The sequence below is a fragment of the Desulfococcus sp. genome (genome assembly GCF_050178255.1).
In the GTDB taxonomy this organism is placed as follows: domain Bacteria; phylum Desulfobacterota; class Desulfobacteria; order Desulfobacterales; family Desulfococcaceae; genus Desulfococcus; species Desulfococcus multivorans.
This window is the reverse complement of record NZ_JBFXGG010000009.1, coordinates 1-57238: the sequence shown is the minus strand read 5'-3', so window position 1 is coordinate 57238 and position 57238 is coordinate 1. Positions and strand designations below refer to the sequence as shown.

General features: G+C 56.6%; 52 protein-coding genes and 1 pseudogene (1 of these 53 cut by a window edge). 34 read left to right on the top strand and 19 right to left on the bottom strand.

Features of this window, described 5'->3' with window-relative positions:
• The 3 genes from lnt to AB7S84_RS03520 all read left to right on the top strand — a co-directional run.
• Positions 1–101 carry the 3' end of an apolipoprotein N-acyltransferase gene (lnt, locus tag AB7S84_RS03530; RefSeq protein ID WP_428152944.1) on the top strand. It extends 1507 nt beyond the left edge of the window, so 101 of the gene's 1608 nt are visible here — the last part of the coding sequence; the start codon falls outside the window, past its left edge; it ends in the stop codon at positions 99–101.
• Positions 91–1189 (top strand): peptide chain release factor 2 gene (gene prfB / locus AB7S84_RS03525; protein WP_428152942.1). Its coding sequence is split into 2 segments (ribosomal slippage): positions 91–159 and positions 161–1189, totalling 1098 coding nucleotides; the frame shifts between segments, so codons are not numbered across the junction. The genes lnt and prfB overlap by 11 nt, the downstream gene beginning before the upstream one ends.
• Before the next feature lie 64 nt (positions 1190–1253).
• Positions 1254–1844, top strand: coding sequence for an HD domain-containing protein (locus AB7S84_RS03520; protein WP_428152939.1), 591 nt, complete (start codon positions 1254–1256; stop codon positions 1842–1844).
• On the opposite strand, the gene AB7S84_RS03515 is transcribed toward AB7S84_RS03520, so the two are convergent.
• From AB7S84_RS03515 to ndk, 3 genes are read right to left on the bottom strand one after another with little or no spacing between them, the layout of a single operon-like run.
• Positions 1819–2655 (bottom strand): fumarylacetoacetate hydrolase family protein, encoded by an 837-nt coding sequence (locus tag AB7S84_RS03515; protein ID WP_428152937.1) that lies wholly within the window; start codon positions 2653–2655, stop codon positions 1819–1821. The genes AB7S84_RS03520 and AB7S84_RS03515 overlap by 26 nt on opposite strands.
• Positions 2646–3434, bottom strand: a complete 789-nt coding sequence (locus AB7S84_RS03510) for an RNA methyltransferase (protein ID WP_428152936.1) — start codon at positions 3432–3434, stop codon at positions 2646–2648. Before AB7S84_RS03510 ends, AB7S84_RS03515 begins: the two co-directional genes overlap by 10 nt.
• Positions 3431–3853 carry a nucleoside-diphosphate kinase gene (gene ndk / locus AB7S84_RS03505; protein WP_020876865.1) on the bottom strand — a complete coding sequence of 141 codons (423 nt, stop codon included), beginning with the start codon at positions 3851–3853 and terminating at the stop codon, positions 3431–3433. Before ndk ends, AB7S84_RS03510 begins: the two co-directional genes overlap by 4 nt.
• A 490-nt stretch (positions 3854–4343) precedes the next feature.
• On the opposite strand from ndk, the gene AB7S84_RS03500 reads away from it, so the two are divergent.
• From AB7S84_RS03500 to AB7S84_RS03445, 12 genes are all read left to right on the top strand, one after another.
• Positions 4344–5357 (top strand): PhoH family protein, encoded by a 1014-nt coding sequence (locus AB7S84_RS03500; protein ID WP_020876866.1) that lies wholly within the window; start codon positions 4344–4346, stop codon positions 5355–5357.
• Complete coding sequence (locus AB7S84_RS03495) at positions 5354–7753, top strand: HD family phosphohydrolase (RefSeq protein ID WP_428152933.1); 2400 nt, start codon at positions 5354–5356, stop codon at positions 7751–7753. The genes AB7S84_RS03500 and AB7S84_RS03495 overlap by 4 nt, the downstream gene beginning before the upstream one ends.
• On the top strand, positions 7656–8105 hold the full coding sequence (gene ybeY / locus AB7S84_RS03490; RefSeq protein ID WP_078081201.1) for an rRNA maturation RNase YbeY: 450 nt from the start codon (positions 7656–7658) through the stop codon (positions 8103–8105). The genes AB7S84_RS03495 and ybeY overlap by 98 nt, the downstream gene beginning before the upstream one ends.
• On the top strand, positions 8102–8596 hold the full coding sequence (gene tsaE, locus AB7S84_RS03485; protein WP_020876869.1) for a tRNA (adenosine(37)-N6)-threonylcarbamoyltransferase complex ATPase subunit type 1 TsaE: 495 nt from the start codon (positions 8102–8104) through the stop codon (positions 8594–8596). Before ybeY ends, tsaE begins: the two co-directional genes overlap by 4 nt.
• Entirely contained in the window at positions 8596–9816 is a 1221-nt protein-coding gene (locus AB7S84_RS03480; RefSeq protein ID WP_428152930.1) for an aspartate kinase, read from the top strand. Before tsaE ends, AB7S84_RS03480 begins: the two co-directional genes overlap by 1 nt.
• Positions 9817–10153: 337 nt before the next feature.
• On the top strand, positions 10154–10330 hold the full coding sequence (locus AB7S84_RS03475; protein WP_428152928.1) for a hypothetical protein: 177 nt from the start codon (positions 10154–10156) through the stop codon (positions 10328–10330).
• A 175-nt stretch (positions 10331–10505) separates the two neighbouring features.
• Positions 10506–11222 (top strand): enoyl-CoA hydratase/isomerase family protein, encoded by a 717-nt coding sequence (locus tag AB7S84_RS03470; protein ID WP_428152926.1) that lies wholly within the window; start codon positions 10506–10508, stop codon positions 11220–11222.
• A 65-nt stretch (positions 11223–11287) separates the two neighbouring features.
• The gene (locus AB7S84_RS03465) at positions 11288–12196 is read left to right on the top strand and encodes a TIGR01777 family oxidoreductase (protein WP_020876874.1); all 909 of its coding nucleotides are present in this window, start codon (positions 11288–11290) and stop codon (positions 12194–12196) included.
• A gap of 251 nt (positions 12197–12447) precedes the next feature.
• On the top strand, positions 12448–12990 hold the full coding sequence (locus tag AB7S84_RS03460; protein WP_020876875.1) for a nitroreductase family protein: 543 nt from the start codon (positions 12448–12450) through the stop codon (positions 12988–12990).
• On the top strand, positions 12975–13571 hold the full coding sequence (locus tag AB7S84_RS03455) for a DUF4468 domain-containing protein (RefSeq protein ID WP_040415646.1): 597 nt from the start codon (positions 12975–12977) through the stop codon (positions 13569–13571). The genes AB7S84_RS03460 and AB7S84_RS03455 overlap by 16 nt, the downstream gene beginning before the upstream one ends.
• Before the next feature lie 47 nt (positions 13572–13618).
• Entirely contained in the window at positions 13619–14593 is a 975-nt protein-coding gene (locus tag AB7S84_RS03450; protein WP_020876877.1) for a KpsF/GutQ family sugar-phosphate isomerase, read from the top strand.
• Positions 14594–14641: 48 nt separating this feature from the next.
• A complete protein-coding gene (locus tag AB7S84_RS03445; protein WP_428152922.1) occupies positions 14642–15964 on the top strand; it encodes an ATP-dependent 6-phosphofructokinase in 1323 nt (440 codons plus the stop codon).
• Here AB7S84_RS03445 and AB7S84_RS03440 read toward each other — a convergent pair.
• On the bottom strand, positions 15940–16794 hold the full coding sequence (locus tag AB7S84_RS03440) for an alpha/beta hydrolase (RefSeq protein WP_428152920.1): 855 nt from the start codon (positions 16792–16794) through the stop codon (positions 15940–15942). The two genes, AB7S84_RS03445 and AB7S84_RS03440, sit on opposite strands and share 25 nt — an antisense overlap.
• Before the next feature lie 134 nt (positions 16795–16928).
• On the opposite strand from AB7S84_RS03440, the gene glpK reads away from it, so the two are divergent.
• Together glpK and AB7S84_RS03430 are read left to right on the top strand one after the other, a co-directional pair.
• Complete coding sequence (gene glpK / locus AB7S84_RS03435; RefSeq protein WP_428152918.1) at positions 16929–18440, top strand: glycerol kinase GlpK; 1512 nt, start codon at positions 16929–16931, stop codon at positions 18438–18440.
• 172 nt (positions 18441–18612) lie between these two features.
• Positions 18613–20217: a glycerol-3-phosphate dehydrogenase/oxidase gene (locus AB7S84_RS03430; protein ID WP_020876881.1), complete on the top strand. Its 1605-nt coding sequence runs from the start codon at positions 18613–18615 to the stop codon at positions 20215–20217.
• Here the strand turns inward: AB7S84_RS03430 and AB7S84_RS03425 are convergent, their stop codons facing one another.
• Positions 20218–20706: a DUF2780 domain-containing protein gene (locus AB7S84_RS03425; protein WP_020876882.1), complete on the bottom strand. Its 489-nt coding sequence runs from the start codon at positions 20704–20706 to the stop codon at positions 20218–20220. It lies immediately after the preceding gene.
• 168 nt (positions 20707–20874) lie between these two features.
• Positions 20875–21543 carry a DUF2959 domain-containing protein gene (locus AB7S84_RS03420; RefSeq protein ID WP_234979148.1) on the bottom strand — a complete coding sequence of 223 codons (669 nt, stop codon included), beginning with the start codon at positions 21541–21543 and terminating at the stop codon, positions 20875–20877.
• A 269-nt stretch (positions 21544–21812) separates the two neighbouring features.
• Here AB7S84_RS03420 and AB7S84_RS03415 point away from each other — a divergent pair, with 269 nt between their 5' ends.
• From AB7S84_RS03415 to AB7S84_RS03395, 5 genes are all read left to right on the top strand, one after another.
• Positions 21813–24578: a DUF2339 domain-containing protein gene (locus AB7S84_RS03415; RefSeq protein WP_428152912.1), complete on the top strand. Its 2766-nt coding sequence runs from the start codon at positions 21813–21815 to the stop codon at positions 24576–24578.
• Between the two features lies 1 nt (position 24579).
• Positions 24580–25968 (top strand): DUF3999 domain-containing protein, encoded by a 1389-nt coding sequence (locus AB7S84_RS03410; RefSeq protein ID WP_428152910.1) that lies wholly within the window; start codon positions 24580–24582, stop codon positions 25966–25968.
• 123 nt (positions 25969–26091) lie between these two features.
• On the top strand, positions 26092–26778 hold the full coding sequence (locus tag AB7S84_RS03405) for a hypothetical protein (protein WP_040415650.1): 687 nt from the start codon (positions 26092–26094) through the stop codon (positions 26776–26778).
• A gap of 65 nt (positions 26779–26843) precedes the next feature.
• The gene (locus AB7S84_RS03400; RefSeq protein WP_020876887.1) at positions 26844–27761 is read left to right on the top strand and encodes an AEC family transporter; all 918 of its coding nucleotides are present in this window, start codon (positions 26844–26846) and stop codon (positions 27759–27761) included.
• An 83-nt stretch (positions 27762–27844) separates the two neighbouring features.
• Positions 27845–28867: an NAD-dependent epimerase gene (locus AB7S84_RS03395; protein WP_020876888.1), complete on the top strand. Its 1023-nt coding sequence runs from the start codon at positions 27845–27847 to the stop codon at positions 28865–28867.
• A gap of 76 nt (positions 28868–28943) precedes the next feature.
• Here AB7S84_RS03395 and AB7S84_RS03390 read toward each other — a convergent pair whose 3' ends face one another.
• On the bottom strand, positions 28944–29501 hold the full coding sequence (locus AB7S84_RS03390) for a hypothetical protein (protein ID WP_020876889.1): 558 nt from the start codon (positions 29499–29501) through the stop codon (positions 28944–28946).
• 347 nt (positions 29502–29848) lie between these two features.
• On the opposite strand from AB7S84_RS03390, the gene AB7S84_RS03385 reads away from it, so the two are divergent.
• Positions 29849–30742, top strand: coding sequence for an alpha/beta fold hydrolase (locus tag AB7S84_RS03385; RefSeq protein WP_040415652.1), 894 nt, complete (start codon positions 29849–29851; stop codon positions 30740–30742).
• Between the two features lie 31 nt (positions 30743–30773).
• On the opposite strand, the gene AB7S84_RS03380 is transcribed toward AB7S84_RS03385, so the two are convergent.
• Genes AB7S84_RS03380 through AB7S84_RS03370 form a run of 3 tightly spaced genes read right to left on the bottom strand, consistent with a single transcriptional unit; the run spans position 30774 to position 34400 of the window.
• Positions 30774–32084, bottom strand: coding sequence for a diaminopimelate decarboxylase family protein (locus AB7S84_RS03380; protein ID WP_020876891.1), 1311 nt, complete (start codon positions 32082–32084; stop codon positions 30774–30776).
• Positions 32078–33352: an ATP-grasp domain-containing protein gene (locus AB7S84_RS03375; RefSeq protein WP_428152905.1), complete on the bottom strand. Its 1275-nt coding sequence runs from the start codon at positions 33350–33352 to the stop codon at positions 32078–32080. Before AB7S84_RS03375 ends, AB7S84_RS03380 begins: the two co-directional genes overlap by 7 nt.
• A complete protein-coding gene (locus AB7S84_RS03370; protein ID WP_020876893.1) occupies positions 33342–34400 on the bottom strand; it encodes a GNAT family N-acetyltransferase in 1059 nt (352 codons plus the stop codon). Before AB7S84_RS03370 ends, AB7S84_RS03375 begins: the two co-directional genes overlap by 11 nt.
• 469 nt (positions 34401–34869) lie before the next feature.
• Between AB7S84_RS03370 and AB7S84_RS03365 the strand changes: the two genes are divergently transcribed.
• Positions 34870–36288 (top strand): sigma-54 interaction domain-containing protein, encoded by a 1419-nt coding sequence (locus AB7S84_RS03365; RefSeq protein ID WP_020876894.1) that lies wholly within the window; start codon positions 34870–34872, stop codon positions 36286–36288.
• 12 nt (positions 36289–36300) lie between these two features.
• Here the strand turns inward: AB7S84_RS03365 and AB7S84_RS03360 are convergent, their stop codons facing one another.
• The 4 genes from AB7S84_RS03360 to AB7S84_RS03345 all read right to left on the bottom strand — a co-directional run bounded on the left by AB7S84_RS03360 (position 36301) and on the right by AB7S84_RS03345 (position 40317).
• Positions 36301–37194, bottom strand: a complete 894-nt coding sequence (locus AB7S84_RS03360) for a DMT family transporter (protein ID WP_428152902.1) — start codon at positions 37192–37194, stop codon at positions 36301–36303.
• Positions 37195–37206: 12 nt separating this feature from the next.
• The gene (locus AB7S84_RS03355) at positions 37207–39021 is read right to left on the bottom strand and encodes a putative Na+/H+ antiporter (protein WP_020876896.1); all 1815 of its coding nucleotides are present in this window, start codon (positions 39019–39021) and stop codon (positions 37207–37209) included.
• Between the two features lie 232 nt (positions 39022–39253).
• On the bottom strand, positions 39254–40093 hold the full coding sequence (locus AB7S84_RS03350; RefSeq protein WP_020876897.1) for an AAA family ATPase: 840 nt from the start codon (positions 40091–40093) through the stop codon (positions 39254–39256).
• A 35-nt stretch (positions 40094–40128) separates the two neighbouring features.
• Positions 40129–40317: a hypothetical protein gene (locus AB7S84_RS03345; RefSeq protein WP_040415655.1), complete on the bottom strand. Its 189-nt coding sequence runs from the start codon at positions 40315–40317 to the stop codon at positions 40129–40131.
• A 276-nt stretch (positions 40318–40593) separates the two neighbouring features.
• Between AB7S84_RS03345 and AB7S84_RS03340 the strand changes: the two genes are divergently transcribed.
• From AB7S84_RS03340 to AB7S84_RS03330, 3 genes are all read left to right on the top strand, one after another.
• Positions 40594–41541: an NAD-dependent epimerase/dehydratase family protein gene (locus AB7S84_RS03340; RefSeq protein WP_020876899.1), complete on the top strand. Its 948-nt coding sequence runs from the start codon at positions 40594–40596 to the stop codon at positions 41539–41541.
• Between the two features lie 163 nt (positions 41542–41704).
• On the top strand, positions 41705–41881 hold the full coding sequence (locus AB7S84_RS03335) for a hypothetical protein (RefSeq protein ID WP_020876900.1): 177 nt from the start codon (positions 41705–41707) through the stop codon (positions 41879–41881).
• A 12-nt stretch (positions 41882–41893) separates the two neighbouring features.
• Positions 41894–42109 (top strand): hypothetical protein, encoded by a 216-nt coding sequence (locus AB7S84_RS03330; protein ID WP_020876901.1) that lies wholly within the window; start codon positions 41894–41896, stop codon positions 42107–42109.
• Positions 42110–42279: 170 nt separating this feature from the next.
• Here AB7S84_RS03330 and AB7S84_RS03325 read toward each other — a convergent pair whose 3' ends face one another.
• The 5 genes from AB7S84_RS03325 to AB7S84_RS03305 all read right to left on the bottom strand — a co-directional run bounded on the left by AB7S84_RS03325 (position 42280) and on the right by AB7S84_RS03305 (position 49900).
• On the bottom strand, positions 42280–44289 hold the full coding sequence (locus AB7S84_RS03325) for an acetyl-CoA carboxylase biotin carboxylase subunit (RefSeq protein WP_020876902.1): 2010 nt from the start codon (positions 44287–44289) through the stop codon (positions 42280–42282).
• Positions 44290–44296: 7 nt separating this feature from the next.
• Positions 44297–45850 (bottom strand): acyl-CoA carboxylase subunit beta, encoded by a 1554-nt coding sequence (locus tag AB7S84_RS03320; RefSeq protein ID WP_020876903.1) that lies wholly within the window; start codon positions 45848–45850, stop codon positions 44297–44299.
• Positions 45851–46014: 164 nt separating this feature from the next.
• Positions 46015–48366, bottom strand: a complete 2352-nt coding sequence (locus AB7S84_RS03315) for an SLC13 family permease (protein WP_020876904.1) — start codon at positions 48364–48366, stop codon at positions 46015–46017.
• Between the two features lie 90 nt (positions 48367–48456).
• Positions 48457–49077, bottom strand: a complete 621-nt coding sequence (locus tag AB7S84_RS03310) for a DUF3786 domain-containing protein (protein WP_020876905.1) — start codon at positions 49075–49077, stop codon at positions 48457–48459.
• A 277-nt stretch (positions 49078–49354) separates the two neighbouring features.
• Complete coding sequence (locus tag AB7S84_RS03305) at positions 49355–49900, bottom strand: gamma carbonic anhydrase family protein (RefSeq protein ID WP_020876906.1); 546 nt, start codon at positions 49898–49900, stop codon at positions 49355–49357.
• A 279-nt stretch (positions 49901–50179) separates the two neighbouring features.
• Between AB7S84_RS03305 and AB7S84_RS03300 the strand changes: the two genes are divergently transcribed.
• The 7 genes and pseudogenes from AB7S84_RS03300 to AB7S84_RS03270 form a co-directional block, all read left to right on the top strand.
• On the top strand, positions 50180–51001 hold the full coding sequence (locus AB7S84_RS03300; RefSeq protein ID WP_428152895.1) for a M48 family metallopeptidase: 822 nt from the start codon (positions 50180–50182) through the stop codon (positions 50999–51001).
• 208 nt (positions 51002–51209) lie between these two features.
• Entirely contained in the window at positions 51210–52655 is a 1446-nt protein-coding gene (locus tag AB7S84_RS03295) for a sensor histidine kinase (protein WP_020876908.1), read from the top strand.
• A gap of 8 nt (positions 52656–52663) precedes the next feature.
• Positions 52664–53158 carry a hypothetical protein gene (locus tag AB7S84_RS03290; RefSeq protein WP_144016487.1) on the top strand — a complete coding sequence of 165 codons (495 nt, stop codon included), beginning with the start codon at positions 52664–52666 and terminating at the stop codon, positions 53156–53158.
• Complete coding sequence (locus tag AB7S84_RS03285; RefSeq protein WP_052018571.1) at positions 53151–54536, top strand: sigma-54-dependent transcriptional regulator; 1386 nt, start codon at positions 53151–53153, stop codon at positions 54534–54536. Before AB7S84_RS03290 ends, AB7S84_RS03285 begins: the two co-directional genes overlap by 8 nt.
• Before the next feature lie 166 nt (positions 54537–54702).
• The gene (locus AB7S84_RS03280; protein ID WP_020876911.1) at positions 54703–55779 is read left to right on the top strand and encodes a hypothetical protein; all 1077 of its coding nucleotides are present in this window, start codon (positions 54703–54705) and stop codon (positions 55777–55779) included.
• A 475-nt stretch (positions 55780–56254) separates the two neighbouring features.
• Positions 56255–56635 carry a hypothetical protein gene (locus AB7S84_RS03275; RefSeq protein WP_020876912.1) on the top strand — a complete coding sequence of 127 codons (381 nt, stop codon included), beginning with the start codon at positions 56255–56257 and terminating at the stop codon, positions 56633–56635.
• A 325-nt stretch (positions 56636–56960) separates the two neighbouring features.
• Positions 56961–57238: pseudogene (locus tag AB7S84_RS03270) on the top strand (glycosyltransferase family 2 protein); the annotation flags it as partial.

Here is a 57238-nt window from a genome sequence, read left to right as displayed (position 1 = left end):
TTTACACCCGAACGGGAGACTGGTTTGCGGCGACCTGTCTCGGGATTACCTTAATAACGATAATGAGGGAAATTTTCAGGAGGAAAAAACATGAACGTTGAAATGAAACAGACGATCAGGGATATGCACGCCAAACTCGGACAGTTAAGAGGGTATCTTTGACCTGGCGGGAAAGGAGAGACGCCTCGCGGAAATTGAAAAGATCAGCGCGGCTCAAGGGTTTTGGGAGCATCCCGAGGAAAGCAAGCTGATTTTGAAGGAACGCACCTCCATCGCCCACAAGGTCGATGAATACAGAAAGCTCGTTCAGGATCTGGAGGACGGGGAGTTGCTCCTGGACATGGCTCTGGAAGAAAACGATGCGGGGGTCGAGGCCGAAGCGGCGCGGGACATCCTCGCCCTTGAAAATCGGATCAAAAGATTTTCCCTGGACCTCATGCTTGACGGTGAGAACGATGAGAACAGCGCCATCGTTTCCATCAATGCCGGCGCCGGCGGAACCGAAGCTCAGGATTGGGCGGAGATGCTGTTTCGAATGTACGCCAGGTGGGTGGAGCGGAAAGGCTACAAGAGTGAAATCATCGATCTGCAACCCGGGGACGAAGCCGGCATCAAAAGTGTCACGTTTACGGCCGAGGGGCGCTATGCTTATGGGTATCTCAGGTCCGAAAAGGGGATCCATCGATTGGTGAGGATTTCACCTTTCAATGCCGGGGGAAAGCGACATACCTCGTTTGCCTCGGTATTTGTTTTTCCGGAACTGGACAATGAGATTGTCGTCGATATCGATGAGAAGGATCTCCGGGTGGATGTCTACCGGGCGAGCGGCGCCGGAGGACAGCATGTCAACAAGACCAGCAGCGCCGTCAGGCTGACACACCTGCCTACGGGGATCGTGGTGCAGTGTCAGCAGGAAAAATCCCAGCATCGCAATAAGGATCTGGCCATGAAGGTCCTGCGCTCCCGCCTCTATGAATTCGAAAAACGGAAACAGGATGAAAAAATCCAGGAGATGACCGCCGGAAAGGACGACATCGCATGGGGCAACCAGATTCGTTCCTATGTACTCCATCCCTACCAGATGGTGAAGGATCACCGAATCGGACTGGATGTCGGTAACGTGAACAGCGTCCTCGATGGGGATATCGACGAGTTCATCGAAGGCGTCCTCCTGGCCCGTAAATCCTGAGGGAGGTGCACCTCGCCGTAAATTTCGGCGGGGTGAACCGACTGAAGCAAGTCTCCCGGGAACCATGAATCCTTATGATGTGATCTCCGAGTTTTACAGGCCGGGATCGGGGCTCTACCGGACCCTGGTCCGCCACGGTGAACAGGTCGCCGCCAAGGCCGTGACCGTGGCCCGAGGCCTGACCGACCAGCGTCCCGACACGGCCTTCATCGAAGCAGCGGCCCTGCTCCACGATATCGGCATTTTCATGACCTGGGCTCCCGGAATCGGTTGTCGGGGGATCCACCCCTATGTCTGTCATGGGGTTTTTGGGCGGGAGCTCCTTGAACACAAGGGGCTCTTCCGCCATGCCGGGGTATGCGAGCGTCATGTCGGGGTGGGCATCACTGTTGACGACATTATCCGGCAGTTCCTTCCCCTTCCCCGAAGGGATATGCGCCCTATTACCCTTGAAGAACAGATCATCGCCTATGCCGACAAATTTTACAGCAAAGGGAACGCCGCTGAAAAGCCGATGACGACGATTCTTGGGGACTTGGCCCGATTCGGGGCTGAAAAGACGGCGATCTTCTGTTCCTGGGCCGTTCGATTTGAGGGTTATGATCCCGCGGACCTGGAAGCGATGTTGCCTATTGGGCCGTCACGCGATTCCTGATGGTGCCGATACCCTCGATGCGGCATTCCACGATGTCGCCGTCCGCAAGGGTTATCGGCGGATCTCTGAAAATGCCGACACCGGAAGGGGTGCCCGTCGAGACGATGTCTCCGGGAATGAGGGTGATGTCCCGGCTGACGTAATCGATGATTGAAGGAATATCGAAGATCATGTCCCGGGTGGTTCCGGTCTGCATAACGCGACCGTTTACCCATGTTTCGAGTCGAAGATCGTTGACGTCCGAAAGCTCGTCGGGCGTCACGACAGCCGGGCCCAGGGGGGCGAAGGTATCGAAGGATTTCCCGCGGAACCACTGCCCGTCTCCGAATTGTGCCTCCCGTCCTGAAATGTCGTTCATCACGGCGAACCCCGCGATATGCTCGAAGGCGCGACGCCGATCGATCCGTTTTCCGGTCTTCCCGATGATGACGGCCAATTCTACCTCCCAGTCAATCTGACCGCTGGAGGCCGGCAGAAGGATGACGTCGGCCGGTCCGGTAAGGCTGCTCGGGGCCTTGGCGAACAGGAGTGGTGCGGTAGGGGGCTCGAATCCGCCTTCCCGGGCGTGTTCAAGGTAATTTTTGCCCAGACAGATGATCTTTGACGGACGATGAACCGGTGGGCCGAGTCGGACCGCCATCGTCTCGCCGGGCGCCGAGAGGGCTGCTGCCTTCTTGAGCCAATCCCCGACAAAAAAATCTTCCCCGATGTCGGGGATATCCGGGAAGTGTTTACGCAGGTCGACGATCCTTCCGGCCTTCAGAAGACCGGGTCTTTCCATTCCGGCATCGCCAAAGCGTATCAGTCGCATTCCGCTGCTCCTTTACCCATAATCCGGTTCCGTTCGTCACGGCGGCCGTCCCGGTAGCGCTTTTCGGCATACCAATCAACCTGTCGGATCAGACCCCGAATGATGCTGACCTCCCGGGCCCGCGCCTGGATACGCGTAAAGAACTGGCGCAGATGGTGCATCCAGTAGTCCGGGTTTTCGGGGTTGATGTAGCTGATCCGGATGAGGATATCCCTGAGCTGGTCGAGCATGGCGTCCAACTCGCGCCGCTGGGCCATGCGCGGGGTGAAGGCCGGTTTTGACGGGACACAGGCGTTGAAAAGCTCGTAACACATGATCATGACCGCCTGGGCCAGATTCAGGGAAGAAAACTCGGCAGTGGGGATATGAACGAGTTCGTGGCACAGCCGAAGCTCCTCGTTGGACAACCCTCGGTCCTCTCGCCCGAAGACGACGGCCACCTGGTTCTCCTGGGAAATTGAGACGATTTTCTTGGCCGTGGCGTCGGGTTTTCCGGTGCGACGTTGCCCTCCCAGGCGTGCGGTGGTGCCGATAACGTAATGAAACGATTCGAGAGCCGCCTTCAGATCGGTTTGGCGCTGGATGGCCGCTACTGTATCCAGACAGCCGTGGGTGGCCATTTTCCGAATTTTTTCGAGATCGTAATCCCGGGGGTCAACGACGATAAGCCTGTCGATGCCCATGTTTCTCATAGCCCGGACCGCAGCCCCGATATTTTCGGGATACCGGGGCTGGTTCAGGACGATGGTGATGTTTTTCAGCTTGACGGTTTCGGTCATCCGCCGACGATTTCGAATTGGTTGAAAAAATAAGCGATCTCGAAAGCGGCTGTTTCGGGGGCGTCGGATCCGTGAACCACGTTTTTCTCGATGTCCGTGGCAAAATCCCTTCGGATGGTCCCTTCCGCGGCATCCTTGAAGTTGGTGGCGCCCATCAGTTCGCGGTTTCTGGCAATGACGTTGTCGCCCTCGAGGACCATGACCACGGCCGGCCCCGAACTCATAAACGTCGTGAGGCTGTCGAAAAACGGGCGTTCCCGGTGAACAGCGTAAAATCCTTCGGCCTGCGTCCGGGTCATATGAACCATCTTCATGGCGACGATGCGGATGCCCGCCGATTCAAAGCGCTTGACGACCTCTCCGATCAGTCCCCTGGCCACTCCGTCGGGCTTGATGATGGATAAAGTTCTTTCAGTCATGACGTAGCGATTCCTTTCATGGGTTGTAAGTTCCATGGTCCCATATCAGAAGGCGGATGGCAAGTCAACCGACAACAAAAGCTTTTACTTTATATAAAAATCAAGATGTTATGTTAAGTCCCGGATGGGAGGGAAGCCCCAGGGCGGCATCTGAAAACGGCCGTCGTGAAAAGATAGCGTTATAATTTGACAAGTTTCCTATATGATAACAAGATTTTGGATCAAAATAACGAACGACTTGGGGCGGTATTAAAATGCCGTTTGCATTGCCTGAGACAATTGTGATAGAAACTTTTTTTAACGCCGGATCATGATTTTGGACGGTAATATCACTTGCCTGCGTATGATGGAACCAACACCCCACGCACCGCCCTGCCTGAAAACGGTCGGAAAGTCTATCATCCGGTCTGAAAACATCACTTCTCGGTTCGATCCGATACGGTCGCATTGGGCGCCGCGGTAGAACCGTGAGAATCGTCGGATAACAATTATGCAGGATATAACGAAAAATCATGCCGAGGATGTCTCGCCTGAAGGTCATATTGATAAGATAACCTTTTCGGATATTGAGACGTCCCGTCAACTTTTCGGGGAGCACAACCGAAATCTTCTGAGGGTCGCGGCCGGAACGGACTGCCGTATTCATGCCAGGGGGAACACGGTTTTCATCGAGGGGGATCCAATATCGACGGATCTCGCCCGGAACATCCTCCAGCAACTCTACGATCTTCTGAAAAACGGATACCCCGTTTATGCCAACGATATCGATTACGCCGTCAGTCTGCTGAGTCGTGACGACCGGACCCGCCTGAAGGATATCTTCATGGATACGGTCTATGTCACTTCCAAGAAGCGTTCCATCACGCCGAAGAGTCCGTCTCAGAAAGCTTATATCGATGCTATGCGACAGTTCGACATTGTTTTCGGCATCGGACCCGCCGGTACCGGAAAAACCTATCTCGCCATGGCCATGGCGGTGGCGGCCCTGTCAAAAGGTACCGTCAACCGGATCATTCTCACCCGCCCCGCCGTCGAGGCCGGGGAGACTTTAGGGTTTCTTCCGGGAGATCTTACAGACAAGGTGGACCCTTACCTCCGCCCGCTTTATGATGCCCTTCATGATATGATGCGATTTGAAAAGGCCTCCAAACTGATGGAACAAGGCGTCATCGAGGTGGCCCCTATCGCCTTCATGCGCGGCCGAACTCTCAACGATTCCTTTATTATTCTCGACGAGGCTCAAAACACGACCTCCGAGCAAATGAAAATGTTTCTGACCCGCATCGGATTCAGTTCGAAAGCGGTGATAACCGGAGACGTCACCCAGGTAGATCTGCCGCCTAACCGGACATCGGGACTGATTGAGGCCCGGGATATTCTCCAGGACATCAAGGGCATCCAGTTTGTATTTTTTTCCAAGGCCGACGTGGTGCGGCACCGCCTGGTGCAGGACGTCATCGATGCCTATGAAAAGCTGGACGAGATGAAACGGAAGGAAAAATGAATATCGAAAAAGGCAAGATTCGGTTGTTATCGATATTGGAGAACACCGGACCTGTCAAATGGCTCCTTTTGGTTTTGGTGACAACGGTTTTCACCCTGGTTCTCTACCCCAACACCATCATCCGAAGACATGACTATGCCCTGGGAGACGTGGCCGAACGGGATATCAAGGCCCCGCGTGATTTTCTCATCGAGGACCTGTCCGGTACGGAAAAGAAACGACGGCAGGCCGAGGAGTCCGTACTGACGGTATATGATCATAACACCATACTGATCGACACCCTTCGGGACAATGTGACAGGTGCCTTCTCCATGATGCATACCTCCGGGGCGGATGCCGATGCGACCGACGTGTCCGATGAAGATGCAAGCGGTGTCGACATCGATGGGGCATCGACAGCAGGTGATCATCGCCGGGTTCGGGCCCGGAGGGATGCTTTCGAAAAAAAACTCGGTATCAGTGTCAGTGCCGGAGCGTTCACCATTCTCGAAAAAGAGGCGTTCTCTTTGGAAATACCGACGTTGATCCTGGGGATTCTTGAACGGATTCTCGCAAAAGGGGTGGTTTCGAACAAGGAGTTGCTTCTCAAGGATGCCGAGCGGGGCATCCGCCTGCGGGTTGTCGACTCGCATGAGGAAAAGACCATCCACAATCTGGAGCAATTCTATGGACTGGACCAGGCCAAGGCCATGGTCAGAATCGTGGGCAAACCGTTGATGGAGAGTCTCAACTACACCTCCGCCAATCTTGTCGTCGATTTCACCCAACGGCTGATTCAGCCTAATATCACTCTGAACCGACGGGAAACTGAAGATCGGAAAGCGGCGGCGGCGGCGGCCGTGAAACCGATTTTTTACAAGATCAAGGCCGGGGAGATGTTGCTGCGCGAAGGAGAGCGGGTGACCGAGATGCAACTGCTGAAGCTGAAAAACCTACGGCAGCAGAGTCGTCTCGAGAAGGGATATGTCCGCAGCCTCGGCGGGCTGATTCTGATCCTGTCCATGCTGATCATTGTCTATTTCATCCAGACCCGGCATCCTGGAAACGGGATGTTGTCCAGTAACAAGGCGATCTTGTTTCTGTCGGTGATGCTGATCATTTTCTTTTTATTGCCCAATGTCTCCGAGATTCTGTTCAAAGCCGTGACCCGGAACACCCCGATCCTGATTTCCGACGACACTCTTTTCGCCGGGATCCCCATGGCGGCGGGCGCCATGACGGTTTGCCTCTTTTTGCGGTTCGGGACGGCCATCTCCTTTGCCGCGGTGCTGTCGGCCTGTGCTGCGGTTATGTTCCAAGGGCGGTTCGAGGTGTTTCTCTATTTCTTTCTGAGCGGCGTCATGGGCGCCTACTGGATGCAGAACTGCCGGGAGCGAAAGGTGTTCATCAAGGCGGGTATCCGGCTGGGATTTCTGAACGTGCTTCTTGTCACCGGAGCGGCCGTTTACATTCGGGGCGTGCCCGGTTTTGATATTCTGTGGGATTGGGTTCTGGCCCTTCTCTCCGGTATAGCGGCGGGCATTATCACCGCCGGTATTGTCCCCATGCTGGAGATGGCCTTCGGTTACACGACGGATATCACGCTGATGGAATTGGCGAATCTGGAGCAACCCATCCTCCGGCGCTTGATGATGGAAGCCCCGGGAACCTATCACCACTCGGTGGTCGTGGGTTCCATGGTCGAGGCGGCGGCGGCGGAAATCGGCGCCAATCCGATTCTGGCCAAGGTCTGCGGTTATTATCATGATATCGGCAAAATTAACAAGCCATTATATTTCATAGAAAATCAAATGCGCTGTGAAAATCGGCACGATAAGCTCGCACCGTCCATGTCGAGCCTGATCCTGATCTCTCATGTCAAGGAAGGGGTCGAACTGGCTAAAAAACACAAACTGGGACGGGAAATCATGACTGCCATCCAGCAGCATCACGGCACCAGCCTGATCCGCTTTTTCTATGACAAGGCCGTCAAGTTGCGGGGCGAACAAGCGGTCAAGATGGAAAATTTCCGATACCCGGGGCCCAAGCCCGAAACGCGGGAGATTGGCCTGGTGATGCTGGCCGATGTGGTTGAAGCGGCCTCCAGAACCCTGGAGAATCCTAATCCATCGCGAATCCAAGGTCTTGTCCAGAGTCTCATCAACAAGATTTTTTCAGACGGTCAGTTGGATTACTGTGAACTGACACTGAAGGATCTTCACAGCATTGCCAAAAGCTTCAACAAGATTCTCAACGGGATTCATCATCATCGCATCGAATATCCCGAAAAAAGCGCTGCAAAAGACGATAAGGAAAACCATGAGCGTACTGATCACCAACAACCAAAGTCGGTTCAACGTTTCCCGGGAAAACCTAAGGAAGACGGCGCAGACCATCTTAAACGCCTTGGGCTGTGAGAATGCCGAACTTTCGATTCTGATCGTTGACGATATCCAGATGGCCGAATACCACCGCGACTACCTCAACCGGGAAGGTCCCACCAACGTCATTGCTTTCGCCATGCAGGAGGGGGAATTCGCTCACGTGGCGCCCTATCTGCTCGGGGATGTCGTCATCTCCCTGGATACCGCCAACCGGGAGGCTGCGGAGATGGGTATCCATGTGATGGAGCGGTTTGACGAACTCCTGATCCATGGGATTCTCCACTTGGTGGGATACGACCATGAGCGGAGCGAAGCGGAGGAGCGCCGCATGGCAGAGAAAAGCGCGGTTCTGGCATCCCTGCTCCGGAAAGCGGGGAACGAATGAGTCGGTTTGAGGTCATCCTGATATCCCACTCTCCCGAAGAAACCCAAACCCTGGGCCGAGAGATCGGTTTGAGGGTCCGCCCCGGCACCGTCATCGCCCTCTTCGGCGATCTGGGCAGTGGGAAAACGGCCCTGGTTCAGGGATTGGCTCGCGGGATAGGCGTACCCGAGGACGAGGTCGTCACCAGCCCCACCTATACGCTGATCAATGAATATTCGGGACGGCACCCCTTCTATCACATCGATCTCTATCGTCTGGACAGCACGGTGGATTTCGAGGAGATCGGTCTCGAAGAAGCCCTTTACGGAGAAGGCGTCGCGGCAGTCGAGTGGGCGGAGCGGCTCCATAATGAAGCTCTTTCGGAGCACCTCGACGTTCACCTTTACCTGGATTCCGCCGACCCTGATCGGCGTAGGATCCGGCTGATGGCCTACGGGTCTGAAACGGTCAACTTGTTAAGAGATCTGAAAAATATTTTGAAGGAGAAATAATGGGGGTAATTGTACAGAAATTCGGGGGGACATCGGTTGCGGACACCGAGCGCATTCGAAACGTCGCAAAGCGGGTCGCCAAAACCTATGACGCGGGCCACGATGTGGTTGTCATCCTTTCTGCCATGGCGGGCGTGACGGATCAGCTCATCTCCATGGCCTCGACGATTTGCGAGCGGCCGGAAAAACGAGAAATGGACGTGCTCCTCGCCACCGGCGAACAGACAACCGCAGCTCTCCTCGCCATGACATTGATTTCCATGAAATATCCGGCCCGATCCCTGATGGGGTTTCAGGCCGAGGTCCGGACGGACTGCGCCTTCGGTAATGCCAGGATTCTGGATATCCATGCCGATCGCATCGAGGTGTTGCTTCGACAGCGAAATATCGTCGTCATCGCCGGTTTTCAGGGGCACGATTGCGAGGGAAACATCACGACTCTGGGTCGGGGCGGCAGCGATACATCCGCGGTGGCTATAGCCGCCGCTATCAAGGCGGATGTCTGCGAGATCTACACGGATGTGGATGGGGTATATACGACGGATCCGAACATCTGCAGCAAGGCTCGGAAAATCAAGAGCATCGCCTATGATGAAATGCTCGAGATGGCCAGCCTCGGGGCAAAGGTCCTTCAGATTCGCTCTGTGGAATTTGCTAAGAAATACAATGTCCCCATACATGTTCGTTCATCATTTTCGCAAGAGGAGGGTACGATGGTTTGGAGTGAGGAAGCCGACATGGAGCGCCTTTTAGTGTCCGGAATCACCTGCAGCAAAAACGATGCCAGGATCATGGTAAAAGGGGTGCCGGATCAGCCCGGAATGGCCGCCAAAGTGCTGGCCCCCATTGCCGAGGCCGGCATCGTTGTGGACATGATCATCCAATCCTCTCCCAAGAACGGCACCAATGACATCGCGTTTACCGTGCCCCGTACGGAATACAAGGCCGCTATGGAAATCGAACAGCGTGTAGTCGAGGCCATCGGCGCCGAGGGTGTCTACGGGGACGAGAGCATCGCCAAGGTTTCGGTGGTGGGCATCGGGATGAAGAGCCATTCGGGGGTAGCGGCAAAGATGTTTTCGACGTTGGCTGCCGAGAATATCAACATCCGCATGATCAGTACATCCGAGATCCATATCTCCTGCGTGATAATGGAAAAATACGCCGAACTGGCGGTTCGGGCCCTTCACACGGCATTCGGGCTGGACAGCGATCTTTAACGGGTGCGGCGTTTCACACCCGACCAGTTGCTCGCGGTGATGGCGCTGGCGTCGGTTTTGGCCGTCATCATCCTGCTGCGGGAATGGTTGCGTTTTTAATTGACAAACTCAATTCTTGTGAATAATTTAATTGAAATTTCAAATTCATGAGAAGTCTTCTCATGAATCCAAATCCAAGGAGGAAAAAAGCATGCTTGAGGTAACATCGTCGGCGACGACGCAACTGAAGGAATATTTCAAGGGCAGAAAGATCGAACCCATTCGGATTTTTCTGAACGAGGGCGGCTGAGGCGGCCCGTCTTTGGCGATGGCTCTGGATGAGCCAAGAGACGGCGATATGACTAAAGAAATTGATGGATTTACCTACCTCGTCAATGAGGATTTCATGGAAAAAGTCAAGCCCATCAAGGTGGATTTCGTTGATATCGGTTTCAGACTCTCCTGCGGTGTCGATTTCAACACCGGCGGCGGGGGATGTTCAGGATGCGGGACTACCAGCAACTGCTGTTCGTAAGCTCCCCCATTCGATGATTTTAAAAAGGGCGGTCGTGATCGGTCGCCCTTTTTTTGTGCGCCCGGCGGTTATGGCTCTCGGATCAGGCTTTCGGGATGGGAAAGGCGATCATCTGATTATGATACGGTCCGACAATTGTGTCCGGTCTGTATATCATGCTGGGGAGGTGGGCATTATGGCGAAGGTGGACTATGTTCTCAACGATTCGACGGCGTTGGTGACGCTGGGTGACGGCGAGAATCGTTTCAACCCGGATTTTTTGAATGCGGTCCTGACCGTTTTAGACCGGATCGAAAACGAAACCGAAGCGGCCACACTGGTGGTTCGATCCTCCCACGAGAAAATCTTCTGCAATGGAATCGATCTGGCATGGCTTACACCCGTCATTCAGGGGCAGGACATGGGGACGGCCAAGGATTTCTTTTATCTCCTGAACCGGCTTCTCAAACGAACCCTGACCTACCCCATGATTACCGTGGCGGCCATTACCGGCCATTCCTTTGCCGGGGGTGCCATATGGTCCTGCGCCTTCGACTTTCGGTTCATGCGATCGGATAGAGGCTTTTTCTGTTTCCCGGAGGTCGACCTGGGCATTCCGTTTTTACCGGGGATGTTGGCATTGTTGAAAAAAGCCATTCCCATGTATAAATTGGAGGAGATGCATCATACGGGCGTTCGTCTGACGGCCGAGGAATGCGAACGGCATCACATCATCAGAAAAGCCTGTCCCATGGAGACGCTCCTGGAGGAAGCGATGGCCTTTTCCCAGGGAATCGGCAAGCGACGGGAGATCGTCCGGGAAATGAAGGCCCGGCTTTACCGGGACATCATTCATGCTCTGGATGTCGAGGATATTCCCTACATTGAATCGGAACGATTCAATATCGCATGAGGTAAAACCTCGAAACACTTTTCAGGCCGCAGGATTGACCGCATCCGTTTTTCCGGAGGTGAAACATGAGAATATGGATAACCGGTGGTACGGGTTTTGTAGGGACGCAACTGTCGGAACGGCTCCTGAATGAAGGGCACACGGTGGTCGCCGTTGGCACCCGGGCGAAGTTCGATGGTGTCCGGCATGAAAATTTTCAGTATGTTTCCGCCGATACCACCCGGGAAGGGGCATGGCAGGAGGGGCTTCGGGATGCCGATGCAGTGGTCAACCTGACGGGGCGATCGATTTTCAAGTACTGGACCGATGCCGTCAAAAAGGCCATATATCACAGTCGCGTGGCCACAACCCACAATATCGTGGCGGCTTTCCAAGCGGACCCCGGTCGGGATAAGGTTCTGGTCAGCACCTCGGCGGTGGGATATTACGGTGACGGCGGGGATGGCATTCTCACTGAGGCCTCGCCCCGGGGGGAAGGGTTTCTTGCGGATGTCTCGAAGGACTGGGAGCATGAGGCCCTGGCAGCAGCCGACAAAGGGGTTCGGGTCGTCATTTCCCGGTTTGGCATCATTTTGGGAAGGAACGGCGGCGCACTGAAACAGATGCGCCTTCCTTTCCGGCTCGGACTGGGGGGACCACTGGGAGACGGGCGCCACTGGTTCCCCTGGATCCACGAAGACGATCTCATTTCGGCCATCCTGTTTGTCCTGAACGAAAAAGGGATTACGGGACCTGTCAACATGACGGCTCCGAACCCGGTTCAAAACCGAACCTTCGTCAAAGCTCTCGGCCGGGCGGTTCGGCGGCCTGCGCTCATACCGGTTCCGGGATGCGTGCTGAAGACCGTCATGGGCGAATTCGGCGGGGTTCTCCTTTCCAGCCAAAGGGTCCTTCCCGTGAAACTGCTGGACGCCGGTTTCCGGTTCGCATACCCGGAAATCTATCCCGCCCTCAAGCATCTGGTCGAGGGGTGATGCTCTGGTGAATCCACCCCTTGCCGGGAAGAATTGCGGCCTCGATTTTCCCCGTTGCTATTGAGTTCTTTCTCATGGCATAATATATGAAATTCAATTTTCGACTTTCATAGGCCGTATCTTTCCGGTCAACGTTATGGAAGTCGAGCGTTGCGTAATCCAATTATATTGTGCATAAATGACATCATCTTGGAAACGATGGGGCGCCGGTTTCAGCTGTTGCGCCCTGAAGCGAAAAGAAGGAGTCGGCGATGACGGACTTGATGGATGCCGTGGTTTCACGGAGAAGCATTCGAAAATACGAAGATCGACCGGTGCCGGATGAAGCCCTGAACGATATACTGGAAGCCGTGCGGTATGCACCTTCCTGGACAAACTGCCAGTGTTGGGATATCGTCGTGGTCAGAGACGACGCCGTCAAGGGTCGGCTTCAAGAGGCCGTCGCTCCGAAGAACCCCGCCGTGAAAGCCGTCGGCGCCGCACCCGTGGTGCTGGCTGTCTGCGGCCGGAAAGGGGTGTCCGGATACTACGACGGTAAGGCATCCACCAAGTTTGGTGACTGGTACCTGTTCGACCTCGGGATCGCAACCCAAACCCTTTGCCTCGCCGCTCACGGGAAAGGGCTCGGCACCGTTGTGGTGGGGCTGATGGATCACGACCGGGCCGCCGCCGTTCTGAATGTTCCAGAGACCCACGACCTGGTGGTGCTGATTCCCATGGGGTATCCCGCCAAACGCCCGAGTATGCCCAAACGCAAAGAGCGGAATGAATTCGTTCATTGGGAATCATTTTGAAGGGCTACCGAATGTCGGGGTATTCCGCGAAATCGGTTTGGAAAGCGGATCACGGGGGAGCCAGTGACTCGGATTGTCGGAAAGTCGGATTTCGGGTGATTTTGGGGGTGATCCTCCTGTCGTTCTGGACGATAACCGGTTGCAAGAGCGCACCGCCTGCGGAGCCTGCCGCTTCCGAGGACCTTTTTATTCGTCAGGTTTCCGAAATTCCAGGGTATCCAAAACAGGCGCTGTTTGAAGGGGCGAAGCTTTGGCTTGCCGCCGGCTTTTCTTCGGACCTGGATGTCATTCAATACGCGAATCGGGACCAGGGAACCATCATTGGAAAAACCTCCTTTCCTTATTCAAGACCGTCCCGATGGGGACAAACGGAACGTTTCGATTTTCGATTCACGGTCATGGTCGAAACCAGGGACCACAGGATTCGAACCACCTTCTCGGATATGGCCCTGGTGGGCTTTCACGGGTTCGAAAATATACGGAAGGACGACATGGAGGCGATTCGGCCCCAGTTGGCGGCTGCCGTCGAGGCGCTTGTGGCCTCGTTTCACCGGGAGGAGTCGTTGCAGGACGAATGGTAGTCGTGGAAACTGCTTCCGACCTGGGAAGGCATGGGGAGTGAAGTGATATGAATATTCTTGAACAGGCAAAAAACGTCCTCCGGATGGAGGCCGACGGCATCCTGAACCTGGTCGACCGTATTGACGATAGCTTTGTTCGCCTGGTGGATCTGGTCTGCGGATCCACCGGGCGGCTGATCGTAGCGGGAATCGGCAAGTCGGGCATTATCGGCCGCAAGTTTGTGGCCACCTTTAACAGTACGGGAACACGGGCCATGTTTCTTCATCCGGTGGAGGCCATGCACGGCGATCTGGGAATGGTCTGTCCGGATGATATCCTTCTCGCACTGTCCAACAGCGGCGAGACCGATGAGCTCAACATTCTCATCCCCAGTATTCGCTCCATCGGCTGCAAGATCGTCGCATTCACCGGAAACCGCCATTCGACCCTGGCCAGACACAGCGACGTGGTGATCGACGTCGGGGTGGAGAAGGAGGCCTGTCCCATGGGCCTGGCCCCGACAACCAGTACGACGGCACTTTTGGCCATGGGGGATGCCCTGGCGGTGGTGCTCATCAGCGAGAAACACTTCGAATCTTCGGATTTCAAGCGATTTCATCCCGGGGGAGCACTGGGACAGCGGCTTTCCATGCGGGTATCGGATTTCATGATGACCCGATCGCTCCCTACCGTCCTTGAAAACGAGGGAATGGGGGATGTCATTGCCGTTATCGATCGGGCCGGCATCGGCGTCGCCCTGGTGACCAAACCGGATCTGACCCTTTCGGGCATCATCACCGACGGGGATATCCGGCGTCTTTTGGCGAGAGGTGAGGCTGTTTTCGACCTGTCGGCCCGGGATGTCATGACGCCCAAACCAAAGACCGTACGTCAGACGTCACCGGCCTATGACGCCCTCAATATTATGGAGTCCTTTGAGATTACCGTGCTTCCGGTCACCGACATCAACGGCGTCGTTCTGGGCGTGGTGCACCTCCATGATATCCTGGGCAAGGGCAGTTTCAAGTTCAACGGAAACTGATCCCCCCATGGATCACAAATTTGTTTTTCCAAAAGAACAGGACTTAAGATGAGCGATTTCGATACGGTGGACGCCGTTGTGCCGATCCTGGGAGAGCCAAAACTTCTCACACCCCTCGAGTCACGCAAGCTGGACGGTAGTCGCCTTTTTGTGAGCGATGAGGACCGGGTGGTCATCGAGGTCGATGCCGGACGCCTTGTCGAGACGGTCTCGGCCGGCAAGACGGTATCCGCGTTCGAGATGGCGGGTCCCCGTCGGAAAATCTATTTCGACCCCAGCAAACTGCGTTGCGCCTTGGTGACCTGCGGGGGGCTCTGTCCGGGATTGAACGGCATCATCCGGTCGGTGGTCCTGGAACTGTATTATGGATACGGGGTCCGCAATATCTACGGCATCCGCTATGGGCTTCAGGGCTTTATTTCCGAATACGGCCATGACATCCTGGAACTCACCCCGGACATGGTCGGCGACATCATCGGCAACGGCGGATCTTTTCTGGGCTCTTCCCGGGGACCCCAGGATGTGGAGGCCATTGTCGACTGCCTCGAGCGGATGAACGTCGGCATTCTGTTCATGGTGGGGGGGGACGGGACGTTGATGGCGGCAACGAAGATCAGTGACGTCATCACCCGACGGAGACTCAAGATCAGCGTGGTGGGGATTCCCAAAACCATCGACAACGACATCCATATGGTCTCCCGCTCCTTCGGGTTCGACACCGCCGTCGGTCTGGCCACCCAATCGATCAGAGCCGCTCATAACGAGGCCCGCGGTTATCCCAACGGTATTGGATTGATCAAGCTGATGGGCCGCCACTCGGGCTTTATCGCGGCCACGGCCGCCCTGGCCCAGCAGGATGTCAATTTTGTCCTGGTCCCCGAGGTCGACTTCGATCTGGACGGCTCTGAGGGGCTGCTGGCAGCCCTTGAACGGCGACTCTTCGACAGGAGCCATGCGGTTATCGTCGTGGCTGAGGGTGCCGGGCAGAAATTCTTCGACGCTTCCGACCGGAAAGACCCTTCGGGGAATACCAAGCTTCAGGATATCGGTATGTTTTTGAAGGAGCGGATTGTCAGATATTTCGACGAACTCAAGATATCCGTTTCCCTGAAGTACATCGATCCCAGCTACATCATTCGGAGCCTGCCGGCCAACGCCAACGATCATGTCTTCTGCAGCTTCCTGGGGCGGAACGCGGTGCATGCGGCCATGGCCGGCAAAACCCGGCTCCTGATCGGCCACTGGAACAACCATTTCGTCCATATCCCCATGTCGGCCTCCGCCGGGCGACGGAAGCAGATCGATCCCAACGGCCGTCTCTGGCAGAGTGTTCTGGAGGCGACAGGTCAGGGTTCCCTCAAGAATCCCTGACGTATCGTCCGTCCCCGGGATGTCGTGAGAACGCCCGCATCTCGAAGAAAGACGGCTATATCTTTGAAAAAGGCCCGACGGTCCGGGGGGCAGTCGTTGTGGGCGCATTCCCATCGGATGATCCGTCCCAGGGGAGCTGCAGCGGCGATATCCAGGCCGTGGACAAAGGGGATGACGTCATCCCGGAGGCCGTGGAAGACGAGCAGCGGTTTGGGGTAGGTACGGATTGCCGCCAGATTGTCAAAAGGATCCCGGACCAGGAATGCCGGCACGCCATATCTTCCGGCAAAAGAGCGGACGCTGGTGAAGCTGGATATGAGGATCATGGCGGCCGACGACCGCTTTGCCGCCAATTGACAGGCGACACCGCTTCCCAGGGAACGACCGGCGAGGACGATTCGGTGGGGATCGACGTCGGGCCGCGCTGCGAGCCAATCGTAGGCCGCCGTGTAAACCGCATCGATGCCGGCCTGGGAGGGCCTGCCGCGGGACCGTCCATATCCCGGGTATTCCACCAGCAAAAGTCCCAGTCCCAATTGTGTGAAGGCACTGAACTCCTCCAGACACCCATCGATCAGCTCCGCATTGCCGTGGGCGAAGATCACGACGGGTCGGCGCTTCTGTTTCGGGTCGTCCGCCGGGGGCAGGTACCATGCCTCGACCCGGTTGCCGTCGAGGTCGAACCAGACGATGTCGAGGCCGGGAACGGCCGCGGGGCCGGGTGCCGGACCTGCCATTCCTGCCGGAAATATGATCTGGCGCTGGAAAAGGAACAGCATGACGCAGTAAACGAGATATAGAGAAAAAATCCACAAGACTGATGATATCATGGTTTTGTAAAGCATCCGATGGGGCACCCCCCTGGCAGGTTGAGGTCGTGGATGAGGCCGTCATGTCACCGTAAACAAAAAAGCCCACCGGGTCAAGCGCCGACGCGTACCTTGAGCCGGAGGAAGGAGGGGAGATGACGCGGTATATCGGATCCGTGGACCAAGGCACTACCAGCACGCGATGTATCATCTTCGACCGTGATGGTCGCATCGTCGGCATTCATCAAAAAGAACACAAGCAGATTTTTCCCCGACCCGGTTGGGTGGAGCATGATCCGCTGGAAATCTGGGAAAACACGCAGATCGTAATCCGTGGCGCTCTTTCCGCGGCCGGACTGTCGGGCGAAGCCCTTGCAGCCATCGGTATCACCAACCAGCGGGAAACCACGATGGTGTGGAACCGCCATACCGGCATACCCTACGGCAATGCCGTGGTATGGCAGTGCACCCGAACTCACGAGATCTGCAAAGCCCTCATGCGGAACCAGGGACAGAACCGGTTCCGCGACAGGACGGGTCTTCCCGTAGCCACCTATTTTTCCGGACCCAAGATACAGTGGATTCTCGACAACGTGCCCGAGGCCAGGATCGCCGCGGAGGCCGGTGACGCGCTTTTCGGAACCATGGAGACCTGGCTGATCTGGCACCTGACCGGGGGCCCGGCCGGCGGTGCCCATGTAACCGACGTGACCAACGCGAGCCGTACCTTGCTCATGGATCTCTACACCCTAAAATGGGACCCCGCGATTCTGGAGATCATGCGGATTCCCGACGCAATGCTGCCTCGGATCGTATCGTCCAGTGATCCCGGGATCTGGGGGTGGACCCGGCCGGACGGGCCCCTGGGCGCGTCGGTGCCTGTATGCGGTGCCCTGGGGGATCAGCAGGCGGCTCTGGTGGGGCAGACCTGCTTCGAGACGGGCGAAGCCAAGAACACATACGGCACCGGCTGTTTTCTTTTGATGAACACCGGCCATACGCCGGTGCCTTCCCGTCAGGGACTGATCACGACCCTTGCCTACCAGTTCGGTAAATCGCGTCCTGTCTACTGCCTTGAGGGCTCCATCGCCGTTGCCGGTGCCCTGGTCCAATGGATTCGGGACAACCTGGGTCTGATTACGACGGCGGCGGAGATCGAGTCTCTGGCCGGTACCGTTGCCGACAACGGAGGGGTCTATTTCGTCCCGGCTTTCTCCGGCCTTTTCGCGCCTTACTGGCGAGCCGATGCCCGGGGCGCCATGGTGGGCCTGACCCGGTATGCCAACAAGGGGCACATCGCCCGGGCGGTGCTCGAGGCCAACGCATACCAGACCCGGGACATTGTCGAGGCCATGGCCCGGGATTCCGGAATTGCCCTCTCCCATCTCAAGGTGGACGGCGGGATGGTGGCCAACGAACTTTTGATGGCGTTTCAGGCCGACATCCTGAACGTTCCGGTCATCCGCCCGAGGATTTCGGAAACCACTGCTCTGGGTGCCGCCTATGCGGCGGGGCTGGCCGTCGGTTTCTGGCCGGACCTGGAAAGCCTTCGACGCAATTGGGCCGAGGATCGGCGATGGCGGCCCGCCATGGATGAGTCTACCCGAGAGCGGTTGTACCGGCAGTGGAAAAAAGCCGTTGAGCGAACGTTTAACTGGATCGAATAGGAACGTTCTTCAGCGTTCTTTGCGCCTTTGCGTGAGAACATCTTTTTCAAGCGCCTTCCGAAAGAAAATCCGCCTCGCGCAAGGACGCTTTTTAACGCAACTTCGGGTAAATAGGCTGTAGACTGAAACATGGCAGCCGAAAGCTGAGAAAAGCGCATAGAAAGGTGACGAAATGAACCGGGACGACATGCTGAAAAGAATTCGGCGGCGGGAAACGGAATGGGACTTCATCATTGTCGGCGGAGGCGCCACTGGTCTGGGAACCGCCATTGACGGGGCGTCCCGGGGATATCAGGTCCTGCTGATCGAACAGAGCGATTTTGCCAAGGGAACCTCCAGTCGGAGCACCAAGCTGGTCCATGGAGGGGTTCGCTACCTTCAGCAGGGAAATATCTCTCTCGTTCTGGAGGCCTTGAAGGAGCGGGGACTGATGCGGCGGAACGCTCCCCATCTCGTCCATAACCTGCCTTTTGTCGTGCCCAACTATGACTGGTGGGAGGGGCCTTTTTACGGCATCGGTCTCAAGGTTTACGACATGCTGGCCGGTCGACACGGTTTCGGCCATTCCAAAGGTCTTTCCAAGGAGAAAACCCTTGAATTCATCCCCACACTGGAACCCAAGGGCTTGCGGGGAGGCGTTATCTACTATGACGGCCAGTTCGACGATGCCCGACTGGCCGTCAACATGGCCCAGACCGCGGTGGAACAGGGTGGTACGGTGGTCAACTATATGCGGGTGGAGTCCCTTGTCAAATCGGGCGAAATGGTGCGAGGGGTACGTGCCCGGGATCTGGAGACCGGGGAACTTTACGAACTGACGGCAAAGGTCGTCATCAACGCCACCGGCGTCTTCTCCGACGGTCTGAGAAAAATGGACGATCCTGAGGCCCCTGACATCATCACCCCCAGTCAGGGCGTCCATATCGTTCTGGACAGATCGTTTCTGCCGGGGGATACGGCCATCATGGTGCCCCACACCGACGATGGTCGCGTCCTTTTCGCCATTCCATGGAAGCACCGCGTCGTGGTGGGCACTACGGATACCGAGATGACCGAGGCGACCCTGGATCCCTGCCCCTTGCCGGAGGAGATCGATTTTCTGTTAGCCCATGCGGCGCGTTATCTGACCCAGGACCCGACTCGGGAGGACATCCTGAGCACCTTTGCCGGTCTCCGGCCCCTCGTGAGCCTGGGGAGCCACGAGAACACCGCCGCCATTTCCCGGGACCACACTCTCAACATATCCCGGTCAGGGCTTCTCACCATCACCGGCGGCAAATGGACCACCTACAGAAAAATGGCCGAGGAGACGGTGGACCAGGCGATCCTGCTGGCGCAGCTCCAGGAGCGGCCTTCTGTCACGAGAGACCTCAACATCCACGGATTTCATCAAAATGCTGTCCAGTTCGGCCATCTGGCCGTGTATGGCGCCGACGCCCGGTCGGTCCGGGAGGTGCTGGGAGAGGATACCCGGTACGCCAAGCCCCTTCACCCCGACCATCCTTACCTGGCCGGAGAGGTCGTCTGGGCGGTCCGTCGTGAAATGGCGCGAACGGTGGAGGATTTCCTCTCGCGCCGCCGCCGGGTGCTTCCCACCGACGCCCGGGCGAGCATCGAGATGGCGCCCGCGGTCGCAACCTTGATGGCTCGGGAGCTGGGGCGTGACAGCCGCTGGGCCGACGATCAGACGACGGCCTTCGAAGACCTGGCCCGGGGGTATTTGGCTGACGGCCGATGCCGCCTGAAAACGAAAAACAGCGGAGAAATCCCCTCCTGATTACATCAGGGCGTTTTTCAGCAGGTTCATCACCGTACTGCCGCCCTTGGATTTGGCGTAATCGAGAACGACAGGTATGAATTTACCGGCCATGTCCGGAGTCATGCCCAGACTCGAGAAGCTTTCGGAAAGCGCACCCATGCTCCCCACGGCTTTGGCAGTGCCGCCGAGGCTCGATCCCTTTCCACCCAAGGCGGAAGTGACGCCGCCCATCGACCCACCTATGCCGTTGTCGGTTCTGGGCTTGGGTGCCGCGTCCAGAAGGCTTGTCGCCTCGGGTATCGCATCGCTCACCTGGGTGTATTCGGTGGGGCTGAGTCTTTCTTTGGCAGCCTTGAAAATGGCTCCGGCGCCTCCTTCGGCCTGAACGGTCGAGACGCCGAGTTGACGGGTCAACAGATCGACGAGAGCGCTGTCTTCGGCATTTGCCCCGGTGACGCCGCAAAGTAGGATTCCCAAAACGACAATCGTGTTTCGTAATGATTTCATTGTATTACTCCTTAAATGTCGGTTTTCACCGTCAATGACGGTGCTGCAGGTGAAAATATATCGGTCAACTCGACTTCCGTGATGGTGACGGGGAAGCGGGCCGTATCCTCCCGGCAACACTCTGTGAAAGTCGAAAGTTGGGTTAAGAACCCGGCTTGCGCTCTCGTGTCAGAGGGTTTTCAGAAAGGCGTCGGCCTCCTCGATGGACCGGTTCATATCGGCAACGAGGCGATGAACATCCAGTTCGATGCTGTCCACTTCGCTTTTCAGGGCGCCGACGGCCATGGCGTTCAGGTTGTGTTTCAGATAGAGGACATAGTCGTTCAGGCTTTTGAGAACGGGTGTCATGCTGGATTCGGACCGGCGCATGGCGGTGCGTAGCGTTTTGTATCGGCGCTGGGAAGCCGCCAGCTTTTCCCGGCTCTCCCGTCTGAATTTCGGGTTCTCGATCTCCTCGATTTCTGTTTTCCATTCGTCGAAAAGGTCGCCCGCGATGCGTTCGACCTGGTCGATACGGTTACTCAGGGCGTTGGCACGAATGCGGCAGTCATCGTAGTCGTCCTTTAATTTTTCATAGGCGTCTTCGAGATCTCCACCGTCAAATCCATAGAGCGCCTTGATCCGGGTGAGGACGTCCTTGAACTCCTCGGAGGTTTTTTTCTGATCGGCCCGGACGTTTTCAACCTCGTCTTTCAAGAGATGCCGCTTTTCTTTTCCCAGGGACTCCCACGCGGCATAATAGGCGGATTGACAGGCCGTGAGCGCGATGAAGAGAAGGATCGCAAGGAAACCATTGAAGGCTCTTTTCCGATGAATCGGTGTTACCGTCCGCATCATGAAAATCTCCTTTTTTCAGGGTGGAGCCGATGCCGTCTAATGCGAGGTCGCTCCATTCGAGAAAAACTTCGTTTATCACTGTCATATTTGAATTCTTCGCGATTGTAAAGGCCGAGACTTTCGCGTCAATTGCCTTGTACCTGTCTGACGAATTCTGTTATGGGTTATTTTATTGAACTTTTGATATTGTTTTACAGATTCAATTTGATTTCAGGCGTAGGTGAGTCGGGGAAACCGACATTTCGAAGAGAACTTGACGCGGGGGGAGTGTGCTGTTCAATATTGTTCTGGGGGCGATGGGCGCTTTTTGGGGAGCGGCGCTTCTGAGTGGTCCCGGAGGGGCGGTCATGGGCTTTGCCGCGGGTTGCCTCCTGGCCGTGACGCTTCGACTGAAGCGGCGTATGGGGGATCTGGAGCGGCGTATCGCCCTGCTGGAGCGTCTGAATGAGCCTTCTCCGTCTACCGCTGACGCCGGGTTTCCGGCCGGGGACGGTCTTTCGACACCGATGCCCGGGAAATCCGAACATGAAGCGGATGAGAGGGAAATACAGGCGGAAGACGGTGCGGCGGGAACGTTCGCGAAGGTCTTTCCGGAGGAGTTCCCTCGGATTGGCGGGACGCCCTCGTCCTCGGCCGTTCCCTCCACGGTCGAAGTATGGTCGGTAAGGATCAGGGCGTTTTTCACCGAAGGCAATGTCGTCGTCCGCATCGGGGTCATCGTGCTCTTTTTCGGCGTGGCGTTTCTCCTGAAGTATGCGGCGGAGCGGAACGCCTTTCCCGTGGAGTTCCGTCTGGCCGTCGTCGCCGTCGGCGCCATTGCGCTTCTCGCCCTGGGGTGGCGGCTTCGTCTGCGACGGTCCGGGTACGCCTTGATTCTTCAGGGTGCGGCGGTGGGGATTCTCTACGTCACTCTCTTTGTCGCCGCCAAGCTCTATCATCTTATTCCGTTCCCCCTGGCCCTGGGGTTCATGGTGGCCGTGGTTGCGCTCTCCGGTTGGCTTGCCGTATTGCAGGACGCGCCATCCCTGGCCGCTTTCGGAGCCGTCGGCGGATTCCTGGCGCCGATTCTGGTCTCTTCGGGCGGCGGCAGTCACGTCATGCTCTTCTCCTATTACCTGATCCTTAACGCCGGAATCCTGGGGATTGCCTGGTTCAAGGCCTGGCGGGCCCTCAATCTCATCGGATTTGTCTTTACCTTCACCATCGGATCAATCTGGGGCCGCGAGAACTATCATCCCGCTTATTTCGGATCCACAGAGCCCTTTCTCATCCTTTTTTTTCTGTTCTATGTCGCCATCACGGTGCTTTTTGCCCATCGTCAGCCGCTCCGGCTGAGAGGATACGTGGACGGTACCCTGACCTTCGGCGTCCCCATCGTTGTCTTTGCCCTCCAGGCTCGCATGGTGCGCGGGATGGACTGGGGCCTCGCCTACAGTGCGCTCACCATGGGCGGATTTTATATCGGCCTTGCTGCACTGCTGTGGCGTCGGGCAATCATCGGCATGCGGCTTTTAACCGAAGCGTTTCTCGCCCTCGGGGTGGTGTTCATGAGCCTGGCCGTCCCCTTGGCCCTGGACGGCCGATGGACAGCGGCGGCATGGGCGCTCGAAGGCGCAGCCCTCGTCTGGATCGGCGTGCGGCAGAACCGTACTCCCGTCCGCTGTTTCGGACTGCTGCTGCAACTGGGCGCCGGGGCGGCTTTTTTCCATGCTCTCGGACAGCCGACAGGACGGATCCCGGTATTGAACGGCGTTTGTTCAGGCGGTCTTCTCATCAGCCTCGCAGGCCTGTTTTCCGCCGCGTTTCTCGAACGCCACCAAGGCCGTCTTCGGAGATGGGAACGCTGGTTGCATTTTCCCATGCTGATCTGGGGCCTCGCCTGGTGGTTCGGGAGCGGCCTGAACGAGATCTCGCGCCGTCTGTCCTGGAAGCACGAACGGTGGGCATCACTCACCTTTGCCGCCTTCAGCTTCGGCGGAATGGGTATCTTATGCCGTCGCGTCGCCTGGCCGTCTCTCAGGTACCCGGCGATGTTCTGGCTTCCGCTTCTTGGGCTTCTCGTCGGACTTCGATGGACCGGATCTCCGAACCGGCATCTCTTCGCAGACGGTTTCGGGTTGCCCTGGGTTCTCGCCCTGTCGGTCCACCTGTATCTCCTTCGATGTTTTGAAGGGGAATGGCGAAGCGGCTTCCTGACGCTGTGGCATCTGGCCGGTCTCCTGCTGACGGCCTTCGTGCTGACATGGGAGAGCGCCTGGGCTGTTCATCGGGTTGTGGAAGGCGGACGGGTGTGGTGGACGATCATGTGGGGCATCACTCCCGGCGCGGCTGTCTGGAGCCTGTCCGCCCGTTGCCGAAAGCCGCCCTGGCCGATCCGTCGGTTCCCATGGGCCTATCTCAAAGCCGGACCGTCGCTTCTCGCGGTTTTCCTTCTCCTATGGTCCCTTTCGACCACCGTCGTCACGGGCGATCCGGCGCCTCTCGCCTATCTTCCCGTCCTGAATCCCCTGGAGATATCGCAGGCCTTCGCCTTGACCATGATCCTCAAATGGGCCCGGAACTCGCAGGATAACCCCCAAACGGCGCTGTCCGATTCGGCGGGGCCGTCGGCGTCAATCCTCCGGATAATCCATGGAGCCGTATCTCTCGGGGTATTTGTCTGGCTCAACGGGATGACCGCTCGGACGATACACTATTTTGCGGGGGTGCCGTTTACGGTATCAGCTCTTTATCGATCGATGCCGTTCCAGGCTGCCGTCGCGATCCTGTGGACCCTATTTGCCCTGGGGGCCATGGTTGTGGGAGCTCGCCGGAAACAGCGCGCGATATGGTTTACCGGGGCAGTTCTGCTGGGGATGGTGGTTCTCAAACTGTTCTTCATCGATCTGGGCGGCAGCGGAACCGTTGCCCGGATCGTGTCGTTCATCGCCGTCGGTGTGCTGATGCTGTTCATCGGCTACATATCCCCTCTGCCGCCCCGAGGGAAATCCCGGGTCAGGCAACCGGATGAATCCCCTACGACACGGAGTGTTTGATATGCGATCCATCGTTACGATCCGTCTCTGCGGCCTGGTCCTGTTTTTCGTGCTGTTGCCCATTCCCGCCGTATCGGCCCCCCTGAAAGCCGCCGATTTTGCCTACGGCATTCGCCTCGATCCCGTCACAGGCGGGGCTGTTTATCGCCTTTACCTGCCCGAGGCCGTTCACCGTAGCGTCGTTCGGCAGGATCTGGGGGACCTTCGGGTTTTCAACGAACGGGGCGAGATCATCCCTCATATCCTTCGGCGCCCGGAGGAGAGTGGCCTGATGGAAACAGACGTTCTGGCCCTGCCTTTTTTCCCGGTGGATGGACCGGAAAAGGAGATGGGGGTCGGATTTTCCATCGATATCACAACGGACGCCAAGGGCGCTGTCCTGAATGCCCGGACCCGCGGCGTGACGGGGGATGGTTTGGAAAAAGCGGCTTACCTCATCGATGCCGGGAAATTGGACCGCCCGCCGGATCGGTTGAGACTGGACTGGCAAGGGCCGGACGACAGTTTTGTGGGAAAGGTGTCGCTTCTGTCGAGCGACGATCTGGATCATTGGCGGATGCTGGCCTCCGGGGTTACCCTGGCGGCTCTCAGACACGGGAAGCATCTCCTCAGGCGGGACACCATCTTCATTCCCGAACCGCCGGGGCGTTTTATCACCATCCTGTGGCCCCGGAACGCTCGGGAAACAATTCTGACCCGGGTGGAGGCGCTTGTTCCAAAGGCTTCCACGACAGCACCCCGTCGGCATCTCAAGGTGCCCTTTTCCGTCGCAGCCGGGGACTCCGGCGCTTATGTAGCCGACCTTGGCGGATTTTTTTTGGTTGACCGCCTGAATCTGCTGTTCGGCGAGCCCAACAGCCTGACCGCCGGTCGGTTTTGTTCCCGGAGCGACACCCATGGCGCATGGCAGCAGCGTTTCGAAGGACTTTTCTACGACCTCAGCATCGACGGTACCCGCGTTGTCAATGACGCCGCCGTCGTCGGCAGCGTTATGGACCGGTGGTGGCGGTTCGAGGCGGTTTCCCGGAACGGCGGCATGGGCGAAAGGCCGCCGGTGCTGTCGGTGGGATGGGTCCCCATGGAGTTGGTTTTTCTGGCTCGGGGAGATGGACCGTTTACCCTGGCCTACGGCCATGCGGCAGTGGCGCCTTTTGACCTGGATCGCCATCCGCTCGTTCATTTGTTGATGCGTGAAAAAAATGACGTCCTGATCCGACAGATTGCGGCGGGTCCTCCATTCTCCCTGCAGGGCGAATCGGCCCGGGTTCCAAAAAAGCCGTTCCCCTGGAAAAAATGGATTCTCTGGGGCGTTCTGAGTATATCGGTGGTGCTTCTGGGTGTCATGGCCCGGGGGCTCTATCGTCAAATGAACCCACCGCCGGGTTCATGAACCCGGACCCCGTGAATGGGGTTGACGCCCGTCGGCTCTTATTCTAAAAACCGAAGCGCACCCCAAAACATCCAACAGAAAGGAGGGCGTGCCGGCCCGAGGGGATGCCGGCACGGAAAAACCATGAGCATGAATGTCGTAGATAAAATTGATGACCTCGTCAAGGTCAACCACGTCCTGGTGAGCGTGTCCGATAAAAGCGGCCTGGCGGCCTTCATCCCCGGCCTGATCGAGATCAATCCCGAGATTCGGATCCTGTCCACGGGCGGGACCTTCGGACGAATCAGGGAGATCCTGGGGGGGGACGCCGATAAACATCTCACACCAGTATCCGATTATACGGGTCAACCAGAAACGCAAGGGGGTCTTGTGAAGACTCTCGATTTCAAGATCTATCTGGGACTTCTGACCGAGACCTACAACCCGTCTCACCAGGCGGACTTGAAACGGACCGGGGGAGTGCCCATCGACATGGTGGTGGTCAACCTCTATCCTTTCCAGGCAACCATCGCCAAGCCGGATGTGACGCTGGAGGCCGCCCGGGGTAACATCGACATCGGGGGGCCCTGCATGATACGGGCGGCTGCGAAGAATTTCATTCGCGTCGCTTCGGTGGTCGACCCGGGCGATTATGCATCGATCCTCGACGTCATGCGATCCCGTTCGGGACAGACGACACTGGAGATGCGGTTTGCTCTCGCCCGAAAGGCTTTTGACCATACGGCTCACTACGACCAGGCCATAGCCGGATTCCTGAACGAACAGCCAATCGAGGCGGCTAGGCGCTGCTATGCCGACGACAGGCGGTGAGAAGCGGTGAGTCCGGAATGGATCCCTACGGGGGCGGCATATAGAAGGTAACACCTGCGGCGGCCATGGACATTCTGAATACCATCATTCCCATGTTTACCGTGATCTTCATCGGCTGGATCGCCCGAAGGAAAGGGTTGATATCGACGGCCTTTCTGGGGCCGGCCAATCGGCTGGTGTTCCACCTGGCCATCCCGGCCATGATCTTCAGGGCCATCTCCCAGGGAAATTTCACTCGGGATTTCAATCCCTCGGTGGTTCTGATCACCCTCGCTTCGGTGCTGACGGTGTTTTGCTTTCTCTGGATCGCTGGATGGGCCGTCAGGCTCGAGCGGCGCCGATTCGCCACGGTCATTCAGAGCGCGTTTCACGGCAATCTGGGGTATATCGGACTGGCCGTGGCCTATTATTACCTTGGCGACGAGGGGCTGGCCCGTGCGAGCATTCTGGCCGGGTTCATCATGATTCTTCAGAATCTCCTTGCCGTCATCGTGCTTCAGTGGTACGGCGATGCCGAATCCGGGGGTATCGGCGCAAGACGGGTGATTATGGGGGTTGCCGGGAATCCGGTTATCGTGTCGGCCATGGCAGGTATTCTTTTTTCCGCGACAGGGATGCCGTTGCCCATCATTTTGGAACGGGCTTTCAAGATTCTGGGAGATCTGGCATTGCCGCTGGCACTGCTGCTGATCGGCGCCGGCCTGACCTTTCATCTCATGCGATCCCGGCCGATGGCGCTGATTTCATCGAGCGTGGTCAAGCTGGGCCTGCTGCCCGGCCTCGGGTATTTCCTGTATCGCTTTTTTGGAGTTCCCGCCGGAGGATATCTTCCCGCAATAATTCTTCTGGCATGCCCCACCGCCACCATTGCTTATGTCATGGCTGCGGAAATGAACGGAGATACGGAGTTCGCCGCGGCGGCCATTTCCGCCAGCACGGCGTTTTCGGCGGTCACTTTCACCCTGTGGCTGCATATTGTCTGAGGTTTGAGACGGGCGACATTCGCGAATCTCTGCCCTGCATCAACCATGGCCCGGCATCATCGCCGGGCGGAAAGAAAAATATCATGACATTCAAATATCATACGGTTCTGGTGACCGGCGCCGCGGGGTTCATCGGGTTTCATCTGGCCAAACGGCTCTTGGAGCAGGGCTGCCGGGTGGTGGGGCTCGACAATCTGAACGATTATTACGACGTCGGATATAAGACCGGGCGGCTGGACCAGCTTTCGTCCTATTCCGACTTTAACTTTGTAAAAGGCGATCTCGCCGATCGGGAAGCCATGGCACGTCTTTTCGAAGCGACCGCTTTCGACGTGGCGGTCAATATGGCGGCTCAGGCCGGGGTCCGATATTCCCTCATCAACCCTCATGCCTATGTCTCCTCCAATCTGGTGGGATTTGTCAATCTTCTGGAGTGTTGCCGTCACAGCCGGGTGGGGCATCTGGTCTTCGCCTCGTCCAGCTCCGTCTATGGCGCCAATACCCGCATGCCTTTCTCGGTCCATGACAACGTCGACCATCCGGTGTCCCTGTATGCGGCCTCCAAGAAAGCCAACGAACTCATGGCTCACACCTACAGTCATCTCTACGGTCTTCACTGTACGGGGCTCCGGTTTTTCACGGTGTACGGTCCCTGGGGCCGGCCGGATATGGCGCTTTTTCTGTTTACAAAGGCGATTTTGGAAAACAGGCCCATAAAGGTGTTCAACCATGGGAAAATGCAGCGGGATTTTACCTATATCGACGATATCGTCGAGGGGGTCGTCCGGGTCATGGGAAGGCTGCCCCAGCCAAATCCGCAATGGAACGGGGAGCATCCGGACCCCGGCACCTCCTATGCGCCGTATCGGATCTACAATATCGGAAACAACGCGCCGGTGGCGTTGAACGACTTTATCGCCGCTATTGAGAAGGCGTTGGGGAAAACGGCGAAAAAGGAGTATCTGGACCTCCAGCCCGGCGATGTTCCCGCCACTGCGGCCGACGTCGACGATCTGATGGTCGATGTCGGGTTCAGGCCCGACACACCCATTGAAATCGGCATCGAGCGGTTTGTGTCATGGTATCGGGCATATCATCGCCTGTAATCGGATGGAGCGGCGTATATAACAGGTCCAAGCTTTTTGAGGGCTTGAACCTTTTATCGGGTGCTCGAAACAGGGATTATTCCAGAGTTCCGAAAGAGCGTTTGAAGAGGTCTTCGATAGCCCTGGCACCATCTTCGGTCAGGTTTCGTGTGCCGGTGCCCACAAAGCTGTCGGCAGCCACTACAGGGCTGTCGGCGACCCATTGGTTGTCTTTCCAGGAAAACCAGGCTTTTCGATCCTGATCGTAAACGCTGACGGGACGATTGAAGAGTTTGGCCAGTTCCACGCCCCAGCCCGTTCCGCCCTTGACCGTGTCGTCGGGCTGTATCCAACCGACGGCAAATACATGGTACCCTTTGTTGACCATGTGAAAGATGGACTGAATCACCTTTCGGATCTTGTCCGCCCTGGCATAGGTCCGCCCCATGCGCTTGGAGACGATCTCCATGCTGATATCGCCCTTTTTCAGTTCCTCCGTGCTCAGGACCGTACAGTTCTTGTTCCGTTCCACTGTATGTCCTTCGAAGGTGTAGTTGACTTCCCGAATGCCCCAGGACTCGGCATTTCTGCCGAATGCCGTTTCGGCCCCCTTGTGGCCCCCGCTGTAAAGTGTTACTTGTGAACGTTCCGTCATTTTTATCGTTTCCTTTCGTATCGTGGTAGCGTTGAAAATGGGATTTCCCTCCATAAAAAGAAATCACCCCGCCGCACACCGGCAGGGTGATTCTATGCTATATTAAAGCAATTTTATGATGACGCAAGGGGTTTTATCAATTTTTAACGATTTTTGTTCTTGGAAAAATCAAAAGGGTCCTTTCGATGCATGTCGGCATTGCCTGGAAAGGACTCCGGGGCTACTCCAGAATCTGCTTGTCAATTCCCAAGGTGCCGGGTATACTACCTATCCTCATGAGGTGGCAACCTCGGCGAAAACGGCGTTCGTACCACACGTGCGGGCGGTCAAAACGGAAGGGGAAGGGAATGGCGCGAAAGGTATCCAGCAATGGTATCGAGATCTGTTATGACACCTTCGGCAAGAAGAACAACCGACCGCTGATCCTCATCATGGGCCTGGCCACCCAGATGGTCGCCTGGCCGGAGCCTTTCTGCCGGATGCTGGCCGAGGCCGGTCATTTCGTGGTCCGTTTCGACAACCGGGACGTCGGCCAATCCACACGCATGAAGCGCCTCTACGTGCCTGATGTCGAAGCCCTGATGGCCGAGACCGCTGCGGGGCGGCAGGTATGGGTGCCCTACACCCTGCTCGACATGGCCGACGACACCGTCGGCCTGATGGATGCGCTGGAGATTGATCATGCCCATGTTTGCGGACTTTCCATGGGCGGGATGATCGCTCAGGTGATTGCCGTCGAATATCCCGAAAGGCTCAAAAGCCTCATCACCATCATGTCCACCACCGGTGAGCCCGATTTGCCGCCACCGACGGACGAGGCCCTGGCGGCCATGATGTCCGCTCCGCCGGCCAAGCGGGCCGCTTACATCGATCACATGGCCGGGATCTACCGGATTTTTGCGGGCGGATCCACGTTTTACGACGAAAAGCTCCAACGGGAGCTGTCGGCCAAGTCCTTCGATCGGGGCATATACGCACCCGGATTCCTCCGCCAGATGGCGGCCATCATCGGTGCGGGGGGTAGACGCCACCGCCTTGAACATCTCGATATTCCCACCCTGGTCATTCACGGCGACTGCGATCCGGTGGTGCCCCTGGCCCACGGCCGGGATACGGCCGACATCATTCCCGGGGCTCGCCTCGAAGTGATCTCCGGACTTGGCCACGGCACGGCCTTTCCCGATTTGTGGGAACAGATGGTTGCCGCCATCGCCGAACACACGGCCGCGGCCGAAACTTGAGTTTCAACTATCGATCTTTGGCCTGCCGCCCTCATATTACCACCATCGTCGGCAAGGGCTTGATGAATTCCTGCCGGAGACTGTAAGTATAAGCACCCTGGGTGGGGATCAGCAGAAGATCGCCGGGCATGATGGCCTCTCCCCAGTAAGCATAACCCCAGACATCGTGGGGGGTGCAGAGTGCCCCCAGGATATGGCAATGGTGCTCGGTCATTGCCGGCCGGGAGAGATTGAGCACGGGAAAATAATCGGTTTCGTAACGCTCCCAGCCCACCGCATTGGTACCGGCGTCGGTGATGACGAGGTCGGGCGCCTTCCGGTCGACCACCGAAACGAGGATGTGCATGGCGTCATTGACGAGCCAGCGGCCGGGCTCGAAACAGATCCGGCAGGGGGTAAGGGACCGGAGCCGGCTTTGGACGACCGGTCCCAATGTCTCGGCAAATTTTTCGATGGGAAGGGACGGTATCCGGTATCGAGGCGAGGCGGTTGCAACGGTCTGTCCCATGGCTTTTCGGATCAACCCTTCGGGTGTTCCGCCGGAGTGGAGCCATTCGCCCTGTTCAGGCCAATAGCCCCCGCCGATGTCGATAAAGGCGATCTGCGCAAGAAAGGCTTCCGGCATTTTCCGCAGAATCCTGCTCAGCAGCTCGATAAAGGCGGTCTGGGCGTCGGGAGAGAGATTCCAGCTAGTGTGGAACTGAAGTCCTTGAAGTCGTACATGAGGACAGTTCCGGGCGGTGTCGAAAAAGGCGACGAGACGTTCCGGTGCGATCCCGAATTTGCGCCAGAGTCCGTCGGCGTTGGTGGTCAGGCGGACACCCGCACGAATCCGGCGTCCTCGTGATGCGGCTGCCGCCTCCAGACGTGACAACTCACCGAAACTGTCCAGGAGGATCGTTACGCTGTCGGCGTGATCGATCGCCATGTCAAGCTCTGCCGTCGTCTTTCCCGGTCCGCTGAAAATGATGTCTTTTGCCCCCAGATCTATGGCTGCGGCTAATTCCGGACCGCCTGACACATCCAGTCCGAATCCCTGTGACATCAATGTCGCGGCAACCGCCGGGTGATTGTTGCTCTTCATGGCGTAATAAAACCCCGTCTCCGGCAAAACGTCCTGAAAGGCCTGGATGAAGCGGCGTGCGCGTTCCTTCAACACCGAGGTTTCAAGGAGGTAGATGGGAGAAGGATGGTGCCGGATGACGTCCAGATAAAAAGTGCGTCGGTCAAAATGACGGCGCACGAAGGCCGCGAGGGATGCTTCGGGAAAGGGCGGCAGGGACTGTTCAATGATCCGGTCGAGGTCCGCCGGTTTGATGGGAACGTGGGCGTCGTTCAGCATGGCGCCATTCTCAACGCTATCCGACCGGCCAGGTCGTCGCACTGGCGCGTTAGTTCCGTCCCGTTTTCAGACGGGGTGAAAATGACGTGGCCAAGGAGCCATGAGTCGTAGTCCTCGGGAGGCATCCGGATCGTATCCGAAGGCTTCCGGATGATGGTGACCTGGGAAACCCGGGGATCTGCGGCCAGGCGGCGCCAGTCGATCTCCTCCACCACCCCCGGCCTATCGGCAAAAAGACGGAGGCCGACGTACGATTTCAGCGGGTTATGCGACTTCAATGCGATCTGCCGATTTTCTGCAACATCGAGAGAGAGCTTCAGCATGTCGATACCCATGGATTCCCGGATCAGAAAGGGAAGGCAGTCTCCCCCCGGCCGCGGGCTCAACTCCAGAAGCCGGATGTCACCATTCCTGACGATCAGATCCACCATACAGACTCCCTTGTAGATCCCCAGCGCTTCGGCGCCTTCCCGAAGTCGACGACGGAGATTCGTCGCCGGAATGTCGCCTGGAAGATCGTCGATCAGGACATACCCCCGGATGGTGCCGAAGGGACCCTTGGGAGAGCGAATCTTTCGGGTCAGGCGGATAATCCGGATTTGACGGTTTTCAATGATGAAGTCGCAGCTGAACTCCTCCCCTTCAATGAATTCCTCCGCGATGATGACGGGACCTTCGGCCGGATCGACCCTGTACATCCGACTGTGTTGCCTGCGGCGGAGTCCTCTTTCGATTTCCGTGAATGCCGTCCGGCTCTCCTCCGGCCCTCGGCAAGCGAAGACCAACTCGCTGCCGCTGCCGGTGGCGGGCTTCAGAACGATCGTTCCTTTCGTTTCCCGGCTGAAGGCCTCAGCGGCCTCGATCGAGGATATGCGACGGGCCTGGGGACAAGGAATCCCTCGTACCTTCCAGGCCGCTTTTGTCGCGGCCTTATCCCGACACCGTCGCACCGCCTCGACGGACGGGTAGGGCAGGTTGTGGATACTCGCGACGACAGCGGCCAGGATCATGGATTCACAGTCGAAGCAGGCAATGCCGGAAAGTTGCAGTCGCCGGTCCTCCAGGTGGCGTTCCAGGGCGTTCAGTACCTGAGGCGTATTCGTCAGGTCACAGAGAATCTCCTCGTCGGAAGGCGGAGAAGGTTCCGTCGCCTGATGCCGGACGCCGGGGTCGGTAAGGAAAAAAGCCCTCCCGGGTGAGGTGCGGCGAATCCAATCGATGTAATCGGTGGTGGTACCCACGACGAGCACCCGGGGATCAGCAGACACTTTCGGCGCTCCGGGTTCGGGATCCGATCGCCTGGGGGCGTCGATGCATATCGGCAGGCGTGGTTATCCGGGACGGGAAGCGCATCCTCGGGCAAATCTGCAGCTGTTTTGCTTCCTGCTGAACGGAAATCCGGAGTTGATAAAGCGGCCGTGGGGTGAGGTGGAAACGCTCTTTCCAACCGAAATCCCCACACAGAAAGTCGACCGAGTCCAATCTCATCCGGCAGGCCCATTCCAGATGATGGAAATTGATCAGCTTGGCGATGCCGGGGAATTCGGGGTTGGTGCCGCCGGCCAGCACCGTGTAGTTCGAACCCTTTCGGGGTACATCCAGGACGGCCCCGACGTCCACGGCTGCAATCCTTCCGCCGATCAGTATCGTGGTAATTCGAAGCATCCCCTGGGCGTAGAGCCACGCCATCATTTTTTCGAAAGACTTGAGAAACCGAGGGTCGCTGAAATAGGAACGACTGCCGAAGGCCTCGAGATTCATTCGAAAAAAAGGATCGACATCGCTAAGGTCGTTGTAGCGGTAGGCGATTCCGGGCGCTGTTACGGCGGCCATCTCCCGACCGATCTTTTTGCGAGATTTTCCTTTGAATTCTTGCAGATAGGCATCGAACCGATACTGGTATCGTCCGGGGAAAAAAAGGTAGCCGACCTCATCCAGCTCCAGGGGCTGAATTTCGGAAACCAGGGCGGCGTGGGACATGTAGCGCAGATGCACGCTGCCGGGAACACGGTCCAGGAGAGCCCTCGCGACGCCTGTATCGGCTGCGGTGATCCGGTTCTGTTCCAGCCAGGTTTTGCCCGCCCACAACTCTCCCGGAAAAAAACCGAAGCTTTCCGGGTCGTCCATCCGGCTGAGAGGCAGCAATCCAACGGTGTGACCGTTTTCCTCGGCCACGATGAAAAAAGGCTCCCGATCGAAGGCGGCGGCAAAACAGGTCCGTACCGGCCATAAATCGAAGATATTTTCCACCGGACGGGCGTTCTCCCAGATTCTTCTGCATAGGTCGAAGTCTTCAAGCTTTCGGATATTCAGCATGTCAACACCTTGGGATGATGCATTCGTAAAATTCGATTTTCCGATATGGACAACGATCCAAACGGGTTCGATCGGCCAGGGCTTTCAACCTGAAACGTCCGGATAGAAGACGTTCAGGAATGTCCGACAATCGGTTAGGCACAAAACATGCCAGGGATTATAAATAAGATATCCTTTTGATATGACAATAGATCATGAAAGGAAAGATTTCAGCACCGTTGCCGCCGGCAAAGAAAAAAGTATTTATATACTATTATTTTTTGAAAATGGTATATAGGTGCTGATATTGTCGGATCATGGACAGGCATTGCCGACACGGCGCAGGTTCGGCAGAGGATCAGGGAAAAGGTCGATTGTAACAATTTGATAACAAGATTAAAATATTCATGATGATCGGACGTGATATGTGGCTCGGAACACGTATTTCAGGATATTATCGGTATGATCATACCGTATTTGAGGAGCGCGTATGTTGATTAAACTGGTCCTGGCCGTCCAGGACAAACGGCTTCAGAAATATCTGGCCCAGAGCTTTTCCCTCTCGGATATCCGCGTGGAATCCTTTGGGAACCTCGTTTCTCCCTGGCAGAAGGTCATGCGCAGCTGCGGAGACATCATCGTCATCAGCGAGTCGATCATCCCCCGACCTTCGGAATCCGGTATTGCCATGCTGAATGATCTGCCGGAAAACCCGACGACGGTCATCCTCCACGATGGGGATTCCTCCGAGGAACACGCTCAACTCGTGGCCGCCGGCGCCGACGTGGTGCTTTTTTCCGGGGTTTCGAAGAAGCGACTCCTCGAGGCCATCGAGACGACCCTGGAATCCCGGCGACAGTTGATCCAACTGAATCGCTTTCATCCGAAGCATCCGACAAAGCCGCAGTTGTCGGATTTTGTCCTGGAAAGCGACAGCATGCGGATCTTCATCGACGAGGTTCGGCAGGTGAGCACAAGCAATTCACCGCTGTTGATCATGGGGGAGACGGGTGTCGGCAAGGAGCACCTGGCCAAGGCTATCCACGCTGAAAGCCCCCGCGCTACAGGCCCCTTCATTGCCGTCAACACGGCCGCTCTGCCCGAACAGATACTGGAAAGCGAGCTTTTCGGGCATGCGGAGGGGGCATTCACCGGCGCTGTCAGATCCCGGCGGGGAACCTTTGAGCTGGCCCACAACGGAACGATTTTTTTGGATGAGATCGGTGAGATGCCGCTCCACCTTCAGGCGAAACTGCTTCGGGTTCTGCAGGATTACGAGGTGAAGCCCATCGGCAGCGAGAGTCCCATTTGGGTGGATGTCCGGGTGATCGCCGCCACCAATCGCGATCTGGAAAAGGAGGTGACCCGGAAAAATTTCCGGAAGGACCTCTACTATCGGCTGAGCGTGGTGACCCTGACGATACCGCCCCTTCGGAAACGCAAGGAGGATATCCCTCACATGGCCCGTCATTTTCTCGATCTTTACCGATACAAGATCGGTCGGGACGTGGAAGGGATATCCGACGCGGCCATGAAGGCGTTGAGTCATTATGAATGGCCCGGAAACGTCAGGGAACTGATGAACGTCATTGAACGGGCCATTCTCATCTGCCACGACAGTGAAATTTCAGTGCGGGATTTACCCTCGGTATTCCACGACAACGGTGTCTTGTCGACCCGGATCCTGGACGGCGGTTTGCCGAACCTGGAGACTGCGTGGAAAGGCAGAACGCTGCCCGAGGTCCGGGACGAGATGGTGAGTCACCTCGAGCGGCGCTACATCGAAATGGTACTCCGGAAGACCGGGGGCCGTGTCGGGAAGGCCGCACGTATTGCCGGCATTCACCCTCGGGGGCTGTATGACAAGATGAAGACCTTTGGCATTCGCAAAGAGGATTTTAAACGATAACCGCGGCGCGGTTTACCGCGAAGGGTTTTCCCCCGAGACGGCGGACATCTGAAGGAAACATACGGCGATCAACGTAAGGGCGATACCCGGCAGAACGGCCCACCCGATATCCGTGCTTCCCATGGCCCATTCCATGCCGGCTACGACCGACGGCGTCAGGAAGGTATAGGCAACAACACGATTGGGCCCGAGCCTCACGGCGGCAAACTGAATTATCCAGAAGGTTACGGCCGTGGAAAGTACCGCAAGATAGGCAAGTCCCAGCCAAACCGAGGCGTTTGGAAACGCAGGAAATCCGGTTTTAACGAGGGTCGCAACCAAAAGGGCCAGGGTGGCGGTCAACAGGCTGTAGAAGGTAAATCGTACCTTGGATTCATTCCGCTGGAGTTTTTTGAGGGCGAGCACATGGACGGCAAGGTTGAGGGTGCCGAGGAAGAAGAGCATATCTCCCCGGGACAGTTCCAGAGTCGCCATCCGCTCCCAGTCGCCTCGGAAAATAACCCATACGGCGGCGGCCATGGACAGCCCCAGGACTCCCAATTGAAGGCGTCGGACCGGCTCCCCCAGGAGTCCGCCCAGGAGCGCCGTCATCAGAGGCACCGTGGTATAGATGGTACTGGTGTTGATGGGAGTCGTCGATTTGAGGGCCTCGAACATCAGGATGAAGAAAAAACCGTAGCTGCCGCCGACGACGGCATATCGTCCCAGGTCCCGGAGCTTCGGTCTGCGCCGTGCTTCCTTGAGAAACAGCAGCATGAAAGAGAACACCAGCGTGGCCGACAGGAATCGCCAGAAGGTGAGGACGGTGGAGTCGATCCCGGGAGTGATAGCCGCCACTACCGGAAAAGATCCCGCGACAATCAGCGTGTGGATGATCATGCCCAGGTGTCCTCGTCTGTTTGCCATTTTTGCGTCCCCCTATCGATAGACGGCGAGGAAGACCATGAAAATGTGCAGGATGATCACTGTCGGGAGGAGGGCGGCCTTCAACAATCCCACCGCAGATATGCCGTTTTCGAAATATTTCTTTAACAATGATTGCCCGGCCGGGTTGGGCGCGTTGGCGATGATGGTCAGTCCGCCACCGCTGACGGCGCCGGCGACGACGGCGTATTTGAGCGAGCCGGTGAAGTCGGGCACCAGGGTACTGAGAAAGGTGATGGCGGCATTGTCGTTGAAGGCCGTCAGCACGGCCGCCCCGAGCATCAGGGGAATCTCGGACAGGTTTGACAGTACGGGCTGAATCCACCACCCCTGAACACCGCCGTGGATAACGAGACCGCCGAGAAAAAAACCGACGAGAATGGCCGGTTTGAGTTCGATCCGATTCTGGAATGGTGCGGTGACCGAGGCAAACCCCAGGAAAAAGAGAAGCCCTGGAATGAAGAGTTCGGGATGGTGGGCGTTGAGGATGGTCCAGCCCATGAAGAGGACATGGATCACCATGATCCAGAAGGGTACCGGGTCTTCCCGTTCATCCCAGTCAGGATCGATGAATTCTGCGCGGTCTTCCTCCGGCAAAAGTCCCGGGAGGTTCTCTCGCATGCGATTGAGGAGAATTTCATTGAAGCGCTGATCGAACGCCTCGCAGGCCAATGCGCGATCCACTCCTTGCGGCAGGCCCTCGGTCAGATAGGTAGTGAGGAGGCGGCTTCGAATTTCCTGGGCGACGGTGCTGACCTGCTGCTGGACGGTGGCGAAGATCTGGCGCTGTGCGTTGATGAGGCCGCCGACCTTGTCGAATTCGGCCTCCACCATGTCTCTGCTCAGATAGGTGGCGCGGATATGGTCCCGGAGGCTTCGAACCGCGAACTTGTCTTCCAACTCCGCCATTTGATCCTTGAAGATCAGAAAATAGACGCTGTTGACGATCAGGATGCCTGTGGCGGCCTTCCATCCGAAGGTAAGCATCATGAATGACGTGTCCCAGTGCCAGACATTCGCTACCATCAGAACGGGCGGAGCGGCGAAATGGGTGAGTGTTCCCCCTACCGAGATGTTGACGAACAAGAGCCCCAGGGTCGCGTACTTGAGCGGTTCGCTTGGCTCGAGTTCATAAAATTTACGCGCCAGCAGAAGGGCCGAAATGGTCATGGCGGCCGGTTCGGTGATAAAGGAGCCCAGAAGCGGTCCCAGTGTGAGAATGGTAAACCACCAGGATTTGAGAGTCCCGCCGAACAGATTGGCGACCTTCAGCATGATCGTTTCGGAAAGCTTCAGAATGGGGCGAGTGGCCGCCAGGATCATAATGACCACGACAAAGACCGGTTCGGTGAAATTGACGGTGGAGCTGATATAATTGACAACGGTTCCCCAGTCGTGAAAGTAGGTGATGGCGGCCACGAGAATCACGACCCAGACCCCGAAGATCACCTCGACCTCGCCGAGGAAATGAAAGAGTTCGGCGCCGTGGTGAACCGAATTTCGCGGTGCCTGGCCGTTTTTGATCCGAAGATCGTGTTCACGCTCCCACTGGTGGGCAATGGCTGTGAATTTGCTTGCCAGAAAGGTATGAATGATGGCGGCGAAGAAGATCAAGGTAGCCGCCAGGTTGAACGGCTCCATTGCGATGCGGTGTTTCAAGACCGCCGTGATGCCGTCGTGGACGGGATCGTCGTAGCTTGTGAGATTACGCGGAAATGCGGGCTCTTGAGCGATAGCTGCGGATAACAAAGACGCAGCCCAGAAGGTGATGACGAGGCAAAACAGAAAGACTCTCCATGTTCGGGGCATATGCGTCCTCCGTCGGTTTTCGTCGCCGATGCTATAGAAAGGCGCGGCATCGTGGCGTTGTGGAAGCAGGATTGAAAACGATGAGTTGTTTTTATCAGAACATCTTAAATATGCCAAGACCCTAAAGCAACGCTGTCAATTCTTCAACCCAAAGTGCTCCGGCGACGTGACCAGGCCGGCACCGAAAGTCGTCCGGAGCGTCGATCGAATCGAGACGCTCCGCTGTATCGTTTCACCCGACGTTGTGGAACGGATTGATGTTCTTTTCCTGCTTTTGTGTGGGGAAGTGCTGTAAGACGACCTCCTTCACACCCGGAACGCTTTCGGCAAGCCGCTTAATTTCGGCCAGAGCGGCGCTATTGTCGGCCGACGTCCTGTTGATGTTTGCAATGTTTACCATCCCATTCTCGGCTGAGACGCTGATCGTCGGGTCGAGTTTTGTCAATTTCATCTGAACTCTGGCCGCCAGCGCCAGGTTTTCGAGAATCTGTTTCGATTCCGACGTGGTTTGGAAAATAGGCTTTTGGGCGGTTTCGGCCAATATGTCGACGGCGTCATCCACGGTCAGATTTTTGATGTTCAAGACCATGTCATACAACCGGCTGTCCCAGGTATCCGTGCCGTAAAGCTGAAGGCTCCATTTCCTTCGCTCCTCGTCATCTTTTTTTAAGATATACCGAGCTTTTTCGGCTGAGATGTTCTCTCTTTTCATCTCCTCTCGAACCCGATCCTCCATGTCGGCGATAATTCTGACCTTGAGAACATTGGGGATGTCTGAAAGAAGATAGTGACCCGCCAGGCCGTGATAGACGACATTGTCCTTCAGAACATGCAGGAGGAGGGCGGATCGGATGTAGTTGACATATCGCTCCTTGCCGTGTGAAAAACGTTCCAATACCGTAGGAGCGTCATGAAGCGCTCTCACGAGCTTTATTTCAGGGATATCGAATTCATCGGAAGCCTCAAGGAGGATGTCGCGGGATAGACATGCATACCCCAACTTGCGGGCCAGCATTTCCGCGACGTCCTTTCCGCGGCTGTATGATCCTCTGGAAATAGTGATGATAGCCATAATGATAATCCTCGTCTTAAATGGGTTGACATTGCTCAGACATGGTGAGGCAGCCTCATAGTCAGGCGGTGCACCGCCATGTCGTCTTTCACGATCAGGATCGTTGCATTCTTGCCCATGCCGCAACCCGTGTCGATGACCGCCATCATGGCATATTCTCCGGGCGTCACGCCAGTTTTTTTTTCGGTGCGGGCAAGGCCATGATCGCCGATTACTTGCTTCATATTTCAACATAGGCCATATGTTATGACAGGCAGAATGGAAATATGCTTTGATTTGGGAGGCGCGAGAGGGAAGTGTTACATCGTGTTGGTTTTGTGGTCGACATGAAATTGAACGTGCACTAGAGTATATTATGGAATCTTCCCATAAAACACGGAATGATTCGTCCCTCGTCGAGGTCGGAAAGCATTTCCCGAAAGGGGGCGGCAGGTTCACGCCCAGGAGCGACGGTTGATCCGTCAACCGCCGTCGTCAGGGCAAAACCGGAAGGAGGACTGATGAAAAGAGTTCTGGTCACCGGAGCTGTCGGACAGATCGGATCGGAACTGGTCGTGTATCTCAGAGGGATTCTCGGAAACGACAATGTCGTGGCCGCCGGCCACACGAAGCCGCCCGATCCGTCCTTCAGGGAATCCGGACCCTTTCATTTCATCGAATGCACCCGGATTGAATCCGTCGCCGATCTGGTGAAACGTTACAGGATCGATACGATCTATCACCTGGCGGCGGTGCTGTCGGCCAGCGCGGAAAAAGATCCTCAACGTGCCTGGCAGGTCAACATGGGCGGTCTTTATAACGTCCTCGAGGTGGCGCGGGAACATCAATGCGCTGTATTCACCCCCAGTTCCATCGCTACCTTCGGCCCCGGCACCCCCCTCGACAAGACGCCTCAGGTGACCATTCAGCGGCCGTCGACCCTTTACGGCGTCACCAAGGTGAGCGGCGAGCTGCTTTGCGACTATTACTTCAAGCGGTATGGGGTGGATACCCGCGGGGTCCGTTATCCCGGACTGGTTTCATACAAAACGCCTCCCGGAGGAGGAACCACCGATTATGCCGTGGAGATCTATGTCGAGGCGGTTCGCCGCGGACGCTATACCTGCTACCTCAGAGCCGACACGCGACTGGACATGATGTACATGCCCGATGCGCTTCGGGCGGCCGTCGAGATCATGGCGGCGGACCCCCGACGGCTCAAACACCGCAATGCCTTCAACATCACGGCCATGACCGTTTCTCCGGAGAGTATCGCTGCCGTGATCCGACGGTTCATCCCCGAATTCTGCCTCGATGTCGACGTCGATCCTCTTCGCCAGGGGATCGCCGACTCCTGGCCCAACAGCCTGGATGACCGCGCTGCCCGCGAGGAATGGGGGTGGGCCCCGCGGTATGATCTGGCCGCCATGACCCATGACATGCTCGTCAACATATCGAAGCGCTCGTGAGTTCGGGAAGGCGGCCGCCGGAATCGATGTCGGCGTTTAATCGGCTTGACGGCGGTGGGGTCGTGATTAGGTTTTTATTATACGATTCGGAATGACGACGGCTCTCAACCGGGAATTGACGGAAAAGGCGATCGCAAAAATCCGACACCCAAGGAGGTGGATTATGTTGAACATATGCGCCGGTCTCGCCGTGGCGATATTGATTGTCTTTACGATGTTCAATCTTTTTCTGCCCTACGCGCTTATCGCTCTTGCGGCCATTGTCCCTTTGGGCTTTGCCTGCGGCGTGATCAGCCGGGCCAGGGGGCGAGACTGCAAAATGGGAATTTGCGGCATTTGATAGGAGGTTTTTATGAACGATAAAACCGAACTCCTGAAAACGCTTTATGAAGTCCTCGGCGAGGAAGGTTGTGGCATGTCCTGCGAGGACGCCGATATTTTTCAGGATGAGGACGGTTGGAAATTGAACCTGGAGGGCTTCATGGAACCCTGGAATCTGGGAAAGACCCTGACCGAAGCCCGTCAAAGCATTCGTGAATACGCATCCATGGGATTTGGTCTGCACTGACCCTCTCGCACGGACCTTTCCCGTGTTCATAAGGGCCGCGGTTTTTCGTTGCTGAAAAGCCCGCGGCCCTTGGATTTCATCGCGTGTTTCGTGCCAATTCTTCATGCCCCGCCTTCGATGAAGGCTGCGGCACGTCGTTATCCGTATAAATTGATGGATTGCTTGCTACCTCAGGCCTGAAACCGAATCAACACGTCGCCGGCCTCCACCGCCTGACCGACGGCGCTGACGACCTCCGAGACGATGCCGTCCACCGGGGAGGCCACATCGCTTTCCATCTTCATGGATTCGAGTACTACCAGGGACTGTCCGCGGAATACCCGGTCTCCCGGCTGGACGGGAATTCCCACTACCAGCCCGGGCATGGGGCAGACGAGAACGTTGTCTGCGGGTCGTTCGATTCGGGTGGGCATGTATTTCATGAGATCCCACTCCCGGGGCGTATAAATTTCGAAGACGCGGGTGATGCCGCTGAATGCGACGTGAATGAAGGACTGCTCAACCCGCAGCCGAAAGCGGTGTATCCTGCCGTCGATAGTGAGGTTGAGACGGCGACGATAGAACTCGAACTCGGGCGTTTCGACCGCGTAGACCGTGGATCCCACATGGACGGTCCAGTGGCGGCCGGCCGTTACGCCCTCGAGAAGGATGTCCATCACCTCGTTTCCAGACCGGACAGTGTAACGGTGGGCGCTCTCCACGGCTTTTTTCCCGCCGATCCGCGACACCATGGGCCGGAGGGAATCGCGGACGGCAACTGTGCGGACATGGTAGATCAATGCCGCCGTCAGAGCCGCTAATTCCAACGCCCTGCGGTCCTCGGAAATTTTCGGTCGGCTGCCTTCGAAGTGCCGATCGATGAAGTCCGTGGCCAGGTTTCCCCGGACGAATGCCGGATGGCACAGGATGCTGTTGACGAAATCGATGTTGGTGACCACGCCCTCGATGTGATAGCCGTTCAGGGCTTCCACCAGCCGAATACGGGCTTCCTCCCGGTCATTGCCGCAGCAGATGGCCTTGGCCATCATGGAGTCGTAATAGACGCCGATGTAGCTCCCGGTCTGGACGCCGCTGTCGACCCTGACGGCGCTTCCCCTGGGTTCCGCATAACGGGTGATCATGCCGGTGGACGGGATGAATCCCCGATCGGGGTCTTCGGCGCAGATGCGCGCCTCCATGGCCCAGCCGGTGAAAGTGATGCCCTCCTGGTCGAAGGGGAGCCTTTCCCCTGCGGCAATTTCCATTTGAAGCGCCACAAGATCCAGTCCTGTGACCATTTCAGTGACCGGATGTTCCACCTGGAGCCGCGTGTTCATTTCCAGAAAGTAAAATTCGTCGTGTTCGTCCAGAACGAACTCCACCGTTCCGGCATTGACATAGCCGGCCTGTCGGGCCAGGTCGCAGGCGGCTTGACCCATGTGCCGGCGCAAGGCCTCGGAGACGGCCGGGGACGGCGACTCCTCGATGATCTTCTGGTAGCGGCGCTGGATGGAGCATTCCCGCTCTCCCAGATGGACGACACCACCGAAGGCATCGGCCAGGATCTGAATCTCCACATGCCGCGGCTTTTCGATATACCGTTCCAGGAAAATCCGACTGTCCCCGAAGGACTTCAGGGTCTCCTGGCGGCCGGCCGAAAAGGCGGCTTTCATTTCCTCGGGTTTTCGGACGATGCGCATCCCTTTTCCGCCCCCGCCGGCCGCAGGCTTGAGCAGGATCGGATAGCCGACGGCGTCCGCCGCGGCCAGGGCATCGTCTTCGGTGTCCAGCGCATCGGCGTGGCCTGGGATGATCGGAACGCCGGCCTTGACGGCCAAGGCCTTTGCCGCGATCTTATCGCCCATGGCGGCGATGACGGCGGCCGGCGGACCGATGAAGACGAGCCCGGCCTCCATGACGCTTTGGGCGAAGGCGGGGTTCTCCGAGAGGAAGCCGTAGCCCGGGTGAACGGCCTGACAGCCGGCGGCCTGGGCGACGGAGATGATCTTGTCGGCGTTGAGATAGGACATCTGGGCATGGGGCTTTCCGATGTGCACGGCCTCATCGGCCGTTTGCACATGGAGGCTTCGGCTGTCCGCGTCGGAATAGACGGCTACGGTGCCGATGCCCAATTTTCGGCAGGTGCGGATGATGCGGACGGCGATTTCGCCGCGGTTGGCGATCAGAATCTTCTCGAACATGCATGCCTCACAGGGGAATGTTTCCGTGTTTGCGTTTCGGCCTTCTGGCTTCCTTGCCTTCCAACACCTGCAGGGTGCGGATGAGTCGGTGGCGAGTATCGCGGGGAAAGATCACGTCGTCGATATAGCCCCGTTGGGCCGCCAGAAACGGATTGGCGAAGGTACGGCGGTAGTGGGCCATTTTTTCGTTCAGAACCGCATCCGGGTCCTGGGCGGACTGAATCTCTCTGCGGTAGATCACCTCGGCGGCGCCTTTGGGCCCCATGACCGCGATCTCCGCCGACGGCCAGGCATAGTTGACGTCGCAGTGGATGTGTTTGGAGTTCATGACGAGATAGGCCCCGCCGTATGCTTTTCGGACGATAACGGAAATACGCGGCACCGTGGCTTCGGTGAAGGCGTAGAGCAGCTTGGCGCCGTGGCGGATGATTCCGCCGTGCTCCTGATCGGGGCCGGGCATGAAGCCCGGAACATCCACCAGGGCGATGAGAGGAATGTTGAAGGCGTCGCAGAAACGGACGAATCGACCGGCCTTGAAGGAGGCGTCGGTGTCCAGGACACCGGCGAGGACTGCCGGTTGGTTGGCCACCAGACCGACGGTCTGGCCGCCCAACCGGCCGAAGCCGCAGATGATGTTGCGGGCGAAATCCGAGTGGACCTCCATGAACTCGGCACCGTCGAGGATGCTGAAAATCAGCACGTTCATGTCGTAAGTCTGGTTGGGGTTTCCGGGAATGAGATAGTCAAGGGCCGGGTCGGTGCGGTCCGCCGGATCGCGCAGGTCCAACAGCGGTGCCCTTTGTCGGTTGTTGGAAGGCAGATAGCTGATAAGACGCCGAACCTCGCGCAGGCAAAGCACGTCGTTGGGGAGGGTGAAGTGGGAAACGCCGCTTTCCCTGGCATGGACCCCGGCCCCGCCCAGATCCTCCGCCGTGATATCCTGGTGGGTGACGGTTTTGACCACGCTGGGCCCGGTGACGAACATGTACGAAGATTCCTGCACCATAAAAACAAAATCGGTGATGGCCGGACTGTAAACCGCACCGCCGGCGCAGGGGCCCATGATGCAGGATATCTGGGGTACGACGCCGCTGGCTTCGACGTTTCTGTGAAAGATTTCGCCGTAGGCGGCCAGAGCATCTACGCCTTCCTGGATGCGGGCGCCCCCGGAGTCGTTCAGGCCGATGATGGGCGCGCCCACCTTGACGGCCAGATCCATCACCTTGCAGATTTTTTGTGCATGGGCCTCTCCAAGGGAACCTCCGATGACGGTAAAATCCTGGCTGAACACGAAGATCTCGCGGCCGTCTATGGAGCCGTGACCGGTGATCACACCGTCGCCGGCGTAGGTTTTCTCAGCCTCCAAAGCCCCGCCGCGTCCGGTTTTGAGCACATCGAATTCTTCGAAAGTGCCTTCGTCCAAAAGGAGATCGATCCGCTCCCGCGCGCTGAGCTTGCCCTTTTCGTGCTGGGCGTTGATTTTTCGTTTGCCGCCTGCGGCCAGGGACTCGGCCCGCAGTGTTTCGAGGGTTTCAAGGGTGGCACTGTATTGGGCATCCATGGTCATTGCCTTTTCGAAAGAATGGGAAAGTTTGGGGCCCGGCACCGCTATCGGGTCACCATCATGAAAGTTGAAAGATGAAAAAATAAATTATCAGAACCGGAACTCGAAAGTAAAGCTCTTCGTACGCCGGAAGTGCTGGCGCGGACGGAACATTCGACTGCCTATCCGTGGGGCGGCCACAGAATGGGAAGCAATCCGACCGACACGAGCAGCGAAATGATCGTAATGGGAACGCCGACCTTCACATAATCGAGAAAGCGATAGCCCCCCGGGCTCATAACCAGCAGATGGGCAGGATGTGACAAGGGGCTGGCAAAGCTCGAGGAAGCCGATATGGCCACGGTCATCATTAACAGATGCGGCGAGATCCCCAAGGTGTCGGCGGCGCTGAGTGCCACCGGCGTCATCAACACGACCAACGCCGCCGTGGGGATGATCTGCGTGCCGATTACCGTCACGGTAAAGAGGGCGGCGACCACCCATCGAGGGCCGAAATCCCCGACTGCGGCGATCAGCGCCGAAGCTCCCATCTGGGCTGCTCCGGTATTTTCGATGGCCGCCCCCAACGGCAACATGCCGGCGATCAGAAACACCACCTTCCATTCGATGGCCCGATAGGCCTCTTCCATGCTCAGGCATCCGAAAAGTACCATTACGGTCGCCCCGGCGACGGCGGCAATTGAAATGGGAACAAAGCCGAGAATGGCGCTCAAGAGGACGGCCAGCATAACGGCCACGGCGATGTGCGCTTTTTCCAGACGGGGTGCCCGCGCGGCGGCCTCGTCCAGAACGAGAAAATCGGGGTTGCGGGCCAGGGCCTCCAGGTTGCGTCTGTTTCCATAAACCAGTAGGGCGTCACCGAACTGCAGCGGCATGTCCTGAAGCCCGGTGCGATAGGCGCGGCCCCTGCGCCAGACGGCCAGCACACTGATGCCGTAACGTTCACGAAACAGCAACTCGGCAAGCGTTTGTCCCGCAAGGGTGGTCCTTGGGGAGAGCAGTACTTCCGTCGCACCGATCTGCTGGGATTCCAGCTCGGCAATCAGCGTCGGGGACTGGGCTTCGATCTCCAGATCCTGCAGGCATTCAAGTACTTGAAGATCCCTGGCAGAGCCTTGGAGCACAAGCAGATCGCCCGCCTGCACCTTTTCGGTTGGAGAAGGCATGCACAACAGAGAATCATCCCGCACAAGACCGACGACGGTAAGACCGAATGCGTTTCCCAGGCGACTCTCCACCAGATCGTGATCGGCCAGGACCGAGCCCTGCGGAACCCGCACCGAGAGCAGCTCGGTGCGGCCGCCGGCAAGGGATTTCAGGTCGTCCGCCGCCACGAAACGTAATGCCGAGACGAACTCCTGACGCGACAGCGCTTCCAGTGCTTCCGGTTCCCCCTGTAACAACAGCCGATCGCCTGCCGTGATTTTGTGACGTCGCAGGTTCTGGACATCGCCTTCGATGGGACAGTGGAGCGCAATGACGTGAACGCGATGCTCCCGTCGCAGGCCGCTTTCCGCCAGGGTGGATCCGATGAGCGGCGATCCTTCGGGGATCAGGACCTCGGCTGCTTGCAGGCATTTCGGGAAAAAATCTTTAACCCGGTCTAACGATTCGACCTGGAGGTGCAGACTGCCATGATAGCGTTGCGCCATGTCGGGGTTACCGTGCACGATAAGAATGTCTCCCGACTGCAGCACGCTTTCCGGACGGGGTGCGAGCATCATGATGCCCTTACGTTTGAGCGCCAGCACCGTCAGATAAAGGGCCGACCCCAGTCGGCTCTCGGCGAGGGTGCGGCCGTCAAGGGGCGATCCCGCTGGAATGTGTGTGGTAAAGATATGTGTATCAAGTTGGTAGGAGGCCCCCAATGTTCGGCGATCGCCGGTATCTCCGCCGGTAGTGTGCCGGGGGAGGAGACGGCGGCCGATGAGTACCATGAAGGCGATGCCGGCCGTCACGATAACCGCGGTGATGGGTGTGAAATCGAAGATGGCGAAAGGTTCCAGGCCGGCATTTCGGAGCGCGTCGGTTACTAGAATGTTGGGCGGTGTGGAGATACCGGTAAACGGACCGCCAAGGAGACATCCGAGGGCCAGCGGCATGAGCAGTCGGGAGGGCGGCCGCTCGCTCCGCCTTGCCAGCTCCATGGTCGACGGCAGCAGAATGGCGGCCACCGTCACGGTGTTGATGAGGGCGGACAGCAGGCTTGCGGCGGTCATCAAGGCCACGATGAGCACGGCTTCACTCTTTTTGGAAAAGCGCTGCAACGGCTGTCCGAGCTGATGGGCGATGCCGGTGCGTGTGAGCCCCGCCGACAGAATGAACAAAGCCCAGACGGTGACCACCGCCGGGCTGCTGAAGCCGGCCAGTGCCTCCGCCGTGGTGACCAGTCCCGTCAACGCCAGGGCCGCCAGGACCAGCAGCCCCACCACATCGACCCGTACCCAGCCGCCGATAAACAATACGAATGCCGTCGAGACAATCGTCAACAGTGCAATGAGGTCAAATGACAAAAAGTGCTCCTTAAAACTGGTGAGAATCAGATTTCATAACAGGGGGCGAAACTAACAAAAGCCGAAAGTCGAGGTTTCCATTAAAAAAACTCAACAAGCCTGTTGCCTCAAGCGTCGAGCCAGATAGGCGCTGGTCATCGCCAGCGATTCTGGGTCGAGATAATATTCCGCGCGTTTCTGAAACAGTACGGTGCATGTTGCGGGAAATTCGTCATCACGATCATTGAACAGCAGCAACAGCGCGATGTGAGGCAATGCATCGAACCGGACAGACACATCGTATGCCGTTTCCATTTCCTGGTGAACGCCGTTCAGTTCGGCACACGCCGTTTCGAGATCCTTCAGGCGGTTCGAAAAATGGTTTTCAATGGCCCTTACGGTGTCGCTGGCAAAATAGTTGACGTTTGTAAACTGTGCAATCTTTTTGAAATCCTTGAAGGCCGTCCAGTCCGTCTCATGATGGAGGACGTCCGGATAGGACAGTAGATATTTTGAAAGAATCACCATGACCGAATACTCGGGGCGATTCCCGGATGCATCCACGATGCCGCCGTTGGAAATGAAAAAACGCGTGTTGAAAAAAGGCAGGGTTATGACCCCGGCGTCATACTCAATACCCGGCTTTTTTCCGATCTCGGCGAAGTCGATCTCTGATAGGCGCGCCAGGTAATGCTGATAATTTTTTTCTATGGTATCTGATGGATTCGACATCATTTTCTTCCATGCTTTTCTTGCGTGACATCAGTAGTCCAATTCCGGATGCGCTTCATGCCGAGGACCGGCAGGGATATACGGTAAGACAATTTGTGCGGCAGCATTGGTTTTGAGACAGACAGGATTTCTCTCATCGAAAAGTGTCTTCTGGATGCGCAACGCTGCTGTTTCCTTTTCGTCAGGGGCGGATCGTTCGTCCGGCCGGGCGATAAAAGGGGAGAGGCATCTGTGTCCGATGTTATTCAGGATTATTTGTCAATCGGCGGTGGTAACCTCAATCCGATGGAGGGTACACCGCCGTAACCGGTTCCATTGGATGTTGGATATATCGTTCAGCCAGTTCGATATATAATTTTTTGCCCCAGCGCCAGAATTCAGTGTCTTTCTCGCTGACCTCCCGGACGATTTTCACCGGATTGCCTGCTGCCACGACCATCGGCGGAACAATCTGTCGTGCTTTGACGACACCGCCTTCAGCGATAATGGCGCCTTCGCCGATTTCCGACCACAAACTCGTAATGGCACCCATTCCAACAACCGCCATTTTTTCAATAACCGCCCCGTGAATAACGGCATTATGTCCGATGGTGACCTGGTCCTTGATGCGATTTTCTTCATTGGGGGGCGCATGCACGATTGCGCCCTCCTCGACGGCTGTTCCGTATTCGATGACAATTCTGCCGTAATCGCCTCTCAGGATGGCACCATGCCCTATGTAACAATTGTCACCGATGGTCACGTCCCCGATGACCGTGGCGGTTTCACTGATATACGCGGTTTTGGAAACCCTTGGTGTTTTCCCGTCAAATTTATACAACATAGGGGCTGCTCCCTTGAGAGTTTTGTGGTATTCAGACTTTACAAACCGGTGGTGATCCGGGGCCCGCATCCTTGATAAGAGGAAATTATGGGCAAATTAGCATAAAATGTCGAGAAAGAGAATGAAAAATTGAGGGGGTTGACATTTCCGGAAACTCGCTTGCCCTCAAACAGTCCGGGCCGCTGATCCAGAAGTGGAAAAAGCCGGTGCGCGTGGATTGAACCGGTACGGGTGTCTGGTAATGATGGACCAGATCTTCAAAAATGTAGAGCACCGCATATGGAATCTGCGAATAGAAGCTTTTTATCGGTTTTGGTCATGCTGTGCATGCTTGTCGTCGGGTGCGAGGATACCGATGTCAATCTGGCGATTCAGGCCGGGGCCGATGCCGTCCGGGCCGTCACCCTGGACGACGAAGAGGTGGCGCGCCTGGCCGCTCGCGTCGCCCGGGAATCGGACCTGAAACACGCAGTGGCGCCGCATGATCATCCTCTTGCGCGACGGCTTCGCCGGTTGGTCGGCGACGATGCCGGATACGACGGTCAAGGATTCAATTTCAAGGTCTATCTCTCGCCCACGGTCAACGCCTTTGCCATGGCTGACGGGACCATCCGGATTTATGGCGGGTTGATGGATCTTCTGGACGATCGCGAACTGCTTTTTGTGATCGGTCACGAGATGGGCCACGTGGCGGCGAAACACATCAAGGAAAAGATCATGTTGGCCTATGCCGGCAGCGCCGTCCGGAAGGCGATCGCCTCTCAGCAAAACGGGATCGGTGCCATCGCCGGATCCGCCGTCGGGGCGTTTGCCGAAACGTTGCTCAACGCCCAGTTTTCCCAACAGGAAGAGCGGGAGGCGGATGATTACGGTGTGCTCTATTTGAGAAAACGGGGATATGACCGACAGCCTGCTGTTTCCGCTCTGAACAAATTAGCGACCCTGGGCAACGGCCACTCCTTCCTGTCGAGTCACCCATCCCCGGGAACACGGGCAAACCGGCTGATGGCGGACGGGTACGATCCTCGTGTATCGACGGAATTGTCTCTTAAGGACCGGATTTGGCGCCGGCTGAAAATGTTTTGGCCTTTTGGCGTATAGAGACCGGCCGAGCCATTGACTCGGCCTTGGCGGTCGATATTTTCGGTCTTGAATGATCTTTTCCCCTAACCTTCACCGCTGCATCCCTGGGGATGTGCACGCTGGTGATGTTCATGTCGTCAAGGACCGCCGACTTCAATAGGTGTTTATTGAGCGCGCCCAGTGTGATATCAATATAATATCAGATGCGGGGGATGAACCGAAGGTTATGAGATTGACAATTTTTCAACGCCTGACGGCAGGCTACCTGGCGATCATGTTCATGGTGCTTTCCTTCGGCGGTTATACCGCGTTCCAACTCAACCAACTCACCCGGATCACTCATCTTGCGGCCGGCGTCGACAGCGACGTTATTTTGATGGCGGAATCCTTGTCTACAGGACTTTATGGTCTGGTCGCTCTTGAAAAAAAATACTGGATCTCCAGAGACAAGGATTTCTATGCGCTTTTTTTAAAACGGCGGCAGGAATTTCTGAAACAGCTGGAAAAACTGAGCGCACTTCTTTCCGAAACCGAATCGAAGCGTTTTCTCCAACATGCCCAGGAATTGAGTCAAAAATACTTCAAGCGGGTGGATATCCTGGCAACCCGGTCCGATGTCGCGCCTTCCGCGGGCTATGTGTCTGAAAGAGATAAGCGGATTCATAAGATTACCGCATCCCTGAATCAGATTTTTTTGGCGGGCAACAAGGCAAGAAACGAGAAAATCCGTCAATCCCAAACCATCAGCGCAAGGATTTTCCGATTGACCGTGGGTTTCGCGGCAGCTTGTATTTTGGCAGGCCTCGTGATTTCTCTGCTGACCACGAGGCGCATCGTCCGCCCCATTCTGGCGCTCCAGCGTACAACGCGCGAGATTGCCGCCGGCCGCTTCGTAACCGTGGAGGTGATGCGGGCCCCTCCGGAAATCCGTAACCTGGCTGAAGACTTCAACGTCATGAGCGAGAGGCTCAAAGCGCTTGATGAACTGAAGGAGGATTTTGTCAGTCATGTGTCCCATGACCTCAGGACACCGCTGACCGCCATATGGGAAGCCTCTGAGATGCTGATCGCCGGCACCTTCCAGGATGATCCGGAAAGTAGCCGCCGTCTGCTGACAATCGTTCGTGATGAATGCAAGCGGCTCATCGTTTCAGTCAACCGCATCCTTGATTTGTCCCGGATGGAGAGCGGGATGATGGATTATGAATTTGAGGAAATCGACCTGAATGATGTGATTCAGTCCACTGTTTTCAAGCTCAGCCCTATCGCACAGGCCAGAAAAATTCGCCTGCATTTCAATCCCCGGCCAAACCTGCCGCCGGTCGTGGCGGATGCGGAGAAGCTGAATCAACTGCTTGAAAACCTGATCGGCAACGCCTTGAAGTTCACGGATTCCGAAGGCAGCGTTGCCCTGGAAATCCTGGTTTCGGAGTCCGGCCGGGACAACATCCTGGTTTCCGTCGCCGATACGGGCTGTGGAATCGATCCGGAACATCTTGAAAGTATTTTTGAAAAATTCAGAAGTATTGAAAAAGGAAAAGATATCCCAAGGGGCTCAGGTCTGGGTTTAGCGATCGCTAAGCACATTGTGACGGCCCATGGAGGCACCATATGGGTGGAAAGCAAAAAAGGCACCGGCAGCACGTTTTACTTTTCTTTGCCGCATGCTTAATGTTTCTGATGATGACGATCGGATGCCGGACGGCTCCCAGGCCTTTGGTGCCGGAGCCCTACAGCCCGGAGGATCGACAGGAATCGCGGTTGCTGGATCAGGCGGAATTATTCCTGGATAAAAAAGACTATTCAGGCGCAATGAATGCCGTCAGAGAGGCGATATCCTGCTGCAGTGGACGATTTTCCGATCGGGCCGTGCATCTTCTGGGTATCGTGCTGTCGGCTCCGGATAACCCCGCGGGCATTCGTAACGACGCGATTCGTTGTTTCAAAACGCTGGAGGTTTCATTTCCGGATGCGGTATACGGCCCGGCTTCCCGGTGTTGGGCCGCTGCCTTGAATGAATTCTCGGCCCGCGAAACCGAGACCCGAGACCTGAAGAAAATCATTCAATCCCAGCGTAAAGAGATCCGAATGCTGGAAAGACAGCTCGAGCAACTGAAGGCTGTGGATCTTGAACTTCAACCTCCCAAACTCGGTGACGAATCTCCTCATGAATGATGTAAAGGACCAGCGGTACACCGCCACCATATTGACGGTCGATGATGAACCGAGCATCCTCGAGGTGATGAGAATGCGGCTCGGTTCCCACGGCTACCGCGTGCTGCCGGCTGCCAACGGTCGAGAAGCCCTGGCGTTGGCAAAAGACAACATCATCGATCTTGCCGTCATTGATTACAAGCTGGACGGCGAAGACGGCGTATCCCTGATGGAAAAACTGCAGGTGGCGCAACCGGATCTGCCCGTGATTATCCTGACCGCATATGGCACCATCGCAAAAGCGGTGGATGCCGTGAAGCGCGGTGCATCCAATTACCTGACCAAGCCGTTTGACGGCGAAGAACTGCTTCAACAGATTGCAGCCTGCCTGGAAAAAGCCGTACCGGATCGCGGAAAAAGTCCATTCGAGACCGATGCTGGAGATCTCCCCGGGGCCTGTGCCCGGATTATCGCCAGAAGCAGCCTCATGAAAGCCGTGCTGGCCAAGGTCGCCCGGGCCGCCGTGACCGATGCCAATGTGTACATCGAAGGTGAAAGCGGAACCGGCAAGGAGTTGATCGCCCGGTGTCTTCATGGCCTCAGCACGAGAAAGTCCGGTCCGTTCATCGCGATCAACTGTGCCGCGATCCCTGAAAATCTGCTTGAAAGCGAACTGCTGGGCTATGAGAAGGGTGCCTTTACGAGCGCCGATCGGCGGCGGGAAGGACTGTTTGCCAGAGCCGACGGGGGCAGCTTTTTCTTCGATGAAATATCCGAATTGTCCCTTCCCATGCAGGCCAAGATCCTTCGTATTCTGGAGGAGCGGGAATTTTATCCTTTGGGCGGCAACAAAAAGATCACGGTCGATGTCAGGATCATCGCGGCCTCGAATCGTAACCTGGAGAAGCGGATACAGGAAGGATTGTTTCGCGAGGATCTTTTTTACCGGATCCATGTGATTCCCATTTTACTTCCGCCGCTTCGGGACAGAAAGGAGGATATCCTGCCGTTGGCCGAACATTTTCTTGCCGAATTCAGTGAAGGGTCGGGCAAATCCATAAAAACAATTGAGCCGGCCGTCGTCCGAAAGTTGATGGAATCGAAGTGGCCGGGCAATGTGCGAGAGTTGGAAAACGTAATGGAATATGCGGTGGCCATGGCTGCAGGTGATACGATCACTTCGGACCTGATTACCGGCCCGATGGATGAGAAAGACACCATTCCGTCTTTTCGGGATGCCAAGGAAACCTTTGAAAAAGAATATCTTATACAGCTTTTGGAGCTAAGCGGGGGAAACGTCAGCCAAGCGGCGAAAACAGCAGGCAAATACCGGGCCGATTTTTATGTTCTGCTTCGCAAGCACGGATTGGATCCCATGGATTTCCGGGATAAACGATGAGGTTGCGTTGAGATTGGAATCTAAACTCCGGATATCCGGCATCCCGCCGAAAAGAAATAAGACCCTCAACTTTCATAGACCGTATCTTTCCGCTCACCATCATGAAAGTCGACAGTTGAGTCAGAACGATGTGTCAGGGAGAGAATGAAACGGGGATGTGTGAAAGATGCATAGATTGAATGTGTTTTCAACCCTGTTGATCGTGATATTCGCAGGTGTGTTCGTTGCGGGCTCAGGTCGGGCGACACAGCTTGGCGAGGACAACAGCTACCACCATCTGCCGAACCTGCTTCGTCCATCTGATCAGTCTCCTGATTTCATGGCGCTTACCGACTTTGAAGAGGACTATGAAGAAACCGTCCACAACGCCAGCCTGGCGTACCTCAACACACATTCGAAACTGATCCAGCGTATTCGTGACGACCTGGGAACCCGGAAAATTCGTTGGCACCTGGAGAAACTGTCCCACAGGCTTCTTTATGCACCGGAAAATCGAGGGGACGTCGCCGAATTGTTCGCCGACTACTGCAGAGAAGTCATCGAGGATCTGTTGGCCCGAACAGGCCTGGTTAACCCTTATTGTTCCATCTCGACGATTGTTGAAGAGCGTCCGAACCTTGTTGACAATCAGGGCGTTAAAGCGATTATTGTCCAGGATCTTGCCAGGGAATATATCGCCCGGTATCAATTCAGCGGTAATGACCGGAAACGCATCGAGATCAGTCTTTCCGGCCGGATGACGGTTAACGAAGTCGGCTCTTACGCCAGCAATCTTCAGTATTCGGAAGAGACTCATGACTGGGAATTTGTTCGGGACCGGCATACCGTCTGGAAAAGTGTTTCGGCCAACCCATATACCGTGCTGATGACGCCCTTGGAAGAGACGCTGCACATCGCGCTTCGAAAATACACGGAAAAGGCCATTATGGATGCGTTAGTCCGAAAAAAAGAGAGCCCTTCTCTGCCGGAAATTCAACAGATGATGCACGAGTGGCTTATGGTGGAGGAGGCCATTGTGGGCGGCCTCGTCTACAAACTCATCCCGGATGTGGTGATCAAACGAATTCCAACGCTTCCGATGGCGTGGGTTCACGCCGACCTCGAAACCAAGGCCCGGTTTGACAAGTACCGTTTCCTGCAACAGGGCATTGCAGTGGTGGAAAGCCGCGGTCTCAGGGAGAGTATTCAGTTGTTTGCTCATGATCCGACGGCATTTCGAACCTTGTTGACCGAGCCGAGTTAACCTTTCCGACCCGTTTCAGCGACTGCTCCCCTTTATTTATACATCCGAAAATCACATCCTGGAGCCATGGGCAGCCTTCCAGCATGAGTGCTTCTGCCGGAATCACGCCTTTCACGACGCCCGTCACAGCCCGTAAGCAGCATGATTGCGCCTGCAGACACCCCCCGAAAATCCGATGAAGGAAAATCCCTTCAGTGAATTTCAGCAGGGATGGCCGCTGCTTAGCGTGTTTCCGCGAAGAGCGTCCGCAAATATTGTAGGGTTTTGCCTACACATGCATCCATGAGTTGTGCCTTCGATTGTGTCAAAACTCACTGTTTTTATTGTATTATTTTTATATATTCCAAATATGGCATGCTTGTTGCTTCTCAACGTTGCAACGAACGGCTTTGCTGCTCGAAGCGTTACGGCAGCTCCCGGAAGCGGCCTTTGCCAGGGGATAAGCCATTGAACCCTTATCAGGGAGGTTCTCACCATGAAGAAAAAGTATGCATGGTATGTCCTTGCAATTGGATTGGCCATAACATTGGCCCTGATCGGTACGGGGCATGCCGGTTGGTCCGGAGAAGACAAGTCCGAGGCTGAAACCGGGAAGTCCGGCGTTATGGAACCCCGGGACCCCGGGACCGATGCTGAAGCGGTTGCGCCCGGCGGTGATCAGATCGTGGTGTCCGGAATGATCAATGACAGCAGCCAACTCGTCGATGACAGCGGGTATGTTTATGAGTTGGCCGATACGGGTCAGGGAGCGGAAGTGAAGTCCATGATCGGCAAGAAAATCCAGATCAAAGGCACCGTCCTGGAAGAAGAGGGACGGGCATCCGTTGAAGTGCACGATTACACGATCCTTGAATAAGAATATCAGTCCATCATCTCGTTGGAATGTATCACCTGGAAAGGCGGCGGCGCCGCCTTTCCGCTTTTGAAACTTGAAATCGACCTGCGAGATTTCGATTTGACCGTCGGCGGTTTGTCCAGACAAAGCGATCTGCTGTAAAAATCGGCCGCTCTCGCCCGGCGTGTGCGGTGTTCGACGTCGCAGGATCCGAAAAAACGCTTTGCAACATTAGCTTAAGGATGGTGTTTCATTGAAAAACAAAACATCTTTGTTTAAAGTCCCGGGTGGTCCTTCAATATCGTCTTTTCTCTCGGCCGGGTCCAAATGGCTGGATCAGAGGACGATGGACCGATCCGTCAAAGGTCTCATCATTGGACTTTTGGCGGTTTTGCCGGTCGCATATGGGGTGTTCTGGGGCGACTATCTGGAGATGCTGGAAATTTTCGTCTACCACCGGGAGACCTCATGGTCGGTCGGCGTGGTCCGGATTTCCCTCTGGATCGCCCTGGCGGCCCTGGTGTGGCGCGTCTATCTCGTTTACACTTACCGTCCCGCAGCAGCCTGCACCGATCAGGAGCTGCCCCTCTGTTCGGTTATCGTGCCGGCGTACAACGAGGGCGC

Excerpts from the sequence above, each read along its gene's own strand:
- AB7S84_RS03300 (WP_428152895.1), top strand. The coding sequence starts at position 50,180 with ATGGAATCTGCGAATAGAAGCTTTTTATCGGTTTTGGTCATGCTGTGC.
- AB7S84_RS03325 (WP_020876902.1), bottom strand. The coding sequence starts at position 44,289 with ATGTTCGAGAAGATTCTGATCGCCAACCGCGGCGAAATCGCCGTCCGC.
- AB7S84_RS03445 (WP_428152922.1), top strand. The coding sequence starts at position 14,642 with ATGAGCGATTTCGATACGGTGGACGCCGTTGTGCCGATCCTGGGAGAG.
- AB7S84_RS03405 (WP_040415650.1), top strand. The coding sequence starts at position 26,092 with ATGAGCATGAATGTCGTAGATAAAATTGATGACCTCGTCAAGGTCAAC.
- AB7S84_RS03425 (WP_020876882.1), bottom strand. The coding sequence starts at position 20,706 with ATGAAATCATTACGAAACACGATTGTCGTTTTGGGAATCCTACTTTGC.
- AB7S84_RS03290 (WP_144016487.1), top strand. The coding sequence starts at position 52,664 with ATGATGACGATCGGATGCCGGACGGCTCCCAGGCCTTTGGTGCCGGAG.
- AB7S84_RS03515 (WP_428152937.1), bottom strand. The coding sequence starts at position 2,655 with ATGCGACTGATACGCTTTGGCGATGCCGGAATGGAAAGACCCGGTCTT.
- AB7S84_RS03335 (WP_020876900.1), top strand. The coding sequence starts at position 41,705 with ATGTTGAACATATGCGCCGGTCTCGCCGTGGCGATATTGATTGTCTTT.
- AB7S84_RS03470 (WP_428152926.1), top strand. The coding sequence starts at position 10,506 with ATGGCGAAGGTGGACTATGTTCTCAACGATTCGACGGCGTTGGTGACG.
- AB7S84_RS03460 (WP_020876875.1), top strand. The coding sequence starts at position 12,448 with ATGACGGACTTGATGGATGCCGTGGTTTCACGGAGAAGCATTCGAAAA.
- AB7S84_RS03360 (WP_428152902.1), bottom strand. The coding sequence starts at position 37,194 with ATGGCAAACAGACGAGGACACCTGGGCATGATCATCCACACGCTGATT.
- ndk (WP_020876865.1), bottom strand. The coding sequence starts at position 3,853 with ATGACTGAAAGAACTTTATCCATCATCAAGCCCGACGGAGTGGCCAGG.
- AB7S84_RS03275 (WP_020876912.1), top strand. The coding sequence starts at position 56,255 with ATGAAGAAAAAGTATGCATGGTATGTCCTTGCAATTGGATTGGCCATA.
- AB7S84_RS03320 (WP_020876903.1), bottom strand. The coding sequence starts at position 45,850 with ATGGATGCCCAATACAGTGCCACCCTTGAAACCCTCGAAACACTGCGG.
- AB7S84_RS03385 (WP_040415652.1), top strand. The coding sequence starts at position 29,849 with ATGGCGCGAAAGGTATCCAGCAATGGTATCGAGATCTGTTATGACACC.
- AB7S84_RS03340 (WP_020876899.1), top strand. The coding sequence starts at position 40,594 with ATGAAAAGAGTTCTGGTCACCGGAGCTGTCGGACAGATCGGATCGGAA.
- AB7S84_RS03395 (WP_020876888.1), top strand. The coding sequence starts at position 27,845 with ATGACATTCAAATATCATACGGTTCTGGTGACCGGCGCCGCGGGGTTC.
- AB7S84_RS03350 (WP_020876897.1), bottom strand. The coding sequence starts at position 40,093 with ATGGCTATCATCACTATTTCCAGAGGATCATACAGCCGCGGAAAGGAC.
- AB7S84_RS03500 (WP_020876866.1), top strand. The coding sequence starts at position 4,344 with ATGCAGGATATAACGAAAAATCATGCCGAGGATGTCTCGCCTGAAGGT.
- AB7S84_RS03440 (WP_428152920.1), bottom strand. The coding sequence starts at position 16,794 with ATGATATCATCAGTCTTGTGGATTTTTTCTCTATATCTCGTTTACTGC.
- AB7S84_RS03495 (WP_428152933.1), top strand. The coding sequence starts at position 5,354 with ATGAATATCGAAAAAGGCAAGATTCGGTTGTTATCGATATTGGAGAAC.
- AB7S84_RS03475 (WP_428152928.1), top strand. The coding sequence starts at position 10,154 with ATGACTAAAGAAATTGATGGATTTACCTACCTCGTCAATGAGGATTTC.
- AB7S84_RS03380 (WP_020876891.1), bottom strand. The coding sequence starts at position 32,084 with ATGCTGAACGACGCCCACGTTCCCATCAAACCGGCGGACCTCGACCGG.
- AB7S84_RS03355 (WP_020876896.1), bottom strand. The coding sequence starts at position 39,021 with ATGCCCCGAACATGGAGAGTCTTTCTGTTTTGCCTCGTCATCACCTTC.
- AB7S84_RS03345 (WP_040415655.1), bottom strand. The coding sequence starts at position 40,317 with ATGAAGCAAGTAATCGGCGATCATGGCCTTGCCCGCACCGAAAAAAAA.
- AB7S84_RS03280 (WP_020876911.1), top strand. The coding sequence starts at position 54,703 with ATGCATAGATTGAATGTGTTTTCAACCCTGTTGATCGTGATATTCGCA.
- AB7S84_RS03430 (WP_020876881.1), top strand. The coding sequence starts at position 18,613 with ATGAACCGGGACGACATGCTGAAAAGAATTCGGCGGCGGGAAACGGAA.
- AB7S84_RS03480 (WP_428152930.1), top strand. The coding sequence starts at position 8,596 with ATGGGGGTAATTGTACAGAAATTCGGGGGGACATCGGTTGCGGACACC.
- AB7S84_RS03295 (WP_020876908.1), top strand. The coding sequence starts at position 51,210 with ATGAGATTGACAATTTTTCAACGCCTGACGGCAGGCTACCTGGCGATC.
- AB7S84_RS03305 (WP_020876906.1), bottom strand. The coding sequence starts at position 49,900 with ATGTTGTATAAATTTGACGGGAAAACACCAAGGGTTTCCAAAACCGCG.
- AB7S84_RS03310 (WP_020876905.1), bottom strand. The coding sequence starts at position 49,077 with ATGTCGAATCCATCAGATACCATAGAAAAAAATTATCAGCATTACCTG.
- AB7S84_RS03370 (WP_020876893.1), bottom strand. The coding sequence starts at position 34,400 with ATGCTGAATATCCGAAAGCTTGAAGACTTCGACCTATGCAGAAGAATC.
- AB7S84_RS03520 (WP_428152939.1), top strand. The coding sequence starts at position 1,254 with ATGAATCCTTATGATGTGATCTCCGAGTTTTACAGGCCGGGATCGGGG.
- AB7S84_RS03410 (WP_428152910.1), top strand. The coding sequence starts at position 24,580 with ATGCGATCCATCGTTACGATCCGTCTCTGCGGCCTGGTCCTGTTTTTC.
- AB7S84_RS03390 (WP_020876889.1), bottom strand. The coding sequence starts at position 29,501 with ATGACGGAACGTTCACAAGTAACACTTTACAGCGGGGGCCACAAGGGG.
- AB7S84_RS03285 (WP_052018571.1), top strand. The coding sequence starts at position 53,151 with ATGAATGATGTAAAGGACCAGCGGTACACCGCCACCATATTGACGGTC.
- glpK (WP_428152918.1), top strand. The coding sequence starts at position 16,929 with ATGACGCGGTATATCGGATCCGTGGACCAAGGCACTACCAGCACGCGA.
- AB7S84_RS03510 (WP_428152936.1), bottom strand. The coding sequence starts at position 3,434 with ATGACCGAAACCGTCAAGCTGAAAAACATCACCATCGTCCTGAACCAG.
- AB7S84_RS03400 (WP_020876887.1), top strand. The coding sequence starts at position 26,844 with ATGGACATTCTGAATACCATCATTCCCATGTTTACCGTGATCTTCATC.
- ybeY (WP_078081201.1), top strand. The coding sequence starts at position 7,656 with ATGAGCGTACTGATCACCAACAACCAAAGTCGGTTCAACGTTTCCCGG.
- AB7S84_RS03330 (WP_020876901.1), top strand. The coding sequence starts at position 41,894 with ATGAACGATAAAACCGAACTCCTGAAAACGCTTTATGAAGTCCTCGGC.
- AB7S84_RS03450 (WP_020876877.1), top strand. The coding sequence starts at position 13,619 with ATGAATATTCTTGAACAGGCAAAAAACGTCCTCCGGATGGAGGCCGAC.
- tsaE (WP_020876869.1), top strand. The coding sequence starts at position 8,102 with ATGAGTCGGTTTGAGGTCATCCTGATATCCCACTCTCCCGAAGAAACC.
- AB7S84_RS03365 (WP_020876894.1), top strand. The coding sequence starts at position 34,870 with ATGTTGATTAAACTGGTCCTGGCCGTCCAGGACAAACGGCTTCAGAAA.
- AB7S84_RS03465 (WP_020876874.1), top strand. The coding sequence starts at position 11,288 with ATGAGAATATGGATAACCGGTGGTACGGGTTTTGTAGGGACGCAACTG.
- AB7S84_RS03420 (WP_234979148.1), bottom strand. The coding sequence starts at position 21,543 with ATGATGCGGACGGTAACACCGATTCATCGGAAAAGAGCCTTCAATGGT.